The 57,671-nt window shown below is 72.3% G+C and carries 32 protein-coding genes (2 of these 32 cut by a window edge); 22 read left to right on the plus strand and 10 right to left on the minus strand.

The genetic code is table 11. From position 1 onward, the window contains the following. The 7 genes in view from ACZ7SW_RS33500 to ACZ7SW_RS33530 are tightly spaced (each overlapping or abutting the next) and all read left to right on the plus strand, a layout consistent with a single transcriptional unit that may run on beyond the window. Nucleotides 1–4,292 carry the 3' portion of a type I polyketide synthase gene (locus ACZ7SW_RS33500; protein ID WP_470234369.1) on the plus strand. It extends 943 nt beyond the left edge of the window, so the window shows 4,292 of its 5,235 coding nt (coding positions 944–5,235); its start codon lies beyond the left edge, outside the window; it ends in the stop codon at nucleotides 4,290–4,292. After that, a complete protein-coding gene (locus ACZ7SW_RS33505; protein WP_470234370.1) occupies nucleotides 4,279–6,582 on the plus strand; it encodes a lantibiotic dehydratase in 2,304 nt (767 codons plus the stop codon). The genes ACZ7SW_RS33500 and ACZ7SW_RS33505 overlap by 14 nt, the downstream gene beginning before the upstream one ends. Then, nucleotides 6,579–6,812 (plus strand): AMP-binding protein, encoded by a 234-nt coding sequence (locus ACZ7SW_RS33510; protein ID WP_470234371.1) that lies wholly within the window; start codon nucleotides 6,579–6,581, stop codon nucleotides 6,810–6,812. Before ACZ7SW_RS33505 ends, ACZ7SW_RS33510 begins: the two co-directional genes overlap by 4 nt. After that, nucleotides 6,809–10,141 (plus strand): amino acid adenylation domain-containing protein, encoded by a 3,333-nt coding sequence (locus ACZ7SW_RS33515; RefSeq protein WP_470234372.1) that lies wholly within the window; start codon nucleotides 6,809–6,811, stop codon nucleotides 10,139–10,141. Before ACZ7SW_RS33510 ends, ACZ7SW_RS33515 begins: the two co-directional genes overlap by 4 nt. Next, nucleotides 10,126–12,093, plus strand: coding sequence for a B12-binding domain-containing radical SAM protein (locus ACZ7SW_RS33520; RefSeq protein ID WP_470234373.1), 1,968 nt, complete (start codon nucleotides 10,126–10,128; stop codon nucleotides 12,091–12,093). Before ACZ7SW_RS33515 ends, ACZ7SW_RS33520 begins: the two co-directional genes overlap by 16 nt. Beyond that, nucleotides 12,086–13,762, plus strand: coding sequence for an ABC transporter transmembrane domain-containing protein (locus ACZ7SW_RS33525; protein WP_470234374.1), 1,677 nt, complete (start codon nucleotides 12,086–12,088; stop codon nucleotides 13,760–13,762). The genes ACZ7SW_RS33520 and ACZ7SW_RS33525 overlap by 8 nt, the downstream gene beginning before the upstream one ends. Continuing rightward, nucleotides 13,759–15,486, plus strand: coding sequence for an ABC transporter ATP-binding protein (locus ACZ7SW_RS33530; RefSeq protein WP_470234375.1), 1,728 nt, complete (start codon nucleotides 13,759–13,761; stop codon nucleotides 15,484–15,486). Before ACZ7SW_RS33525 ends, ACZ7SW_RS33530 begins: the two co-directional genes overlap by 4 nt. A gap of 106 nt (nucleotides 15,487–15,592) precedes the next feature. Here the strand turns inward: ACZ7SW_RS33530 and ACZ7SW_RS33535 are convergent, their stop codons facing one another. Together ACZ7SW_RS33535 and ACZ7SW_RS33540 are read right to left on the minus strand one after the other, a co-directional pair. After that, nucleotides 15,593–16,987: a hypothetical protein gene (locus tag ACZ7SW_RS33535; protein ID WP_470234376.1), complete on the minus strand. Its 1,395-nt coding sequence runs from the start codon at nucleotides 16,985–16,987 to the stop codon at nucleotides 15,593–15,595. Nucleotides 16,988–17,095: 108 nt separating this feature from the next. After that, nucleotides 17,096–18,385: a type VII secretion protein EccE gene (locus ACZ7SW_RS33540; protein WP_470234377.1), complete on the minus strand. Its 1,290-nt coding sequence runs from the start codon at nucleotides 18,383–18,385 to the stop codon at nucleotides 17,096–17,098. Between the two features lie 152 nt (nucleotides 18,386–18,537). Between ACZ7SW_RS33540 and ACZ7SW_RS33545 the strand changes: the two genes are divergently transcribed. The 4 genes from ACZ7SW_RS33545 to ACZ7SW_RS33560 are packed head-to-tail and all read left to right on the plus strand — an operon-like array spanning nucleotide 18,538 to nucleotide 24,759. Continuing rightward, a complete protein-coding gene (locus ACZ7SW_RS33545) occupies nucleotides 18,538–20,559 on the plus strand; it encodes a fibronectin type III domain-containing protein (protein WP_470234378.1) in 2,022 nt (673 codons plus the stop codon). A gap of 11 nt (nucleotides 20,560–20,570) precedes the next feature. After that, on the plus strand, nucleotides 20,571–21,524 hold the full coding sequence (locus tag ACZ7SW_RS33550; protein ID WP_470234379.1) for an AAA family ATPase: 954 nt from the start codon (nucleotides 20,571–20,573) through the stop codon (nucleotides 21,522–21,524). Between the two features lie 2 nt (nucleotides 21,525–21,526). Further along, nucleotides 21,527–22,645 (plus strand): DUF58 domain-containing protein, encoded by a 1,119-nt coding sequence (locus ACZ7SW_RS33555; RefSeq protein WP_470234380.1) that lies wholly within the window; start codon nucleotides 21,527–21,529, stop codon nucleotides 22,643–22,645. After that, nucleotides 22,642–24,759, plus strand: coding sequence for a transglutaminase TgpA family protein (locus ACZ7SW_RS33560; RefSeq protein ID WP_470234381.1), 2,118 nt, complete (start codon nucleotides 22,642–22,644; stop codon nucleotides 24,757–24,759). Before ACZ7SW_RS33555 ends, ACZ7SW_RS33560 begins: the two co-directional genes overlap by 4 nt. Before the next feature lie 109 nt (nucleotides 24,760–24,868). Here ACZ7SW_RS33560 and ACZ7SW_RS33565 read toward each other — a convergent pair whose 3' ends face one another. Next, the gene (locus tag ACZ7SW_RS33565; protein ID WP_470234382.1) at nucleotides 24,869–27,145 is read right to left on the minus strand and encodes a serine/threonine protein kinase; all 2,277 of its coding nucleotides are present in this window, start codon (nucleotides 27,143–27,145) and stop codon (nucleotides 24,869–24,871) included. Nucleotides 27,146–27,305: 160 nt separating this feature from the next. Here ACZ7SW_RS33565 and ACZ7SW_RS33570 point away from each other — a divergent pair, with 160 nt between their 5' ends. The 5 genes from ACZ7SW_RS33570 (at nucleotide 27,306) to ACZ7SW_RS33590 (ending at nucleotide 32,062) form a co-directional block, all read left to right on the plus strand. Then, complete coding sequence (locus tag ACZ7SW_RS33570; RefSeq protein WP_470234383.1) at nucleotides 27,306–27,650, plus strand: hypothetical protein; 345 nt, start codon at nucleotides 27,306–27,308, stop codon at nucleotides 27,648–27,650. A 30-nt stretch (nucleotides 27,651–27,680) separates the two neighbouring features. Then, on the plus strand, nucleotides 27,681–28,355 hold the full coding sequence (locus tag ACZ7SW_RS33575; protein WP_470234384.1) for a hypothetical protein: 675 nt from the start codon (nucleotides 27,681–27,683) through the stop codon (nucleotides 28,353–28,355). A gap of 160 nt (nucleotides 28,356–28,515) precedes the next feature. Next, on the plus strand, nucleotides 28,516–29,895 hold the full coding sequence (gene eccD / locus ACZ7SW_RS33580) for a type VII secretion integral membrane protein EccD (protein WP_470234385.1): 1,380 nt from the start codon (nucleotides 28,516–28,518) through the stop codon (nucleotides 29,893–29,895). 5 nt (nucleotides 29,896–29,900) lie between these two features. Continuing rightward, entirely contained in the window at nucleotides 29,901–31,337 is a 1,437-nt protein-coding gene (eccB, locus tag ACZ7SW_RS33585; RefSeq protein WP_470234386.1) for a type VII secretion protein EccB, read from the plus strand. A 47-nt stretch (nucleotides 31,338–31,384) separates the two neighbouring features. Beyond that, nucleotides 31,385–32,062: a SecDF P1 head subdomain-containing protein gene (locus ACZ7SW_RS33590; RefSeq protein ID WP_470234387.1), complete on the plus strand. Its 678-nt coding sequence runs from the start codon at nucleotides 31,385–31,387 to the stop codon at nucleotides 32,060–32,062. Between the two features lie 18 nt (nucleotides 32,063–32,080). Here ACZ7SW_RS33590 and ACZ7SW_RS33595 read toward each other — a convergent pair whose 3' ends face one another. Genes ACZ7SW_RS33595 through ACZ7SW_RS33610 form a run of 4 tightly spaced genes read right to left on the minus strand, consistent with a single transcriptional unit; the run spans nucleotide 32,081 to nucleotide 47,791 of the window. After that, complete coding sequence (locus tag ACZ7SW_RS33595; RefSeq protein WP_470234388.1) at nucleotides 32,081–34,216, minus strand: YrhB domain-containing protein; 2,136 nt, start codon at nucleotides 34,214–34,216, stop codon at nucleotides 32,081–32,083. Further along, nucleotides 34,213–47,040, minus strand: coding sequence for a WXG100-like domain-containing protein (locus ACZ7SW_RS33600; protein WP_470234389.1), 12,828 nt, complete (start codon nucleotides 47,038–47,040; stop codon nucleotides 34,213–34,215). Before ACZ7SW_RS33600 ends, ACZ7SW_RS33595 begins: the two co-directional genes overlap by 4 nt. 8 nt (nucleotides 47,041–47,048) lie before the next feature. Next, nucleotides 47,049–47,423: a hypothetical protein gene (locus tag ACZ7SW_RS33605; RefSeq protein WP_470234390.1), complete on the minus strand. Its 375-nt coding sequence runs from the start codon at nucleotides 47,421–47,423 to the stop codon at nucleotides 47,049–47,051. Continuing rightward, nucleotides 47,423–47,791 carry a YbaB/EbfC family nucleoid-associated protein gene (locus ACZ7SW_RS33610; protein ID WP_470234391.1) on the minus strand — a complete coding sequence of 123 codons (369 nt, stop codon included), beginning with the start codon at nucleotides 47,789–47,791 and terminating at the stop codon, nucleotides 47,423–47,425. Before ACZ7SW_RS33610 ends, ACZ7SW_RS33605 begins: the two co-directional genes overlap by 1 nt. Before the next feature lie 117 nt (nucleotides 47,792–47,908). Between ACZ7SW_RS33610 and mycP the strand changes: the two genes are divergently transcribed. Beyond that, nucleotides 47,909–49,195, plus strand: coding sequence for a type VII secretion-associated serine protease mycosin (mycP, locus tag ACZ7SW_RS33615; RefSeq protein WP_470234392.1), 1,287 nt, complete (start codon nucleotides 47,909–47,911; stop codon nucleotides 49,193–49,195). Nucleotides 49,196–49,303: 108 nt separating this feature from the next. Here the strand turns inward: mycP and ACZ7SW_RS33620 are convergent, their stop codons facing one another. Then, nucleotides 49,304–49,600: a hypothetical protein gene (locus ACZ7SW_RS33620; protein WP_470234393.1), complete on the minus strand. Its 297-nt coding sequence runs from the start codon at nucleotides 49,598–49,600 to the stop codon at nucleotides 49,304–49,306. 29 nt (nucleotides 49,601–49,629) lie between these two features. Further along, a complete protein-coding gene (locus ACZ7SW_RS33625) occupies nucleotides 49,630–49,983 on the minus strand; it encodes a type VII secretion target (protein ID WP_354735004.1) in 354 nt (117 codons plus the stop codon). Nucleotides 49,984–50,139: 156 nt separating this feature from the next. On the opposite strand from ACZ7SW_RS33625, the gene eccCa reads away from it, so the two are divergent. From eccCa to ACZ7SW_RS33650, 5 genes are read left to right on the plus strand one after another with little or no spacing between them, the layout of a single operon-like run. Next, on the plus strand, nucleotides 50,140–54,105 hold the full coding sequence (gene eccCa, locus ACZ7SW_RS33630; protein WP_470234394.1) for a type VII secretion protein EccCa: 3,966 nt from the start codon (nucleotides 50,140–50,142) through the stop codon (nucleotides 54,103–54,105). Between the two features lie 45 nt (nucleotides 54,106–54,150). Beyond that, a complete protein-coding gene (locus tag ACZ7SW_RS33635; RefSeq protein WP_470234395.1) occupies nucleotides 54,151–54,549 on the plus strand; it encodes a hypothetical protein in 399 nt (132 codons plus the stop codon). 16 nt (nucleotides 54,550–54,565) lie between these two features. After that, nucleotides 54,566–55,918 (plus strand): hypothetical protein, encoded by a 1,353-nt coding sequence (locus tag ACZ7SW_RS33640; protein ID WP_470234396.1) that lies wholly within the window; start codon nucleotides 54,566–54,568, stop codon nucleotides 55,916–55,918. Nucleotides 55,919–55,929: 11 nt separating this feature from the next. Beyond that, the gene (locus ACZ7SW_RS33645) at nucleotides 55,930–56,370 is read left to right on the plus strand and encodes a hypothetical protein (protein WP_470234397.1); all 441 of its coding nucleotides are present in this window, start codon (nucleotides 55,930–55,932) and stop codon (nucleotides 56,368–56,370) included. Between the two features lie 14 nt (nucleotides 56,371–56,384). Further along, complete coding sequence (locus tag ACZ7SW_RS33650; RefSeq protein WP_470234398.1) at nucleotides 56,385–57,584, plus strand: hypothetical protein; 1,200 nt, start codon at nucleotides 56,385–56,387, stop codon at nucleotides 57,582–57,584. Nucleotides 57,585–57,618: 34 nt separating this feature from the next. Here the strand turns inward: ACZ7SW_RS33650 and ACZ7SW_RS33655 are convergent, their stop codons facing one another. Then, on the minus strand, nucleotides 57,619–57,671 hold the 3' portion of the coding sequence (locus ACZ7SW_RS33655) for a sensor histidine kinase (RefSeq protein WP_470234399.1). It continues 1,198 nt past the right edge of the window; 53 of the gene's 1,251 nt are visible here — the last part of the coding sequence; its start codon lies beyond the right edge, outside the window — the gene reads right to left on this strand; it ends in the stop codon at nucleotides 57,619–57,621.

The raw sequence follows: 57,671 nt of genomic DNA on the forward strand, positions 1-57,671 counted from the left end.
AGATCGGCTACGTGGAGGCGCACGGCACCGGCACCCGGCTCGGCGACCCGATCGAAATCGCCGCGCTGACCGAGGTCTTCGGCCGCGGGCCGCGCGCCGGGCAGCGGTGCGCGATCGGGTCGGTCAAGTCCAACATCGGCCACCTCAGCCAGGGGGCCGGCGTCGTGGGCCTGATCAAGGTCGCGCTGATGGTGTCCCACGGGCTGATGCCGCCTTCGCTGAACGTCACCGCGCCCCATCCGGACATCGATTTCGCGAACTCGCCGTTCGTGGTCAACACGGTCGCGCGGGCCTGGGAAGCGACCGGTCCGCGCCGGGCGGGCGTGAGTTCCTTCGGCTTCGGCGGCACGAACGCGCACTTGGTGGTCGAACAACCGCCCGTGCTGCCTGCTGCCGAGGCAACGGAAGTCGCGTTGATTCCGTTGTCCGCCAAGACCGAGAGCGCCCTGCAGACGGCGGCGACGCGGCTGGCCGAGCACGTCGCCGACTCTCCGGAGCTGAGTCTTGCCGACATCGCGCACACGTTGCGCACCGGTCGGGACGAGCATCCGCACCGCGCTGTGGTGGTCGCGCGGGACGGCGAAGACCTCGCTCAACTGCTGGCGCGGCCAACTTCAGCGGTCGCCGATCCCGCGACGAAGGTCGCGTTCCTGTTTTCCGGACAGGGCAGCCAATACCCGGGCATGGGCGCGGAACTGCACCGCGCCGAACCGGTGTTCCGTTCCGCACTGGACGAATGCCTTGAGCTGGCGCGCGCCGAATTCGGTGCTGACCTCCGAGAGCTGTTCGCCGAGCACCCGGAGGAAACCCAGTTCGCGCAGCCCGCGCTGTTCGCCGTCGGCTACGCGCTGAGCCGGTTGTGGCGATCGTGGGGTGTCGAGCCCGAGGCGATGATCGGCCATTCCGTCGGCGAGTACGTGGCGGCTGCCGAAGCCGGGGTGTTCACCGTGCCCGAGGCGGTCCGGCTGGTGTGCGCGCGAGGCAGGCTGATGCAGCAGGCACCGCCGGGAGCCATGCTGGCCGTCTCGATGGACGAGGACCGGCTTCGCGAATGGCTGCCCGCTGATTTGTCCCTCGCCGCGGTCAACGGTTCGGGGGCCTGCGTGATCGCCGGGCCTGCCGAAGCGGTCGAAGGGTTCGCCGCGAAACTGTCCGCGGAGAAGATCCAGAACCGAGGTCTGCGGACGTCGCACGCGTTCCACTCTCCGTTGATGGACGAGGTTCTCCCGGATTTCCGCGCCGAGGTCGCGGCGGTGTCGCCGCGCCGCCCGGACCGGCCCTACCTCTCGACTCGCACCGGGGACTGGATCACCCCGGAACAGGCCGCCGATCCCGAACACTGGGTACGGCAGCTGCGCGAGACCGTCCGCTTCGGCGACTGCGTGCAGCGGCTGCTCGCGAACGGGTCCTGGGCGTTGGTCGAATGCGGTCCCGGACGGCAGCTCGCCGGGCTGGCGCGGGTCCGGCCACGCGGCGCGGCGCGGTCGAAAGGCCCGGTCGCGTTGCCGAGCCTGCCCACGCCGGGCGATTCTCGCGGCGACGTGGAGACCTTGTACGCCGCGGCCGGTCGCTTGTGGACGGTCGGCGTCCCCGTGCGCATCGATCGTCTAGGCACTCCCGGCCGCCGGGTTTCCTTGCCTGCCTATCCGTTCGAACGCACGCATTACTTCGTCGAACCCGACCCGGCGGGCGCGCCGCGACCCGTGGTCCCGGAACCGGTCGACCACAGCTGGGTTTCCGTGCCCACCTGGCGGCAGACCGCGCCGGTGGCCGCGACCGGCGGACCGGCCAGCTGGCTGGTCTTCAGCGACGGCCCGCGCGGCACCGATCTGGTCGCGGCGCTCCGGCGCAGTGGCGCTGACGTGGTCGAAGTCGCTTCCGGAGAGGAACCCGGCTGTATCCGCCCTACCGAACAAGACGACTATGCGCGGCTGTTCGCCGATCTTGCCGCGCGCGGCGGGATGCCGACGCGGATCGCCCACGCTTGGCTGCTCGACGTCGGCGAGGACGACCCTCTTCGCGCCCAGGACCGCGGGCTGTTCAGCCTCATCGCGTGTGCGCGGGCGCTCGCCACGACCCCGCAGGCCCAGTCGGGCGAGAGCGGCGCGATCGGACTGGACATTCTCACCCGGGGCGCGCGCGATGTCACCGGAGCCGACCTTGTCGATCCGGCCAGCGCCACGGTGACCGCGTTCGCTGAGGTCGCTCCGATCGAACTGCCTGTCCTGCGGGTCCGCCACCTCGACCTCGGGCCGGAAGATCGCGCTACTGGAGCGCTTCTGGCGGAACTGCGCGCTGCTCCGGGCGATCCGGTCGTGGCCCTGCGCGGGGGACGCCGGTGGGTTCCCGAGCAGCAGCCCGTTCCTGAACTGTCCGAAGTGGACTCGGCAACGCTGCGCCCGCGAGGCGTGTATTTGATTACCGGTGGTACCGGCGGAATCGGGATCACTGTCGCCGAGCACCTCGCGCGGCGGGTCGCGGCCCGGCTCGTCCTCACCAGCCGCCACGGTCTCCCGCCGGAACACGAGTGGGACGCGCTGGACGAGACCGACCGTGTTGGCCGGGCCGTCGCGGCGGTCCGCCGGATGCGCGCGGCCGGTGCGGAAGTCGAGGTCGTCGCTGCCGAGGTGAGCGACGCGGCCGACTTGGCCCGCGTGCGGGAAGTCCTCATTGGACGGTTCGGCCGCCTCGACGGCATCGTGCACGCCGCAGGCGTCGCAGGCGGCCAGATGATCGAGGCGTGGGATCGCGCCGAGGCCGAACGCGTGCTCGGCCCGAAGCTTCTCGGCACCAGCCTTCTCCGCGGTGCTTTCGGCGATCTCGCCCCGGATTTCCTCGTGCTGTGCTCCTCGACCTCGGCGTTGGTCGGGGCCCCGGGGCAGCTCGACTACAGCGCGGCGAATGCTTATCTCGACGCGTGGGCGGGTGCCGCGGACGGATGGCCGGTGCGGCGGTTGTCGGTCAACTGGGGGCGGTGGCTGGAAGTCGGCATGGCCGTCGAGACCGAGGTGCCCCGGGAATGGCAGCGCGTGCTCGACCAGCCCGGCGAGGCCTGGGACCACCCGATCCTGACCCATCGCGACGGCGACGGCGGATACCGCGGGACCGTCTCCCCGGCCACGCATTGGGTGCTTGACGAGCACCGTCACCAAGGCCGTGCCCTCATGCCGGGAGCCGCGCATGTGGAGCTGCTCCGGGCGGCTTTCGAGGACTACGTGGCGCGATCCTCGCCGCGGCATCGGGCCGAGCTCAGCGATCTCGTGTTCGTTCGCCCGTTGGTGCTCGCCGACGACGAGACCGCCCGCATCCGGGTCACCGTGCGCGGCGACGCGGGGGAGTACCGGGTCGAAGTCGCCAGCGAGGCCGGGGTGCACGCGGAGGCCCGGGCGCGCTGGACCGCCGACGAGGAGCCCACACCGGTCGATCTGCACACGATTCGCGCTGGCCACCGCGGGCAGCGTCAGGACTACGACGGCGACCGGCTCGCGCAGGCGGGCGGGTTCGCGCTGGGCGGGAGGTGGCGCAGCCTGCGGCACACGACCGACGCCGCCGACGGCATGAGCAGGCTGGCGTGGTTCGAACTCCCCGACGCGGTGCGGACGGAGGCCGTGAGGCTTCCGCTGCATCCGGCGGTGCTCGACGAGGTCACCTCGGTGGCCAGCGACGGACAGGGCCAGTACCTGCCGCTGAGCTACGGGCGGCTGGTGGTGCACCAGCCGTTCCCCGCGCGGCTGTGGGCCTGGGCGCGTTACCAGGGCGCGAGGGACGGCGAGGTCATCACCGCCGATCTGTCCGTTGTGGACGAACGCGGGGACCCGGTGCTGACGGTCGCCGACTTCGTCATGCGCCGCACCGACGTCGCCGCCCTCAGCGCCAAGCCCTCCGCGCCGGCGGGCGAGGGACTGCGTCCGGCGGAGGCCGTGGACCTCCTCGACCGGCTTCTCGGCGCGGACCTCGGACCCCGGGCGATCGTCACCGCGGTGCCGCTGGCCAGGATCCGCCAGCGCGCCGAGGCGATCCTGGCGTCCGGCCCCGGCACCGGGCCCGCGGACGACCTGGAGACCGCCATCGCCCGCGTGTGGGCCGACGTGCTCGGGATCGCCGAGGTCGGCGTGGACGAGGATTTCGCGGAACTCGGCGGGAACTCGCTGACCGCGGTCCAGCTGATCTCCCAGGTGCGCAGCGCGGTCGGCGTCCGGGTGCCGATGCAGGTGCTGTTCGAAGCGCCCACCGTCGCGGCGATGGCGGGCGTGGTCGCCCGGATGCGGGGAGACGCCAGTGGGCGCGGCTGACGAGCACCTCGTCGAGGTTCCCGGCGGCGCCTGGAAGGTCTGGCGCGCGGCCCTGTTCCGCACGACCGGCTTTCCCGCCGACGGACTCGCGGCCTTCACCTGCTCCGAAGCCGCGGCGATCGTCGACGCGCATCTCGACGGCGCCGTTGATCAGCACGAGGCCGAGCGGGCGTTCGCCGAAGCCGTCGCGCAGGGGAGCCGTGCGCTGTCGAAGATCGCGGCCGACCCGCTGTTCCGCGAGGCGCTCGTGTGGCAGAACGCGAGCGTGCTGCGGGTGGCCGATTCGGTCGCGGCGGAGACCGGGCCCGCGTGGCTGAACCGGCGGCGGCGCCGGGACGAGGTCCTGCTCGCCCGCTACTGGCAGCGCTACTGCGCCAAGACCGAGACGATCGGCTTCTTCGGGCCGGTCAGCTGGACCGAGATCACCTCCCGGCCGGACGTCGTCACCGCCGAGATCGGCCCGCGCCTGGTCCGGGAGCGAGCGACCCACCTCGAATACTGGGTGCTGGACGCCTACGCCCGGCACCTGGCCGAGGACGGCGAAACCCGGTCCTGGCTCCCGGTCCGGCTGCCCCCGCACCTCGCGCTCGACGGGACCCGGCTGCTGCATCCCACCGAGCCCGCCCGGACCCTGACCCCGCAGCAAGCGCAACTGCTCGCCCACTGCGACGGCCGCCCGGCGCGCGAAGTCCTGGCCGCGCTCGACGGAACGCTCGCGGAGCGGGCCGACCTGGAACGCATGCTTGCCGACCTGCACGACCGTTCGCTGGTGTCGTGGGGCATCGACCTTCCGCTGAACTACACCGCCCAATCCGCACTGCAGCAAGGAATCCAGGCCATCGGCGACGAGCGGATCAGGCACGGCGCGCTCGCCGGGCTCGACCGTCTCGACCGGGCGCGGGCGCGCGTGGCCGAGGCAGCGGGCGACGCCGACGCGTTGCTGACCGCCCTCTCGGCACTGGACGACGAGGTCACCGCGGTGACCGGCAGCGCGCCGCGGCAGCGAGCCGGCGAGATGTACGCGGGCCGGACTCCGTGCTATGAGGACACAATCCGGGACCTCGACCTCAGCTTCGGAGCCGGGCTGCTGGACGGATTCGGGCCCGCGCTCACCCGGATGGCGCACCTCGCGCGCTGGCTCACTGCGGAACTCGCCGCTGCCGTCCAAAGCGGACTGAGACGGCTGCACGCCGACCTGGCCGAGGACAACGGCGGCCGGGACGTCCCCTTCGGACAGTTGTGGTACCTCTCCCGCGGCGTCCTTTTCGGCCAGGACGACGGACCGGTCGCCGCCGCGCTGGCCGAGTTCTCCCGGCGGTGGGCGGCGTTGTTCGCGCTCGACACCCGGCCCGAGGACGTCCGCGGGGTCCATTGCGACAGCGCCGGCCTCGACGTCGAAACGCTGTTCCCCGCCGACCGGCCGGGCTGGGCCGGAGCGCGGTTGCACAGCCCGGATCTCCAGCTGTGCGCGGAGAATCTGGACGCCCTGCGCCGTGGGGACTTCTTCGCGGTACTCGGTGAGCTGCACGTTTCGTGGCCGACGTTCGACTCCGGGGTCACCGTCCGCGTCCACCCCGATCCCGAGCAGCTTCGCGCCGACTTGCGCAGTGACCTCGGCTCCGGCCGGATGCTGCCGCTGTTCCCGCCCACCTGGCCGCGGGTGACCGCGCGGGTGAACCGCTGCCTGGAGAACGCCGACGACCGCCAGTTCGGGTTCGTCGCCGCACCCGGCGCCGATCCCGATCGGCTGGTGCGGATCGCGGCGCTGGCCGTCACCGACCACGACGGCGAACTCGTCGTGCACGGCCCCGGCGGCTTCCGCCGTCCCGTGCTGGACCTGTTCTCCGAACTGCTGATGATGCGGGCGGTCGACGCGTTCCGCTCGGCCGCCGCGCGCCCGCACACGCCCCGGATCACCGTGGACCGGCTGGTGGTGTGCCGGGAGAGCTGGCGGACGACCGTCGGCGAGACCCGGCTGGCCGAGGTCAAGGGACACCGCGCGCAGTATCTGGCGGTGCGGCGCTGGCGGCGCGAACTCGGCCTGCCGGAACGGGTTTTCGCCAAGTTCGCGACCGAGGGCAAGCCGCTCTACGCCGACTTCACCAGCCCGGTCTACGCGGCGGGCTTCTGCTCCGCGCTGCGGGCCGCCGCTCGCGCCGGAGAGGACACCGCGCTGACGATCACCGAACTGCTGCCGGGGCCGGAGCACGCCTGGGTGCCCGATGCCGAAGGACAGACGTACTTGTCGGAGCTGCGTGTCCAGCTGCGGGATCCTGAGGCGGGCGAATGACTCCTCTGCCACAACGGTTTCTGGCCCGCGCGCTACAGCGACCCGACGCGGTCGCCGTGCGTCAGTGGGACCGTCGGCTGACCTACGCTGAATTGGCTGCGGCGGCTGCCGGTCTCGCCGCGACGTTGCGCGCTCGCGGGGTCGGACCCGAGACGCCGGTCGGCCTGTGCCAGCTGCGCCGCACGCCGGAGCTGCGTGTCCAGCTGCGGGATCCTGAGGCGGGCGAATGACTCTTCTGCCACAACGGTTTCTGGCCCGCGCGCAGCAGCGACCCGACGCGGTCGCCGTGCGTCAGTGGGACCGGCGGTTGACCTACGCTGAATTGGCTGCGGCGGCTACCGGTCTCGCCGCGACGTTGCGCGCTCGCGGTGTCGGTCCCGAGATCCCGGTCGGCCTGTGCCAGTGCCGCACGCCGGAGATGATCACCGGCCTTCTCGGGATCATGCTGGCTGGCGGGGTGTACTTGCCGCTGGAGCTGTCCCACCCCCGCCACCGCCGCGACGCCATCCTCGACGATGCCCGGCCGAAGCTGGTCCTAGTCGACGAGGACGGCGAGAAAGCCCTGGCACACCACAGTATTCCGCGTCTCCGGCAGGGAAGCGGTGGCATCGCGAGCCCCGTCGAGATCGCCCCGGAAAACCTCGCTTGCCTGATGTACACCTCCGGCTCCACCGGAGAACCGAAGGGCGTCGCGCTCGGGCACGGCGGTCTCATCGCTCACCTGGAAGCCGCCGCCGAGTGGGTCGGGCTCGACCGGAACGCTCGCGTCATGGCCTTCGCCTCGTGCGGTTTCGACCTGTCGCTGCACGAGATCGGGGTCGCGCTCGCCTTCGGCGCGGAGGTGGCGCTCATTTCCGAAGCCGACCGTCTCGACCCGGTCCGGCTGCACGAATTCCTCCGTGCCCACGAGGTCTCCTACGCCAATCTGCCGGTTTCGGTGCTGCCGCTGGTCGAGCCGCACGGACTGCCCGCGCTGACGGTGCTCGGGACGGGCTCCGAGGCGCCGGGACCGGAGCAGGTCGCGCGGTGGACCGCTCCGGGCCGCCGGTTCCTCAACAGCTACGGGCCGACCGAGGCCACGGTCATGGTGTCCTCGTTCGACGCGCGCGGCGAGTGGACGCGGCCACTCCCGATCGGCCGCGCATTGGGGGAGCACGGGCTGCACGTGGTCGACGAGAAGCTGTGCCCGGTACCGGTGAACACCCCTGGCGAACTGCTCATCAGCGGAGCGGGACTCGCCCGCGGCTATCTCGGGCGGCCGGGGCTCACCGCGGAGCGGTTCATCGCGGACCCGTTCGGCAGCGGCGGGCGGGCGTACCGCACCGGCGATCTCGTGCGCCGCGACGCGGACGGGGACCTGCAGTTCCTCGGCAGGCTGGACCGTCAGGTCAAGATCCGCGGCCAGCGCGTCGAACTCGGCGAGATCGAGACCGCGCTGCGGGCGCATCCGGAGGTCCGGCACGCCGTCGCGGACACGGTTTCCGGCACGGTCGTCGCGTTCTGCGTCCCGGAGACCGCGGAACCGTCGGCGCTGCGGGAGTACTGCGCGGACCGGCTGCCCGCCGCGATGGTCCCGGCGCGGGTGTTCTGCCTGCCCGAACTGCCCCTGCTGGCCTCGCACAAGGTCGACCGGGCCCGGCTCCGCGAACTGGTCGTCGCCGATCCCGAGCCAGCCGGAGCCCGGGACGAGCCGCTGCCCGCGGTGGTGGCCCGCGTGTGGCACCGGCTGCTCGGCGAAGGGGAGGAGTTCTTCGCCAGCGGCGGGCATTCCCTGACCGCGATGACCATGGCCGCGGCCCTGCGCGCCGAGCTTGGCCGTGACATCGGGGTCGGCGACATCTACCAAAGCCGCACCCTCGCCGGGCTCACCGAACGCGTCGAACGGGCCGCGCGCACCGATGAGATCGAGCTGACCACCGGACATCCGCCAGCGCTCTCGCCGGGACAGCGGCGGCTGTGGTTCCTCGACCAGCTGGCCCCCGGCTCCGCCGCATACAACACGCCGATGGCCCGAAGGCTGCGCGGACCGATCGACCCGGCGAGGCTCCAGGCCGCACTGACCGCGGTCCTTGCGCGACATGAGGTCCTGCGGTGGCGCTTCCCGGCCGACGGCGGCATGCCCCGGGCGGTGGCTGACCCGCCGTCCGCGCTGCCGCTGCCGGTCGTCGACACGTCCGCTGCTCAGCTCTCAGCGGAGCTGGACGCCGAAGCCACCGCGCCGTTCGACCTGGCGAGCGGGCCGCTGGTGCGGGCGAAGCTGCTGCGGCTCGCACCGGACGACCACGTCCTCGCGATCACCTTCCACCACGCGGTGTTCGACGGATGGTCGCTCCAGCCGTTCTGCCGCGACCTTTCCGCCGCCTACACCGGCGAACTGCCGCCGCTGCCGGTCAGTTACGCCGACTACCCCGCCTGGCGGAGCGAACGCGACCGGCGTCGCTCCGACGAGGATCTCCAGTGGTGGCGCGAACATCTCGCGGACGTGCCGACCGTCCTCGACCTCCCGCGCGACCACCCCCGCCCGCCCGCGCAAGCGCACCGGGGTGCCCTCGTCAAAGGGCGGCTCGGCCAAGAAGTCTCCACCGCGGTCGAAGCACTGGCGTCCACTTTGGACACGACGTCCTCGGTGGTGTTGTTCGCGGCGTTCGCCGAGCTGCTGCACCGCGTCACCGGCCGCGACGACTTCGTGATCGGAACCCCGGCCGCCGACCGCGGCCACGTCGCCTTCCACGACCTGGTCGGCTTCTTCGTCGAGATCGCCCCGCTGCGATGCCGCGCCGACGACACGCGGAGCTTCGCCGACACAGTTCGCGGTGCGGCCGCTGAGTTCGTGGCCGCCCTCGCGCATCCCGCCGCACCGCTGGAACGCATCGTCGCCGAGCTGCGAGTGCCCCGCGAACCCACCCGCGGCCCGCTCGTGCAGGTGCTCTTCAACGTCTACGGCTTCGCGCCCGGAGAACTCGTTTTGCCCGGCGTAGCGACGGAAACGCTGCCGGCCGGACAACCCGGCTCCGCGTTCGACCTGACCGTCTACGTGGAACGTCACGAGGACGGATTCGGCGTCGAACTTCTTTACGACCGCGCGCTGTACGAGCCCAGCCGGATCGACCGGCTGCTCGCCGCGTACCTCGAATGGATCGCCGCCCTGACGGCCACCGGCGAGAAGCCCCCGCTGGATCCCTCGCTCAGCCAGGGAATCCGCGAGAGCCCGGCGAACGAGGAACCGGCCGCGGAACACGGCGCCTGGTCGGAAACCGAACGAGAGCTGGCCCGGATGTGGACCGAGGTCCTGGACGGGCGCCCGGCCGGGGTCGCCGACAACTTCTTCGACCTCGGCGGAACCTCGTTCGCCCTGACCGTCCTGCACGGCCGGATCGAACGGCAGTGGGGCGGCCGCGCCCGGCTCGCGGACCTGTTCCGCTATCCCACCGTGCGCGCGTTCGCGGCGTTCCTGGACGGCCAGGCCGCGGACACCGCACTCGAAGCGGCCGACCGGCGGGCCCGCGCCCGCCGGGACCGGGCCCGGACACGAGGAGGGCGGTCATGGGCCTCCCGGTAACGCTCGTCTTCCCGCCCGCGGCGGATCCTTCGCTGCCGCACGGCGCGCTGCCGCTGCTCGGCGCGGTGCTCCGGCGCGGCGGGTACGACGAGGTCGAACTCCGCGACCTCAACCTGGAGGCCTTCGACCACCTGCTGCGGCCGGAACCGCTCGCGGAGGCCGCGGACGGCGGGGCGGCCGAAGTGGTCGCGAACATCACCGAATCCCGGCGCATCCTGCGGGATCCGGCCGACTTCTACGATCCGGCGAAACTGCTTTACGCCAAGCGGATCTTCCACCTCGCCGGCGACCTGATCACCGCCGGAGCGCCGGAGTCGCGGTTCGGCAAGTACTCCTATTCGCAGGCGTCCTACGACAGTTACGAGGAGGTCGCGCACGCGGTCGACACCGAGGCCGGGCCGCTCGCGGGCTACTTCCGCGACGTCGCCGTGCCGTCGCTGCTGGCGCGGAAACCGCGGTTGATCGGCCTTTCGGTGCCGTACTTCTCCCAGCTGATCCCGGCGTTCCTGCTCGCCGAGGAGATCCGCAGGCAGGACCCGGGCGTGCACGTGACCGCGGGAGGTCCGGTGATCACGTGGGGCCGGGAGGTGCTCACCGCGGACGCCCGGTTCGGCCGCTGGCTCGACTCGTTCCTCGTCGGCGAGGCCGACGAGACTCTCCTGCAGTTCGCGGATTCCCTTGCCGGAGAACGCGATCCGGATTCGGTGCGCAACATCGTCCGCTATGTCGGCGGGACGGTCCGCGAGCAGCTCGATCCCACGTACCAGCTCAACCTGGACTGGTTGCCCGCCCCGGATTTCACCATGCTGCCGCTGGACGACTACTTCGCGCCCAAGCGGGTCATCTGCATGATGCCCACACGCGGCTGCTACTTCAACCGGTGCGCGTTCTGCAACTACGCCTTCATCAAGATCGCGCCCTACCGGATGCGTTCGCCGAAGCTGATCGCCGAGGACGTCGCGTCCGTGGTCGCGTCGACCGGCGAGGACGTGTTCTCCTTCGAGGCGGACGTCATGTTGCCCGCGCACCTGCGGTCGCTGTCGGAGGCGTTGCTGGAACGGCAGGCGAACATCAGCTGGCACGGCGTCGCGCGTTTCGAGAAGGGCTTCACGCCGGAGGTGTTCGCGACCATGCGCGAAGCCGGGTGCGTCCGGCTCTACATGGGACTGGAAAGCGCCAACGAGCGCGTGCTCAAGGCGATGGACAAGGGCACGACCCCGAAGCGGATGGCCGACATCCTCGCGATGTGCCACACCGCCGGGATTTCCGTCGAGGCCGGGGTGTTCAGCGACTTCCCGTCGGAGACCGAGGCGGAGGCGGAGGACACCTACCGCTTCGTCCGCGACCACCGGCACGTGATCGGCCGCGCCGACGCGGGCACGTTCCGGCTGCTCAAGGGCGCGCCGATCGCCGACGAACCCGAGGTGTACGGGATCACCGTCAAGGACGATCCGGCGCGCCGCTGGTACCACCTCGACTACGAGGAGGACACCGGCGTCTCCACCGGGCTGGCCGAGCGGATCCAGCGGCTCTACCCGGAGGTCGCGCTGATCGACGTGCCCGAGGACATCCTCTACAACGCCCGCTTCGGCCCCAACGCGTTCCGGAAGTTCTTCGACGGCGGCGGCGAATCGGCCGATCCGCTTCCCGCCGAGGCGAAACTGTCGCTGGCCGACGGTGTCGTGCTGCACCGCGTGCTGGTCGCCAACTCCGGCGCGGTCCACTTCGACGACGACACCGGGTCGTCGCACGCGGGCTTTGAAAAGTCTCATCTGGCGATCACGATCGCCGTCGACCGCAACCGCGCCCGTGTGCTCCCGTTGGGGGACAACGAGGAGAAGGTCCTCCGCCAGCTCGCCGAAGGCGACGCCCGGGCCGGCGAGCTGCATTCCGCCGTGGACGGTTTGGCGGCGAAAGGGCTGGTGACAGTTCAGGAGGGTGCCGGTGCCTGACCCGGACACCCGGGGGCCGGGCCGCTATCTGTGGTGGCTGGTGCGGCGCCAGCCCGGCCGGGTGCTGGCTGGCGGGCTGGTGAGCGCGGCGTGGATGGGCTGTCTGATGCTGCCGCCGTACTTCCTGTCCCGCGCCGTCGACGAGGGACTGCGCGGCGGGAGCACGGCCGCGCTGCTGGGCTGGGCCGCCGCGATCGTCGGCATCGGCGCGGTCAACGCCACGCTGGAGACGGTGCGGCACCGCACCATGACCCAGGTCCGGATGGACGCTTCCTTCCGGACCGTGCGGGCCCTGACGCGCCAGGCCGTCGAGGTCGGCGCGACCCTGCCGCGGAAGGTCTCGGCGGGCGAGGCCGTCAGCATCTCGGCGACCGACGTCATGCGGATCAGCTGGGCGCTGACGGTCACTGGCCCCGGTTTCGGCGGCGTGGTGGCGTTCGCGGTGGTCGCGGTGCTGTTGTTCTCGGTGTCGCCGGCGCTGGCGCTCGTGGTCCTGCTCGGGGTGCCGCTGCTCGTCGTGCTCACCGGGCCGCTGCTGAGGCGGCTCCAGCACGTGGAGACCGAGTACCGGCGGCAGGAGGCGGCGCTGACGACCCGGGCCGCCGACATCGCCGGGGGACTGCGGGTGCTGTGCGGAATCGGCGGAAAGGACCGGTTCGCGGGCGGTTACCGCCGTGCCTCGCAGGCGCTGCGCGCGGAGGGGAACCGGATCGGCGCGGTGATCAGCTGGATCCAGGCGCTGGGAGTCGGCCTGCCCGCGCTGTTCCTGGGCGCGGTCACGTGGATCGCGGCCCGGATGACCGCGGCGGGGGAGATCACGGTCGGCGAACTGGTCGCGGTGTACGGCTATGTGGCCGTGCTGGTGGTGCCGGTGTCGTACTTCATCGAGGGCGCGGGGGACATCAGCCTCGGGTTGGTGGCCGCGCGGCGGGTGGTGCGGATCCTGCTGCTGCGGCCGGAGGTCGCTGACGGTCCCGGTGCGCTTCCAGGACCGCCGGGACAGGCGCCGATGGCCGATCGCGCCTCGGGACTGGAGGTGCGCGCGGGGGAGTTCCTGGTGCTCGCGGCCTCGACGACGGCCGAAGCCGCGGCGGTACTGGAACGCCTCGCCCGGCTCACGGATTCGGACGTCCGGTGGGGCGGGGTTCCTCTCCGCGCGGTCTCGCTGGCGGAGGTCCGCCGCCGAGTCGTGCTAAGCGATGTCGACGGCTATCTGTTCGCTGGCCCGCTGCGGGAAACCCTTGCCGCGCAACGGGATGACGCCGCGATCACTGCGGCGCTGGAGATCGCGGCGGCGGAAGACGTGCTGGCGGCGCTGCCGGACGGTCTTTCGTCCACAGTGGACGCGAAGGGCTGGAGCCTGTCCGGCGGCCAGCGGCAACGGCTGCGGCTGGCGCGTGCCGTTCTCGCGGATCCGGATGTCCTGTTGCTGGTTGATCCGGCGGCTGCGGTGGACGCGCACACCGAGTCACTGATCGCCGACCGGCTCCGGGCCGCCCGGCAGGGCCGGACCACGGTGGCGGTGAGCACTTCGCCGTTGTTGCTGGCGAAGGCGGACCGGGTTGCTTTCTTGCGCGACGGGCGGGTTGCCGCGGCGGGCTCGCATTCGGACCTGCTTGGCCGGGAGCCTGGCTACCAGGCGCTGGTCGCTCGCGGAGGTGAGGTGTGAGCCGCGAGTCGCTGCCAGTCGCGGACAAACGCGCAGTACGCCACGAGGCCCTGCGCCTCCTCCGTGCCGATCCGCGCGCCGTGACCGTGATCGTCCTCCTGAACTGTGCCGGGGCAGCACTCGGCCTCGCCGCCCCGTGGCTCGTCGGCGAGATCGTCAACCGGGTCACCGCGGGTGCGGGAGCGTCCACAGTGGACTTCCTCGCCGTCGCGATCGTCGCCTTCGCGGTGGCGCAGATGCTGGTCACCCGGTTCGCGCGGTACGCGGCGTTCCGGTTCGGGGAGCGGTCGCTGGCCAGCCTGCGCGAGCGGTTCGTGGACGACACGCTCGCCCTGCCGGTGTCCGTGGTGGAACGCGCGGGCACCGGCGACCTGATCACCCGGGGCTCCAGCGACGTCGCGCAGGTCGGCGGAACACTGCGCGACGCGGTCCCGGACCTGTTCGTCTCGGTCGTGCAAGCGGTGCTCATCCTCGGAGCCGTTTTCGCGCTGCATCCGCTGCTCGGCCTGTGCGCGCTCGCGGGCATTCCGCTGATGTGGTGCGTGACGCGGTGGTATCTCAAGCGGTGTCGGACCGCCTATCTCGCCGAAGGGGAGGCGAACTCCGCGCTCGCCGACGCCATGGCCGCCACCGCCGAAGGAGCGCGGGCCGTCGAGGTGTTCGGCCTGCGGCAGCAGCGGATCGACGCGGCGGAACGCGCGATCGAGTCCTCGTACGCCGCGCGGATGCGGACGTTGTCGCTGCGGACGGTGTTCATCCCCGGGACGGTCTTCGCGCACTCGATCCCGGTAGCGGTGATCCTCGTCGGGGGCGGTGCCGCACACCGGGCCGGGCTGCTCAGCCTCGGCGCGGTCATCGCGGCCGGACTGTACCTGTGGCAGCTCGTGGACCCGCTCGATCATGTGCTGTTCTGGTTGGAGCAACTGCAAAGCAGCGGTGCTTCCCTCGCCAGGATCAAAGGCGTCGCCGAAGCCGCGGCCGAGGACGAGCCGACGACAGCGGTGCCGGTCGACGACCGGATCGAAGTCAAGGGCTTGTGCTACGCCTACCACGGGACCGCCGACGTCCTCCACGACCTGGACCTGACCGTGTGCCCTGGCGAACGGCTGGCGATCGTCGGCCCGTCCGGCGCGGGAAAGTCCACGCTGGGCCGGTTGCTGGCCGGGATGGAGGCCCCGAGAACCGGCAGCGTCACCCTCGGCGGCGTCGAGGTGCACCGGCTCGCCCCTGGCCGGGCGCTGCTGGTCACGCAGGAACACCACGTGTTCGTCGGAACCCTCCGGGACAACCTGGCCATGGCCGCGCCCGCGGCCCCCGACGACCGGCTCGCCTGGGCGCTGGAGGCAGTCGGCTGGGCCCAACCCCTGCCGGACGGCCTGGACACCGAACTCGGCGACCCCGCCCGCGGCGACCGGTCGCTCGATCCCGCCCAGGCGCAGCAGATCGCGCTCGCGCGGGTCCTGCTGGCCGACCCGCACACGGTCATCCTCGACGAGACCACCGCGATGCTCGACCCGAACACGGCGCGGCGGGTCGAACGCGCCCTCGCAGCGGTGCTGCACGGCCGGACGGTTATCGCGATCGCGCACCGCCTGCACACCGCGTACGACGCCGACCGCGTCGCGGTGCTGGAACATGGGAGGCTCACGGAACTGGGCAGTCATGACGATCTTCTTGCGGCGCGGGGGACTTACGCTGCGTTGTGGCGGTCGTGGCATAGCTGAGCGTCGCGCAGCGGTTCGGCAGCGTTAGGGAACAACAGTCTTGCCGCGCAGGGAACCCACGCCGCGTCGTGGCATAGCTGAGCGTCACGCTAGTGGTTCACCGGTGTCAGGCTTCCTCGGCAGGCGGCTCAACCGTCGGCGCAGGCTGCCGTGCCGCCCGGAGCATCTGCATCGCAGCAAACCCCGCCATCAACAGTGCGGCGAGGAACAACAGCGTCGCGTTCAGCCCAAGATGATGCGCCGGAGCAAGCATGGCCGTGCTGGAATCCTCGTCACGCAGCCGAGCCGCGACGAGCGCGGCGCTGCCACCGAAGACGACCGTCGACGTGATCGGGCCGAAGGCCGCGGGAAGCGCACCAGGCACAGCGATCGGGGCGGCGGTCGCCACCATGACCGCAGCGGTCGCGGCGAGCACCGCCAGCAGCAGCGCCCCCGCCGCGGACGCCTGATGGTCGATGATTTTCTCCGGCTTCCCGTCGGTCGCGAACGAAAGCACGCACAGCACCAAAGCCGCCAGCACCCCGGCGCCCACGGCGAACTGGGCTCGCCACCGGGTGGCTGCGGCCCAGCATCCGGCGGCCGTGCCGGCGGCCGCCGCGACCCAGCTCATGACCGGGTCCGCCGTGGTCGCGTACAGAGCCAGCAGCACGGGGCCGGCGACGCCCAGCTGGACCAGCGCCATGGTCGCCACACCGAAAAACACCCGCGCCCCGGCGACCGCGGTGATCGCGACCGCGAGGACGAGTACGCCCAGTCCGGCGATGGTCGGGACGACTCCGGGATGCCGGGACAGCGAACTCGGCGACACGTCGAGCGCCCGGCTCACCAGGCTGTTGTCCACGAGGCTGACGAGCATGGGCAACAGCACCGCGCCGACCGCCGCGACGGCGAGACGCGGCCCGGGTGCACTCGACTCCGGCCAATCGTCGTTCCGGCGAAGGCGCTGACTGACGACCGCCAGCACGGCCCCGGCGATCCCGAGCACGCCGAGCGCGACGCGCCAGAAGTTCCCGCCGAGGGGAAGCGTGAGCCAGGTGGCGCCGGTGAGCGCCGCGGCGAAGACCTGGCAGCCGAGCGCGAGCCCGGTCACCGAGAAGGCGGTTCTCCGCGCGCCGCGCCGGTACAGCTCCTGTGCCGCGGCGAGTACCGCGATCAGGACCATCGGCGCGCCGGCCTTCGCGATCGCTCCGATCGACGGATGCGTTCCCAGTTCGTCCGGAAGCACCGGGGCGAACGTACGGGGAATGGAGAGCACGGTTCCGGCCAGCACTATCCACGGCCAATGCCGGATAGCGAACAACGCGACCAGGATCCCGATCATCGGGACGATTTGGGCCAGCGCGATCCCGCCGCTCCATCCGATCGGCGAAGCGGAGGCGACGAACGGGGAAAGCGGCTCCGGATTCCCGATCAGCACACTGGCGACTGTGCCGAGCGCGGCGACCGCGGCGGCCGTGGTCGGCAGAACTGCCGGGGAATGGCGCAAGGCGAGGGCGTCCATCGTGTCGTTCTCCATACGCGACCAGGGGTGGAAGCGCAGATTAGCGACAGCGGCCGGGGGAGCGGGCGGTTTCCGGATTTCCGCGGGCGACGAACCCGGAACCGAAGCTCAGCAAACAGATCCCAGCGGCAGGGTCGCGGTCAACCCGTCGTGCTGGCGGCCTTCGAGCCGATTCAGGCGCAGGTCCCATTCCGCTGCGAGCCGGGTAAGCACCTGGGCCGCCTGTTCGACCGCGGCCGCGTGCGGGGAGGCGACGCGCACGGCGGCCGTCACCTCGGGCATCCCGGCTGAGCGGCGGGCGGTCAGCGAGAGCGTCACCGCGGTCTGGGACGTCGCGCCCAGCACGGCGCCGATCAGTCGCGGAGCCGTCGCCGGAGGGAGGGCGGACCAGCCGTCCAGCCGGAACGCCGTCTGGGACACCGAACCGCTGTGCCACAGCCGCCACTGCTCCCGGACCTGGGTGCGGCCCGCGGTGACGTGCGCGAGCGACGCGATCGAGCCGAGAAATTCCGGCTCTCCCAACGGAGTCGTCGGCACGCCGTCGCGGCGCAGGCGACGCTGCACTCGCCGCAGCGCGTTGGCCAGCGCTTGGCGCACCAGGTCGTCTTCGTATCGCTCGACGGTGCGCAATGCCTGCAGCGCAAGCCAAATCTTCGGCGGCTGCTGACGGTCGACGCCCGCGTGGTACAGCACCTGCGCAGCGAAGCCGGTGCCCGGTTCGGCGGGCGGCAGCAGCGCTTCGGGACCCGGGATCGGGGCCGGCGGCAGCGAGTTCGGGCGCAGCGCGGCGCTGATCCCGTCCGTGCGGCTGAACAGGAACACCGGATCGTCGCCGAGTTGCCCGGTGTGCCCGGATCCTTCCGGCGACAGACTGCGCAGCAGGGCCCGGCCGGTCTCGTCGGCGTCGGCCAGTTCGCGTTCCCGGTCGCGCAGCGCGTAGCCCAAGGAAAGAGACAGCCACTCGTAGCCCCAGCGGCCGCGGTACCGCAGCGACGTCAGGGCCAGCAGCACCACGGCCCCGAGCCCGATCGTGGCCGCCACCGGCCACGGCCGTCCGATCGCCAGTACCGCCGCCACCAGCACCAGTTGTGCGCAGACGATCTGCGGCGCTCCCCACCGGCGACGTCGCTCAGCCGCCGGACGGGGCACCGGAGCCGGGGGCGGCGGCGTCACGACCGGGCGCCACGGCTGGGCATAGGCCGCCACCGGGGAAGGAGCCGCCGCTCGCGCCGCGGTCAAGGCGGCCAGCGCCGCGGTGCGCGCCGCTGCCTGCGCGTCCGCCGGCACGGGAATCTGCTGGCCCTGGCCGAGCGGCCGGGCGGGCGCCGCCGGCTCCGGGGCCGGTCGCGCCGGGGCGCTGGCGCGCCGTCCGGGATGTGCCTCGCCGGGATAGGTCACGGCAGCCCTCCTCACGTCCCGGACAGCGTCGCGGGGACAAGCTGAGGTTTCCGTGACAGCTCGTTTAATCAGGATTTCAACGGCGTGCTCTAGCGTCCGGGCATGGGTTCCGGATGTATCTCGGCTGTAGCCGTCCCCGTTACGGTCCGCCGGTGACCACAGAAACGCCGCGCGCGAGGCGCGCTGCCCTGTTCCGGCTCGGGACGGTAGTCGTCGCCGGCCTGGCCGTGGTCGGCATCGCCGTCACCGGCCACGCCTCGCTGCCCACGGACCTGCAGTTCGCGGACGCCGGGCACTGGGTCTACAACACCTCGGCGCAGTCGGCGGTGCACGTCGACGGCGCGACCGGCCAGGTCGACGCCCAGGCGGCGGTCCCCGGAGCGGAGGCGGGCAGCCCGGTCGCGCAAGGGGGCCGTTCGGGCTACGTCGTCGACCGGACGCGGATCACCGAGTTCAGCAAGTCGACGCTCGGCGTCGAGAGCAGCAAAGCGCCGCCCGCCGCCGAGGAACCGGTCGTGCTGGAGGTCGCGGGCGGCCCGTACCTCGTGTACCGCAACGCCGGGCAGATCGCGCGGCTCGGCGACCCGGCGGCGACCGCCCCGGCCGGCGGGCCGCTGTCCGCGCCGGTGACGACGTCCGACGGCACGGTCTGGGTGCACCGCATCGACAACGGCTCGATCTGCGACCTCCCGCGCGGCGCCACGCTCCTGACCTGCCCCGGGCAGCTGCCGCAGGGGCACGACGCGTCGCTCTCGGTCGTCGGCGACCGCCCCGTCGTGCTCGACACGACGGCCAGCGTGCTCCGCTCGGTCGGCGCGAACGGCCTCGGCGAACCGGCCGACCTCGGGCTGTCGCTGCCCGCGACCGTCCAGGTGGCGAGCGACGACGTCGACGGGCAGCTGGCCGTCGTCGACCCGGACCACGGTCAGCTGCACCTGATCGACGCCGCCGGCCTGCTGCAGAACCGTCCGGTCGCGCGGCCGGTGTCGGTCCCGCTGGAGAAGGGCGGCCACTACGCCGGGCCGGTCGCGACTTCGCACACCGTCGCCGTGGTCGACCAGGCCCGGCACGAGGTGCGCACCTACGACAGCAAGGGCACGCTGAAGAGCAGCAAGCCGGTGCCCGAGGGCGGCGGCGAAGCGCGGCTGTCGCTCGGCCAGGACCACCGGATCTACGTCGACAACCACGACGGCTCGCACATGGTCGTCGTCGACGGCGGGAGCGGCGTGGCCGCGGACGTGGACGTCAGCGCGAAGACACAGCCCAAGCCCACTCCGCCGCCGCAGGAAACTCCGTCCAGCAGCCAGCCTCCCGCACCTCCCGCGCCGCCGGGTCCGCCCGCGCAGCGGGACAATCCGCCCCCGCCGGTCGCGAAGCCGACCCCGCCGGGTTCGCCGCGCAATGTCCGGGCTACCGCGGGCACCGGGTCGGCCACGGTGATGTGGACGTCGGCTCCCAGCAACGGTTCCCGCGTGGTCCGGTACGTCGTGTCCTGGTCCGGCGGTTCGACCACAGTGGACGGTTCGCGGTCGCGGGTCACGGTGACCGGGTTGACCAACGGCCAGTCCTATTCCTTCAGTGTGGCCGCGGAAAACTCCGCCGGCCGGGGCGCGGCGGCCAGTTCCGGTTCGGTCGTGCCGGGCGGAGCCGCCGAGGCGCCGAAGGTCACCGCGACCGTCGGGTCCAATGGCGCCGTTTCGGTGAGCTGGACGACTCCTGACCTGCACGGCGCCGACCTCGACCACTACGCGGTGAGCGCGTCCGGACAGGGCGACCGGTCGGTGTCGGGGACGTCGACCAGCTTCCAGGGCCTGAGCGGCACCATCACGTTCACGGTCCGGGCGATCACCTCGTACGGCTCGGGCGGGCAGCTCACCGGCAGTCCCGGTTCGGCACGGGCGACGCTCGCGTCCGGCCCGCCGTCGGTGAAGATCACGAGCGTGCGCAGCACGAACGCGCTGATCGTGACGGTCGACGCCGACCCGAACGGCGGCGCGGCCACCTGCCAAGCCTCGTTCATGGGCGCGACTTCGCCCGCGAAGTCCTGTTCCGGCTCCACCCAGCTCACGATTTCCAACGTGGTCTGGGCCGGGGCGATCACGATCAAGGCTACGATCCGGAATTCCGCGGGTTCGGCGAACGACAGCTGGACCGGCGTTCCGACCACCTCATGAGAAAGGCGAACGTGAGCTTCACGCCGAAAGCGGCCTACGACCTCATCGCCGACAACGTGCAGACAGTGCTGCGCGGCCATCCGGACGTCGTCCGGATGGCGGTCGCGGCGCTGTTCGCCGAGGGGCACCTGCTGATCGAGGACGTGCCCGGCGTCGGGAAGACCACGCTGGCGCGGTGTCTCGCGGCCAGCGTCGGCGGCCGGTGGAACCGCATCCAGTTCACCCCGGACCTGCTGCCCGGCGACATCCTCGGCGTGATGGTCTACCACCAGCACGCCGAGAAGTTCCAGTTCCACCCCGGCGGGATCTTCGCGAACGTGGTGCTCGCCGACGAGATCAACCGCGGCACCCCGAAAACGCAGGCGGCGCTGCTCGAGGCGATGGCCGAGCGCCGGGTCACGGTCGACGCGGTCAGCCAGCCGGTGCCGCGGCCGTTCCTGGTGGTGGCCACCCAGAACCCGATCGAGATGGAGGGCACCTACCGGCTGCCCGAGGCGCAGCTGGACCGGTTCCTGATGCGGTTGTCGGTCGGTTATCCGAGCCACGACGCGGAAGTGATGGTCGTGATGGGCGACTGCGCGGGCGTCACCGCCGACGAGCTGCGGCCGGTGCTGCGGATCGAAGACGTGCAGCAGGTCATCGCCCGCGTGCGGCAGGCGTACCTGGCGCCCGAGGTCGTGTCGTACGCGGTCCGCCTCGCCGCCGCCAGCCGCAGCCATCCGGCCGTGCGCTACGGCGTGAGCCCGCGCGGCAGCGTCGCGCTGATCCGTGCCGGACAAGGGCTCGCGGCCACGCACGGCCGCGATTTCGTCACCCCGGACGACGTGAAGGACGTGGCGCTCCCGGTGCTGTGCCACCGGCTGGTGCTGACCCCCGACGCCGAGCTGAACCAGCGGCGGGCCGAGGACGTCGTGGCCGAACTGCTCGCCGACACCGCCGCCCCGACGGCCGCGCCCGGGCGCTGACCATGCGGCTCACCCGCCGCGGGATCGCGGCGCTCGCCGGTGCTGTGCTGGGCTACGGGCTCGGCGAACTGGCCGGGTATCCGCTGCTGCGCGTGCTCGCCGGGATCGTGGCCGGCGCGGTGCTCGCCGCGGTGTTCGTGACCCGGTCCCGGCCGAAGGCGGAGATCTCGCGGTCCGTCCACCCGGAACGCATCGAACGCGGCCGGCCGGCACTGGCGACTTTGGCGGTGCGCAACGAAAGCGAGCGACGGCACGGCGGGTTCGCCGCGCAGGACTGTGTGGGCGCGGACGTCCGCGAGGTGCAGGTCCGCGCGCTCGCGCCCGGCGCCGCGGCGACCTACCACTACGAGCTTCCGACCAGTGTGCGCGGCAGGCTCGAGGTCGGGCCGCTGGTGCTGCACCGGTCGGATCCGTTCGGGTTCGCGCGCGCCGACCGGACGCTGGGCGCGGCCGCGTGCCTGTGGGTGCATCCGCGGCTGAACCCGATGCGCCCGGCCGCGTCGGGGCACCCGCGCCACCACCACGACGGCCCGATCACCGATCCGCCGCTGCGCGGTTCCGCGGACCTGCTGGCCGTGCGCGAATACATGCTCGGCGACGAAGTCCGGCACCTGCACTGGAAAGCCAGCGCCCGGACCGGGCGGCTGATGGTGCGCGACTACGCCGATCCGGCGCAGTCGCGGCTCACCGCGGTGCTCGACACCCGGTCGGACGCGATGCGGCCGGAGGTGTTCGAGGAGGCCGTCGAGGTCGTGGCGTCGCTGCTGTACGCGTCCGCGATGGCGGGCCAGCACTGCCGATTGCTGACGTCGTCCGGGCTCGAAACCCCGGTGGGGAGCGGGATTCCGACCGCTCGTCTGCTGCTGGACGAACTCTGCCTGGCCGCGCAGAATCCGGACGATTCGTTGCTGCTGCCCGCGCCGCGGCTGGCTGCTGCGCGCCCGGGCGGGGCGCTGGTCGTGGTCACCGGGCCGGAGGCCGATCTCGGGGCGGCGCACCGCTGGCGTCCGGAGACCGTGATCCGGTTGGGCGTTCGTGAGCCGGGCGTGCGCGCCGGTTCGATCGACGCGGTGGATGCCGCGGACGCGGCGGCGAAGTGGAATGCCCGGGGCGTCGGGTGAACGCCCGCTTGGCAGTGACCGGACTGCTCGGCTCCACCGCGGTGGCCGGGCTGTTGTTCGCGCCCGTGTTCGGGTTGCCGGCGTTGGTGTTGCCGGTGCTCGTGGTCGTGCTGCTCGGCTACGGAGGCGCCGAGCTGTGTCTTCGCCTGCCGCGGCTGACGGCGTGGCGTCCGCTGGTCGTGCTGACCGCCGGATTGCTCGGAATCGTTGAGACCACGCTGTTTTCGACCACCGTCTCCGGATTGCCGACGGGTGCCTCGCTTGCGGGACTGAGACACGGGCTGACCGAGAGCTGGCTGCAAACGCTGCAGTCGACGTGGCCCGCGCGACCGGACCCCGGGCAATTGCTGTTCGTGCCACTGGCGGTGCTGCTGGCCGTCGTGCTCGGGCTGGAACTGTTGCTGCGCCTGCGAATGCCGCTCGTGGCGCTGCTGCCGAGCCTCGCGGTGGCGGGTCTGGCGCAGGCGTATCAGGCGCTGACCGGATTCACCGCGCTCTACGCCGCAATCGTGTATCTCGCGCCAGCCGGATTGTTGCTGTGGGGGGCGCGGCCCGGAGGCGGATCTCTGCGATTGCGGCGGCCGTCCGGTTCGACCGCGCTGGCGGTGCTGCCGCTGGTGGTCGCGATCGCCGCCGGAGCAGTCGCGTTCGGCGGGCTCGACCCGGCGGGGCGGGAGCCGTACCGGCTCGCCGACGGCCATCCGGTGCCGCCGCCGCAAAGCCCGGTCAGCAACCCGCTCGACGAGATCGCGGGACAGCTGGCCGATCCGGCGCGGCCGGTGTTCAGCTACCGCAGCACGGCTCCGGTCGACCGGTGGCGGCTGGTCGTGCTGAACGGGTTCGACGGGGCGGGCTGGTCGGCCGAACCGAAGCTGCGCCGGCTCGGGCAGCGGCTCGACGGCGTTCCCGGCGCGCCGGAGGTCTCGGCGGAGCTGAGCGTGCCGCCGCTGTCCGGGCCGTGGCTGCCGAGCCAGCCGGGCTTGACGAGCGTGACCGGTGCCGCGCCGCTGGTGGATCCCGGCGCGGGCGTGCTGTTGTCGGCCTCTCCCGGCGGGCAGACCGATTACCGGATGACCTGGTCGGCACCGGAGGCGGACGCGAAGTACCTGGCCACGGCGCCAGTGGACGCGGAGGCGCCAGGCGGGCTCGGCGGGGTCGGCGCGGTGCCCGACGACGTGGCGCGGCTCGCCTGGACCGCGGTGCACGGCCTGCGCCCGACGTTCCAGTCCGCGTTGCAGCTGCAGCGATTTCTCCAGCAGAACTACCAGCTCGCGGTCGGCGACGACCTGCCGACCGGGGCTTCCTGGCCGCAGCTGCGGCAGTTCCTGACCGTCTCGAAACGAGGGACGAGCGAACAGTTCGCCGCCGCGTACGTCGCGCTGGCCCGGATCACCGGCATCCCCGCGCGGCTCGTGGTCGGCTACCGCGGCGCGGACACCGCCGGGGCGCACGTCGTGCACGCCGGGGACGCGCTGGCGTGGCCGGAGGTCGCCGTCGCCGGGGTCGGCTGGGTGCCGCTGGACCCGACGAAGTCCGCGGTCACGTCGGCCAAGTCGTCGGGACTGGCGGGGGCCGCCGGACGGGCGCAGTCGCAGTTGCCGCCGCTGGAAAAGCTCCAGCCGCCGGTGGCGCCGCCGGACAGCAAGCCGGAAGCCGCCGCGTTCGTTTCGGGAACGGGCAACTGGCCGTGGTGGATCGCGGCGGCGGTGGTGCCCGGGCTGGTGCTGTGCGGGCTGGTCGCCGTGCCGTTGGCGAAGCTCCTCCGGACGAGACGCCGTCGCCGTCGCCTGGGCAAGGACGCGATTTTCGGTGCGTGGGCGGAGGCCCGGGACCGGCTGCGCGCGCACGGGGTGGCGTACCGGGCGGGGATGACGCCCCGGGACTTGGCCGAATCGGCGGGCACGGAGCTGGGGGAGCGGGTGCGCGAGCCGGTGCTGCGGCTGTCCGGCGTGATGGATTCGGCGCTGTGGTCCCGGTTCCCGCCTTCGGAGAGTGCGGTGGGGGTCGCCTGGATGGAGATCAGGGAGCTGCGCCGGGCGCTGGCCGGGCGTCCTTGGCCGCGCCGGGTGCGCGCGGTCTTCGATCCGCGGCCGTTGTTCCGGCGGTCCGCTTAGGACAGTGCCCGTACGGCCGCGTCTTCACGTCCGTGAGGGGAACCCTGAGGGAATCAGATTCCCTCAGGGTTCCCCTCACGGACCGTAACTCCCGGCGCGGCGGCGGTCGTCAGGACGTGCAGACCGCGCCGCGGATCGGGACCGGGGGCGTTTCGTACACGTGACTGCCGTCCGTCGCGCGGATCTGGAAGCAGTACTTGCGCGCCGGGTCCACCGGGACCGACATCGTGCGGTTGCGGTTGGCCACCAGCACCATCGGCGCGATGCGCTCGGCGCCCACGACGACCGCGAAGTCCAGATTGCCCTCGGCGGTCCAGGTGAGCTTGATCTGAGTGCCGAGGTCGGCGGGGGCCGCGAGCGCGAGGTGCACGTCCGGGGCCGGGGCCCGCTCAGCGGGCGGAAGCTGCCCGGAAGACGGCGCGGTCCCGAGCGGCAGCGCGGGCTGGGGATCCTGTTTCGAGGTCAGCATCGGGACCGCGATGAGCGCGCCGACGGCCGCGACCAGCCCGGCGGCGAGGGCGGGCCACCAGGCGATGCCGGACAGTTTCTTGGTGCGGCTGGGTTCTTTCGTGTCGGCGAAGGTGTGCAGGAGGGTTCGGCCGGGGGTTGGGGTGGGGGCGGGCTGGCGAAGGATGCTGCCCGGACTGCTGTTGGGTTGGTGCTGGGGTGCGGTGAAGTCGACGGGTTGCTGGGGGATGCTGCCGAGACCGCTGCCTGACTGGTGCTGGGGCGCGGTGAAGGCGGCGGGACTGGGCGAGGCCCCGGATTCGTGAGAGGCATCGACGAAACTGGCGGGGCTGGGCAAGGCCCCGGGTCCGTGAGAGGCATCGACGAAACTGGCGGGGCTGGGCAAGGCCCCGGGCTCGTGAGACGCACCCGCGAAACTGGAGGGCTGCGGTGGGACGCCGCTTGGACCGGCGGATTGGTGCGGTGCCGCGCCGCCCGAACCACCAGGTTGCTGTGGGGGCGTCGCGAAACTGCCCTCCTGCTGCGCGGAGCCGGGCTGGTGAGGTGCTGCGGTGGGGCCGCTGTCTGTTTGGTGTGGTGTGTGGCCGGTTCCCGGCAGCTGCGGGGCGGGGCTTTGCTGGCCGCCGGGCTGGTGCTGTGCCACGGTCGGAGTGCTGGGTTGCTGGTGGGGTGTGGCGATGCCGCTGGGCTGCTCCGCGGAGCCGGGCCAGCTGCCGGGTTGCTGGTGGGGCGTGGCGATGCCGCTGGGCTGTTCGGCGGGGTTGGGCCAGTCGCCGGGTTGTTGTGCCGCGCCGCTTGGAGGGCTGGGTTGCTGGTGGGGTGCGGCGATGCCGCTGGGCTGCTCCGCGGAGCCGGGCCAGCCGCCGGGTTGCGGTGCCACGGTCGGAACGCCGGGTCGCTGGTGGAGCGCAGCGAAATTCCCAGGCTGCCGAGCGGATCCGGGCCAACCCCCGGGTTGCGGTGCGGCGCCGCCCAAACCGCCGGGTTGCTGCTGGGATCCGGCATGCTGCGGCGCAGGCCCAGGCCAGCCACCCGGTTGCGCCACCCCGCCGAACCCGCCCGGCCGCGGCACCATCCCCCCGAAGCCGACCTGCTGCCCATGCCCCGCGAAGTCGTCGAATTCCACCTCGGCCGGAGCGGCGCTCGCCCGGTACAGCCGCTCCAGTGTCTCCGCCACCGCGGCCGGGTCTTGCGGCCGGTCCGCCGGGTCCTTGGCCAGCAGCCGCCCGATCAGATCCGTCAGCGCGGGCGGCGCCGAGGGCACCCGGATCGGCGGCACCGGGTCGCGGAACACCTGCAGGATCCGTTCGGCGCGCTGCTGCCCGGTGTGGCGGGGGAACGGCGACGAACCGGTGAGCGCCGTGTAGAGCACCGCGCCGAGGCCGTACAGGTCGCTTGCTTCGGAGAGGGCGTCGTCCCGCAGCGTTTCCGGTGCCGCGTAGTCCACCGCGTGGAGGGGGTCGCGCGGGAACCGCCTGCGCAGGGCCAGCCCGAAATCGGCGAGAGCGAGTTCGCCCGAACGGCGCAGCAGCACGTTGTGCGGCGTGACCCCGCCGTGCACGACGCCCACCTGGTGCGCCGCGGCCAGCGCGGCCGAGACGGTCCAGCCGACGGCGAGCACGTCGCGCACCGGCAACTGCCCGTCGAGCAGCTGCGCCAGCGACCGCTGGCACAGCTCCATCCGCACGCCGAGACGGCCGCCGGACAGCTCGCCGACCTCGTCGGCGGGCAGGATCGCCCGTTCGCCGCGCACGGCGGCGAGCGCCTTGCGTTCCCGGTCGAGCCGGGCGGCGGTGTCGCGGTCGAGGACGCCGTCGAACACCTTGACCGCCACGTCCTCGCCCGCCAGCCGGCCCGCGTAGACCCTGGCGACCGGTCCCTCGGCGAGCAGCCGCTCCTCGCCCACCCCGATGCTCATGGCCGCCATTCTCCCCTGTGCGGGCCCGTCCGGCGCAATGCCCGGGCAGGTTCCTGCCTCGCGTGAGCGTGTCATCGAAACCTCATCCGCCGCGGCCTAGTTTCGATCCCGTCACCACAGCTTCGGCGGCCCGCGCCGCCTGGAACGGACAGGAACCACCATGGACATCTGGCACATTCTCGCCAAGCCGATCCTCACCGGCCTGATCATCTTCGGCGTGGGCTGGCTCAGCATGACCGTCCGCAAGCGCCGGGTCGCCCGCACCGAAGCAGCCGCCCCGGCGCCGGCCGAGGACCGCTCGCAGACCGTGTTCCGGCAGGCGCAGCAGTTCGACGCCGAACGCGACGCGCTGGCCGCCCGCGGAGAGGACGCGCTGGCCAAGGCGCGCGCGGCGGTGGACAGCTGGCAGGAGCTCGCGCAGCTGCGGCCGGGCCGCTTCCAGTCCGAATTGCAAGCCGCTTCCGCGCGTTTCGACGAGTTGAGCAGGTCCGCGCGCCCGGCCTGAGCCGTCCTGAAAACCGAAGGGGGAATTCCGATGCCCGCCGCCTTGTGGACCGGCCGTCGCGCCGAACCCGCCACGGTCACCACCGACGTCGCCGCGACCGTGCAGAAGGAACTCGGTCTCACCGCCGCTCCAGCGGCGATGACCTTGCCCGGCAACAGCACCGGCGTCCCGGCAGGCAGTCTTCTGCCGCCGCGCGAACGCTTCAGCGGTATGCCCGCGCCGACCGAGTGCTTCGTCTACCTCGACGCTCAGCAGCCCCGCCCGTTCGAGCTCCGCGCCGCGGTCATGAGCGGACGCACGGCGGTGCGCCGGGCGCTCGGCCTGGGCGCGCTGGTCTACGCGGTGCCGTTGCGCCTGCCGAACCCGGTCCGGGTCTCACTCAGCTCGCCCGGCGGCAGGGGACTCGCCCCGTTCGAGGGCGACCCGGCGGTCGCGGGCCCGCTGAACGCCGACGCGGATCTGCTCGAAGCCGCCAACCGCCTGTCGAGCACCCGCGCGGGCCAGACGAAAACGCTGCCGAGCGGCACTGCCCACCAGAGCTGGGACGTCGATCGCCTGCTGATGATCACGCCGGGTGCGGACGGCGCGGTGCTGATGGTGCGCACCCTGCACCGCGTTGTCTCGTCTGGCTGGCAGCTGCGCGCGGACACCGTCCTGGACTTCGCGGCCCGGCTCGAAACCGCCCTTCGCGGAGTGTGTGCCTGACCACGGACCATCGGCCTGCCCTTGCCCTGGAAACACCGATGGGGCAAGGGTATCGCCGCGTCCGGAAAGTCCTTTGTGGACATACAACGAGCCGCCCGGACCGGCGGCAGGTTCCTGCCTCGGCTCCCCGCGGCGGCGATTCCCGGGAGAAGGTGGGCGCATGCAGACAGCCGGCTTGATCAGAGTCACGATCGCCGCCCCGAAACGACGGATCGACATGGCGCTCCCCGAGCACGCCAGTGTCGCGGAGCTGCTGCCGGGCCTGCTCGCCCGCGCGGGCGAGGGGCTGGCCGACGACGGCGCGGCGGGCGGCGGCTGGCAGCTGCGCCGTCCTGACGGGGCGAGGTTCGACCTCGGCCGCACGCTCGCCGGGCACCGGGTGCGCGACGGCGAGGTGCTGCATCTGCTTCCGGCCAGGGCCGACTGGCCGGAACCGGAGTACGACGACGTGGTGGACGCGATCGCGACCGGCGCGAGCGGGCTCGGCCGGGCGTGGGGCCCCCGGCATACGCGCACGGCGGGCCTGGCCGCGGGCGGTGCGACTGTCCTCTTAGGACTGGTCACGGTGCTGCGCGCCGGTGCGCCGTGGACCGGTCCGGCGGTGTGGTCGCTCGCGGTCGCCGGGCTGCTGCTGGTCGCGGGGGTCGTTCTCGCCCGGGCGGCCGGGGACGCCGGAGCGGGCGCGGTGCTCGCCGCCGTCGCGTTGCCGTTCGCGTTCGTCGGCGGCGGACTGCTGCCAGCCGGGACGCACGCGCTGACCGATCTCGCGCCGGGGCAGGTGATGCTCGCCGGGGTGACGCTGACGCTGGCGGCCGTGGCGGGCTATCTCGGCGTCGCTGCGGCCCAGCCGTGGTTCGCGGCCGCGGCCACCGCCGGATTCTTCGCCCTGGTCGGCGGTTTCGTCGGGGCGAGCGGCGATTTCGCGGCTTACCAGGCCGCCGCCGCGCTCGCCGCCGGGCTGCTGGCACTGTCCATTGTGTTCGCACCGCTCGCGCTGCGGCTCGGCAAGGTGCCGATGCCGGTGCTGCCCCGGTCGACCGCCGATCTGGTCCGGGACGATCCGCAGCCGCCGATCGACCGCGTGCACGCCGCGGTGGCCCGCGCGGACGGCCTGCTCACCGGCATGCTGGCCGGCGCGGCCGCGGTGGTGGTGTGCTGCGAAGCGCTGCTCGTGCACGAAGGCAGCACCGCCTCGGTGACGATGGTCGCGGTGGTCTCCGCCGGATTCCTGGTCCGGGCCAGGCTGTATCCGACTCTGCGGCAGCGAATCCCGTTGCTGGCGACGGGAATAGCCGGGGCCGCGGCGCTGGCGACGGGACTCGGCTCCGGGCCGTCGATGCCGCTGGTGTCCTCCGGGGCGATCCTGCTCGTGGTCGCGGCGGCCGTCGTCGCGGCGGGTCTGCTGTTCAGCACCCGCGCGCCGAACCCGTATCTCGGCCGGTTCGCGGAGTACTCCGAGATCCTCCTGGTGTGCGCGCTGGTGCCGGTCGCGTGCTGGGTGCTCGGGCTGTACGGCTACGTGCGCGGGCTGGGGGGCTGAGGGCCGTGGCGTCGAAACGCGATCAGCTCCAGGCTTACCAATTCCTCGTCCAGCGCGCGATTTCCGCCCTGGTCACCCGGGAGACCGACCCGGAACAGCCCCCGTTCCGCCGCTCCGGAGCCGCCGCGTTCGCCGGGATCGCGCTGGCGATCGTGTCGCTGGCCTGCGTCGGCGTCTACGGGATGATCGTGCCCGGCGGCAACGAGTCCTGGCGCGGCCAGGCGGCGGTGATCGTGGAGAAGGAGACCGGCACGCGGTACGTCTACCAGAACGGCAGGCTGTACCCGGTCGCGAACTACACCTCCGCCCTGCTGGCGCTCGGGCAGCACGCGGCGACCGAGCAGGTGTCCGGGAATTCGCTGGCCGGAGTGCCGCGCGGGCCGCGGATCGGGATCCCGGACGCGCCGGACGCGCTGCCCGGCCCGGAGCGCCTGCGGACCGGGTCGTGGTCGCTGTGCTCGACGCCGGCCCGCGACACCGCCGGGAGCGCGATCCAGGAATCGGTCCTGCTGGCCGGGGCCGAACCGGACGGCGGGACCGGACTGTCGGACGCCGCCCTGCCGGTGCAGCTCGTGTCGACCGGGGACCGCTACCTGCTGTGGCACGGCTACCGGCACAAGATCACCGAGTACGGCACGGTCGGCACCGGGCTCGCGCTGACCGCCGCGTCGTGGGCGAGAGCGGGCCAGGCCTGGCTGGACGTCGTGCCCGAAGGCGCGCCGATCGGACCGCTCCCGGCCGCGCAAGCGGGCCGTCCGTCGACCGCTGTGCCCGGGCGATCCGACGTGGTGACCGGCTCGCTGCTCGTCGTGCAGACCGCGGGCGGCGGGCAGCAGTACTACTCGGCCGAGCAGGACGCGCTTCGCCCGATCACCGAGCTGCAGTACCAAATCGAGCTGGCCGACGCTCAGCTGGCGCGCGCCGCTTACTCCGGCGCACAGCCCCGCGCGCTCCCGCTGGCTCCGGCGGAGGCCGCTGCGGCTCGTCAGCTGGACCCGGTCCCGGCCACCGCGGACGCCGCGCCGGTCGCCCGTCCGCAGCTCGCCCGGCTGTCCGATCAGGACGCCACGCTGTGCGCGGTCTACGCGCCCGGCGCGAGCGCGCCGCAGCTGATCGTCGGCCCGGAACTGCCGCCGGAAAACCAGCTGCTGTCCACCGCGGGCCGGTCCGCCTCGGGTACTCCGCTGGCCGATCGCGTCTACGTGCCGCCGGGCTCGGCGGTGCTGGTCGAGGCGATGCCGTCCGCGCAGGCCGTGTCCGGCACTCTGACTCTGGTCACCGACCTGGGCCGGCGCTATCCGCTGGCCCGGCCGGATGTCGCGAAGACGCTCGGCTACCCGTCGCCCGCGCCGGTGCGGCTTCCCGGCGGGCTCGTGGCCCGGCTGCCGGAAGGACCCGGTCTCGATCCCGCCTCGGCGATGCGGCCCACCGTGGCCGGGTGACGAGCCTATGCTGGCGCGGCACTGGTCACGGAGCCTTGGGGGTCGTCATGCCGGAACGTCGTGCCGGACAGCGGATTTCGCGGACGGCCGTGCTCGGGATCGCGCTTCTCGCACTGGCCGGATGCGGCTCCGGCCCGCAGCCCGCCGACGAGGCCGGCGCCAGCTCGTCGACGGGTGCTCATTCGTTCCTCGACCTGGTGCGGGCGTCGGGCCTGGCGAAGGGGCTGCGGTTCCGGCCCGTCCTCGCCACGGCGGCGACGGCGTCCACCGGCACGCCGCCGAGCGAGCGGGACCGGCAGAGCACCGATCCCGCCGTGCAGAAGCGGACGCTCGAGAGCTTCGACTGCGGACTGAGCCGCACCGATCCGCTGACCGGCGAGGACGACGCCGCGCTGCCGCTGGTGACCTGTGACCGGTCGAGCGGTACCCGCTATCTGCTCGGCCCGGCGGCCCTCGACGGTTCCGAGGTCAAGTCGGCGGGCCTGAGCGACGCGCCGGGGAACGCGGTGTTCACGGTCGACGTGACGTTCACCCCGGACGGTTCCGCCAAATGGGCGGAGCTGACCGCGAAGAACGTCGGCAAGCAGATCGCGATCGTGGTGGGCACGCGGGTCATGGTCGCGCCCGCCATCATGCAGGCTATCCCCGACGGCAGGGCGGAGATCACCGGTTTGCGCGACCAGTCGGAGGCGGAGGATCTCGCCGACTGGTTGAACGGCCGCTGAGCGGGACCGCGCGGCGGTTCAGCGGATCTCCCCGGGATACCGGGCCTCCCACTGCGCCGCGCAGCGGGGATCGGCCTGCGGCGGATGTGCGGAGAAATGCCAGAACGCGTCGCCCGCGACGGTTTCCACCAGGTCGCGCGACTCCAAGCGGTCCAGCCACCCGGCGGGCAGCCCGGGCATCCCGTACCGCGCGCCGAGCGCCGCGCCGGCCAGCGCGCCGGTGATCGCGCTGCGGCCGGAGTGGCGGATCGCCGACACCAAAGTCCAGCACGGGTCGAAGAACCGGCGGAAGACCGCGGTCATGCTCCGGCCGACCGCGTCCGCGGCGGTGTGCCCGGAGCCGAGCGCGTCCAGTTCCTCGTGGTCGGCGCGAATCAGCTCGACCCGCGCCCGGGCGGCATGAGCCAGTGCCTCGGCGACGGGGCCGGACACCGACCCCGCGGCCAGCATCTGTTCGACGTGTGCGTGCGGGGGCAAGACCGGGTCGGCGCGCCGGAACAGCCGGGCGAACAGTTCGGCGATCGCCGCGGCCGCGTCGGCGGCGGCCTCGTCGGCACCGGCGCCCGTGGCGAGGAGGCGGCCCGCTTCGGCCGCGGTGCGTTCGTCGGTGTCCGGTCCGCCTCCGCACAGCGCGGCGGCCAGGCCCGGGACGAGGAAGCTGACGTCGTCGGGCGCGGCGGGCACCCGGGAGCGCAATTCCTCCACCCGCGTCAGCCAGCCGTCGTCGGTTTCCGTTTCCTGCCAACGACGTTGGGCGCGAGCGCCGGTCTCGCGCAAGTCAGGCAGCCCTCGCAGCAGACCGTCGGTGTGGAACAGCAGCTGCGCGGTCAGCGGACCGAGCGGGCCGATCGGCGCGGGTTCCGCGTCGATCTCGGAGACAGGCGACTGGTCCGCCGACAGCCCGAGCGATTCCCCGAGCGCGAACCCGGCGAACGCGCCCGCGATGCGGTGCCACTGGAAGCCGACGCCGTCCGCGTCCTGCCGGAAGAACTTGCCCGAGCCCGTGGCGTGCGGGCGAACGCGGCCGAGGGAGTCGTAACCGGCGGTCAGCCCGTTGGCGGCGAGGTTCTCGGGCCATTCCTGTCCCGGCGGCGCGTCGAGGTCCCCGGGACGCACTCTGTTGTGCCGCTCCCAGGCCCGGCCGACGACGAACCGCTCACACTCCACTTCGGACAGTTCGAACCCGGCCGCGCGGGCTTTCGCCACTGCTTCGGACAATCCGGCCAGCGGCTCCGTCAGTCCGAACCGCTCGCCGACCATCCGGGCGGTCTCGGCCACCCGCACCGAGTACTCGGGCGAGACCTCCACGACGCGCGGCGCCGGGCGCAACTGCGGCCAGTCGCCGCGTGCCTGAGCCAATTCCGCGGCGGTGATCCGGTCGGCCGGGAACGATCCCGGGTTGATCCGCAGGCCCGCGCCGGGGAAGTCTTCGAGAATCGAGAGCACGTCGGCGCGAAGCCACCGCGTCGTGCCGACCGGCAGCCTGCGCCGGGAGCTGTACACCCGCAGGATCGTCCGTTCGTCCTCCCACTGCTGCTCCAGCGGGAGCCCGCGGTCGGGATCGAGCGGGACGAGCACCTCGGCGTTCAGCAGCCCGGCCAGGTAGCGGGGACGGTCGTAGCGTCCGGTTCCGGCGCAGCCGAGCAGGTACTCCAGCGGCGTGTCCGCGGGCGGGTACCCGAGCCGTTCCGGTCCCTGCCGGTATTCGGGGTTGATCCGGATTTCGCCGGTCGGCTCGCCGTCGGCGTATTCGCGCCAGGCCAGGACGGCTTCCGCCGGCACGCCGAGGTAGGCGACGCCGCTGCGTTCGAACTCGGGCTCCAGGACTTCGCGCCACTCGGTCCCGCCGCCCGCCGCGACCGGCGAACTCGGCAGCCGCCCCTCCGGGCCGAGGTCGGGCCGCCGGAGCGCGCCGTCCTCGCGCACCACGAGCGCGGGCTGCGGGACCAGGGACGCCAGCCAGTCGCCGGTGTCCAGCGCGCGGGCCGAGTCGTAGGGCACGTACCAGCCCTCCGGCACGCGCAGCACGTGTTCGCGGTCGACGCGCACGGCGTGCTCGCCGGCAGTCAGGTCGACCGGAGTGCCGGTGCGCAGCCACTGGTCGACCATCGCCGCCGCTTCCGAGGCTTCCAACGCCGCTCCTTCGTGTGTCACCGGTAGTCCCTCGCCAATCCCTCGCGGCCGTTCCAGATCCGGCCGGACCACTGCTGCCCACCGATCCGGCCGAGCCGCTGGACTTCCTCGTGCCGGTCCCGGGCCTCGTCGGCCGCGTACTCGCTCATCCCGCTCGCCCGCAGCATCCGCACCAGCCAGGCGGGATCGATCGCCCGGACGCGGGCCAGCAGGCCAGGGTCGAGCGGCCGGTCCAGCCAGGCCGCCACGAACGGCGAGTTGATCCCGATGAGATCGTCGGCGTAGTCCGGGAAGTTCTGCCCGTTGTCGATCGCGACCACGTCTCCGTCCTTGGACAGCGCCTTGCAGTCGGAACTGGCCCCGACGTAGCCGAGGTACGCCATTTCCTGCTGTTGCCCGATCGGGTAGTCCGAGACGTCGAGCGCGGGGGAGAGCCCCTCGATCCGCCGCTGGGCGGAACCGGGGCCGCGCGGGCCGTCGATGTGCGCGGTGACCGGCACGACGCGCGACCCGGCCGCTCGGGCCAGCCGGTACATCGCGTTCTCCCGGAACCCTTGCCCGCCAGGGGGAATCGGCACGGCAAGGGCGCCGGACTCGCCCTCCGCGGGCTTGTAGATGGCTTGCGAACCGTCGGCGTAGGTCAGCCAGTGGGTTTCATTGGCGCTGGCGAGATTGTCGCCGAACTCGACGTGACCGACTACCTCCGCGGCGGCCAGCATTGCTTCGTCCGGGTCCGCAAAGGACTCCGGTTCGGCGGGCGGCGGCGAGGGGAGGCCGCGGCGCAGGGCTTGTTCGAAGAGTTCGCGCTGCCGACGGCGCAGGACTGCCGCGACGGCCTCGTCGTGCGGGGTGCTCGGCTGGGTTTCCTCGACGGCGCGGGCGAAATTGCCGAGTGCGCGCGCGGTCCCGGCGACCTCGTCGATCGCGGTCAGACCGAGCCGGAGTTCGGCCGGGCGTCCGTCGGGCAGGCGGAGGGAAACCCGGATCTCGCGGTGTCCGGTGGCGTCAGGAGCGGTGAACCCGTCCTCGACGCCGGTGATCCGGGCCGGGCCGTCCCGTCGCAGCACCTCCAGCGCCTGGTAGATCCAGGACACCCGGTCGAACCGGACGGAACCCGGTCCGGCGGCGCCGCCGGTTTCCTCGGCCAGCCAACGGACGAGATCGGCCACGGGCGGCCTTGCCGGCACGGGATCGCTGGCGTTCTCGCGGATCGAGTCGAGTGTCTGGGCCTGGGTCGGAGTCGGTTCGAGCGGACGAGGCGGCGGCGCGAGAGCGTCCTCGCGCAGGACCGCCTCCGGGCCGCGGGCTTCGACCTCCGCCACCGCTTCGGCGAGGATGACGTTCTCCGCCGGTTCCGGCGCCGCCTCGACCTGAGTGTTCCTGGTGACCACGACGTCCAGCTTCGCGAACTCGTCGTCCACGTGGATCCCTTGTGCCGCCCGCCATTCCCGCAGCCCGGTCTTGCTGCCGTAGAAGTGCGGCTTGACGTCGGTGTAGAACTCGACCCCGCGCCGGTTCGGCGGCAGCGGGCCGTTCCACGCCTGCACCGCCGGATTGCTGCCGTGCCGGGGCTCTCGGCCCCACACCTCGTTCGACTCCTCGATCAGCTTCGCCGTTTCCGGGGATTGGCTGCGGCTTTCCAGCCGGTGGTACGGGCCGTAGCGCGCCGGTTTCGCCGCGTCCGAAGGCGGTCCGGCGGGATGCGGTGCCTGGCGCATCGGCGGCCGGAGCGGGCGGCGCGGCCCAGGCATCGAGAACTTGACTCCGCGTCCTTCGTCCACTCCGGACAACAGCGGATCCCGGGAGAGGTCCCGGTGCCCCGGTGTCCACATCGGACCAGGCGCGGGGGTCGCTCGCGGTTGTCGGTACGGGCGCCGCAAGTCGACGCCCGGGCTCGGCTCCGGGGCGTCCGGCACATACAGCTTGCCCGCCGCGGGCTGGTACTCCGGCGGCGCGTCCGGCCAGGGCAGGAAGGCGTCGGTGAACGGAAGCAAGGCAAGGCGGGCCGGATACTCGGGCAGGCGCAGCAGCTTGCCTTCCAGCCGGTCGAAGAACGCGATGCCGTAGGGACCGTGGGCGACCCAGCCGAGCTGGTGGTACTCGTTGTCGTAGCGGTCGGTCGTGACGATGTGCAGCAAAGCCCTGGCGCCGAGCGGCCGTTCCGCCATCGCGATGATCACGCTGTCGTAGGAATCGTGGCTGTGGAACCAGAATCCGCCGAACCAGTACGCGAGGTAGCTCTGGTCCACCCGCCCGTCGCGATCCCACGCGGCGCCGTAGGCGTTCGGGTCCGGCCGGTCGTAGCCGGGCTGCGCCTCCCGCACGAAGCGGGCCGCCTGCGACTTCGGCACGGTGCCCGCGTCGATCGCGGGGAGGGAGTGCGTCCGGGTCGCCCGCGCGAGCGGGGATCGCCGCCAGAGCTGGAACACCGGATGCGCCAGGACGTGGACGGGCGGGCTCTGCTGTTCGGCGGGCAGCGGCGGCAGGTTCTTCCCCGCGAACTGCGGCGATTGCCGCAGCACGTCGTAGACCGCGCGCAGCCGTTTGCCGTGATAGCCCTCGGTCCGCTCGGCCGGCCGGACGCGATCGAGCCCGGCCGGCGGCAGCGCGACCGGTTCCGTCGACCGCAGCGCGGCGAGATCGACCGGGAGCACATGGATCTCCAGCGCCCGGACCGGCAGCTTCGTGGCGTATCCGGTCATCGGGTCGGCGAAGATCGGCACCCCGGTGCGCTCGCTGACGATCACCGCGCTCACGTGCCTCGCGATCGTGCCGTCGTCGCTGAGCGACCGGATCGCGACCGCGCCCGCGAACCCCTTGCGGCCGGAGATCGCGGCGATGAGCCGGTCGTACTCGCTGCCGTAGGCTTCCCACGCTCCGCCGAGCCGCTGCCAGAGCGCGGCCAGTGTCTCCGGCTCCGGTCCGGCGGGCACGGCGGTGGTGTCCCAGCCCGCCATCCGGTGGAAGAAGGCACTCGTCGCGGAAACGCAGTTCGACCGGTACCGGTAGCGGTCGAGGCGGGCCGCGCGGTAGTTCGGGTTGACTTCCCGCAGCAGCGGGACTTCTTCGCGCAGCAACGCTTCGAGCACGGCGGCGGGCGCGGTGTCGGCGGTGACCGCGGGCAGCGTGTACTTCCCGTTCTTCTTCCCGGACCAGATCGCCAGTTCCACCGCCTTCCTCGCCTCGGCGAGCTGTCCGGCGGTCCAGGTCCGGGCCCGCTTCGCCGCGTCTTCCGGCACGACGCCGGCGAGGAACCGGAGCCCCAGCACCGTCCGGACGGGGGCCGGCCGATTCGCGAGACTGTCGGCGAGCACCTGCCCGGGGCTTCGGTAATCCGGTTCGGGCAGCTCCGCGGGCGGGGGTTCGAGGCGGGCGAACCGCATCGGGTCGCTGGCCGCCTGGTATTCGTCGAGGAGTTCGTTGAGTTCCCGGATCGCGGCCACGGCGAGCTGGGCGGCCCGCGTGCGTTCGTGCTCGAACGGGAGCAGCAGCCGGCGCAGTTCGCCGGGAAGCCGCTGCGGCTGCGGCAGCAGGTCGCGGACCTGCCGGGCGAGCCTTCCGTCGCCGCTGTTGTCGTGCCAGTGCACCAGGAGCTGCACGTACGCGGCGATTTCCTCGTCCCGGGGGCGGGAGTTCAGCAGCTCCGTCACGCGGTCGACGAGCTGGCGGCTGCGGTCGTGCTCTCGGACCAGTTCTCCCAGCCTCGCGGAGAGGGTTCCGGTGCCTCCGTACTGTCGCACCACGGAAAGCAGCCCGTGGAGCAGTTCCGCGTCGGCGGTTTCGTGCTGCCGCAGGACCTCCGTCACGTGCGCGGCGAAATCTCCCTCTCCGGTGTGCAGGTAATCCCGCAGCGTCGCGTCCAAGTGGTTGGCGAGGAATCCGTGCTCGCTGCCTTCGTACTTGGCCAGCTGCGCCTTCGCCCGGGCGGAAAGGCGGGGCAGTTCGTCGCGCAGCAAGGCCTGGCGGCGCTCCAGCGTCGGGCGGAAACCCCAGTGCCCCAGTTCGTTCTCGACGGCCCGGTCCAGTGCGGCCAGCTTCTCCCGGAGTTCCGCCGACCATTCGCCGGACCGGAGGCTTTCCTCAGTGAAAGTCAGCGGCTCGAATTCGGAAAGCGGCGTCACGGCGGGAAGCACCGGCTGTTCGCCTTGCTCTCGCCCGGCGGTGTCGAACAGGAGCCGGATCACGTGGCCGTTGGCCACCGCGTCGCGATCGCTCTGCTGCTCGACCGGAGTGCCCGCCCGGTCGTCGGTCAGGATCTCGCGGATCCGGTAGTAGGGCTTGCCGACGACCGCGAGCAGCCCGGCGACAGCGGCCGCGACCCCGCCCCACACGGACGTGGCGGGCACCCCGGCGAGCACGCTCACCCCGGCCGTGAACCCGCCCGCCGTGACCGATTTGGCGGTGATGACCGCCGCGTACCGCAGCCGGGAAACCGCGGCCTTGCGGGACACCGGTTTCGGCAGCAGCGGCGGCTTCGAGCGAATCTCCGCGAGCGCCCGCTCCACTGCGGACGAGCGCGCGCCCGGCCGCGCGTTCGCGGTTCCCACCGCGGCGAGCGCTTCGCCCACCAGGTCCCGCAACAGTAGGTCGCGGTCCCGGATTTTCACCGGCAGCTGGGTTTCCCGTTCGGCGCGCATCCGCATCGCGATCCGGGTGAGCTTGTTGTTGACCTCGCCCACCGCGAGGTGGTTGTCCGCCAGCGCGGAGATCCAGCCCGCGACCCCGAGTTTGGCGAGGTCCACCGCGGCCAGGATCTCCAGCGGGGTGAAGTGCTCGAGAAGCGCCTTGAGCGGCTGGAGAGTCGGGTGGGTGACCTTGTACAGGTCCGGCAGGTAGGGGAGGAAGCTCGCGACGGCGTCCATCAGCTTCGAACCGGTGACGTGCTCCGCGAAATCGACCGCGGTGCGCTCGGCAAGCGCTGGGGACAGCTCGGCCAGCGCGGCATCGGGGATCACGCCGTCGGCCAGCAAGCCCTCGATCGCGGCGCGGGCGTGCATCAGCTGCCGGTACAGCTCTTTGGCGTCTTCGAGGTCGTACTCGTGCAGTTCGCGCCGGATCGCGTCGTGTGCCGCCAGCTCGGCGCCCTTGCGCCGCCGTCGGGTGTAGCCCTCGGCGAGCGGCCGGAAGACCGCCGCGCCCACCCCGGTCGCGACGAGCGCGAAAAACGAGCCGGTCGCGATGTCCAGCGGGAACCCGACCGCGGCGGCAGCTCCCAGCGCGACCATCGGCGGGGTGCTGAACCGGACGATCCGGGTGCGCAGCGGCAGGGCGATGTCCGGTGCGGCGCTTTCGAGCTGCGCCGGGGCGGGCACCCCGATGCTCCGCAGCGGAGTGCCGAAGTTCGCTTCGTGCCAGCTGTTGACCAGTTCGTGCTGATCCCGGCCGCGGTCGACGTTCGCGCGGATCTCGTCGTACTTCTTCTTCAGCGCGGCCTGTTTGTCGCTGGCGATGTCGTAGCGCCGGGTCATCGCCGCGCCCAGCACCGCGGACGTCGTGCCGAACACGAAGTAGCCGATGCCGTTTCCCGGGTGCCCGCTCGCGAACCCGGATATCGAAAGCGCGACAGTCATCGCGACGGTGGCGGGCTGCTCGAACACGACCGTGGTCGCGATGGTGAACGCCGTGGTCGGGTAAGCGGTGTCTTTCCGCTCCACGGCGAAGGTGTCCACGACGGCGCGCGCGTGGGCCCCTAGCGCAGCGACGCGGTAGGAGTAGTCCGGCAGCTGCTTTTCCAGTCCCGCGTGTTCGAGCAGGCTGCGCAACTGAGAGATCAGCTGCCGCCGGTGCCGCGGCCGCCAGGCCGGAGCCGTGGTGATCCGGTCGCCCAGCACTTCGAGCCGGGCTTCCAGTGCCCGGTCCGCCGGGCTTTCCGGCAGCCGGTCCGCGTCGGTGTCCGGGCGGAGCGTTCCCGGGTCGCAGGTCGCGGTGCGGAAGTAGCGCGTGCCGAAGGCGAGTGCCGCGCGGACGATTTCCTCGACGTCCCGCGGCCGGAGCCGGGCCGGGAGGTAGGCCGACAGCGTCCGGGTGCCCGGATGCACGGAAACTCCGGTCGATTCGAGCGTGGTGCGCGGCAGCACACGGAACGCCGCGGTGAAGAGATGGCGGCCGTCGTGGAAGACGTCGTAGCGGAGGTCGGGACCGGCGGGCACCAGCAGGACTCCGGTCCGTTCGGCGGCCTTGCCGACCTGCGCGCGGATCGCGGCTTCGACCGCCGCGGCATGGCCGAAGCGGCGCGCCGGGGCGTCCACCGGGAGTCGGTGGCCGATTTCGACGGCGGGGTCTGCGACGGGCCACTGGGTGACGCGGTAGCCCGCGACCGCCTTGGCCGGGCGGTACCGGTCAGCCACGGCCAGCGCGCGGTCGATGCCTTCCGTGCGGGCGCTGTAGGCGGCCAGCGCGGAGAGGCGGACGCTGGCATGCGGATCGTCCGCGGCCATGCCGAGGCAGGAAAGCAGCCGCGCCAGGTGTTCGCGCATCTGTCGCCGGTCGCGCCGACTCGTCCCGTCCCGGTCGAGTTCCGCGCCGAGCGCGGCGACCTGAGCGACGTAGCCGAGGTCGGCCGGCGTCGGCCTCGGGGCGGTGCCGGGGAACCGGTCGTGCCAGAACTGCTGTTCCGGCAGGGAAACCTGCTCGCCGCGCCGGTGCGCCGCGAGCAGCGCCGCACCGGCGGCCATCGCGTGGGCCATCGGGAGGACGGCCAGGTCCGGGGCCAGCCAGTCGGGAAGCCGCAGGACGACCAGCGGCAGCGGCTGCCCGGCCGTGGGCTCCCGGAAGACCTGGAAGGTGATCGGGTTGCGCGGGTCGTATCCGAGGTTCGGGGTCGGGATGACCTGGAAGGCGAACACGGTCCCGGACTGGTCGAGGAACACGATGTCGTCCGACGGACGGGGGAACGGGCCGTTGTCCAGGACGTGCACTCCGGCAGCGACGGCCGCGGCGGACAGCATCCGCCGGGAGATGTCCTCGGCGGTCAGCCGCTGCCGGGCGGCGGGGAGGGTGCTGAGCGGAGTGTGGATCTCGATGGCGGCGGTGAGCAGCGGTGCCGCCACTGCTTCCGCTGCGGGCTGGACAGCGCTGGGCTGGACAACGCTGGGTGGGATGGCATTGGGCTGGACGGTGTTGGGCTGGACAGCGTTCGGGGGCTGGGACGCGGCGGGGGAGCGCTCGGCCTCTTCCACCGCGCGCTGCGCCTGTTCGGCGAGATCGAGGTGCTCTTGGTACCGGGCCGCCGCTTTGCCGGACAGCCATTCGGCGAGTCCAGGCGCGATCGTCGGCCGGGACGGGCCGACGGCGTGCGCGGTCAAGCTGGTGAGAAGGTTCGTCCTCGCGGCGAGGACTTCGAACGGAGAGTCAGGATGGTGGACCGCGACCGCGTCGAAGCCCTCGGCGAGCAGCTGCTGGGACAGTTCGCTCAGCGATTCGGGGTTCCCGGCCGTCATCTCGCCGGTGAGCACGACGAACTGGGGGTGCGCGCCGTTCGCGGCCAGATTCCGCCGCAACCGGGCGAGCACCGTCTCGCGCTCGTCGAGACTCTCCGCCCGTACGACGACCACGTGATAGTCCGGGCCGGCGGAAGTCGCGTCCCGGACGGGGAAGTCAGGGAAGGCCGCCGGGTCGCCGTCCGGTCGTGCTGGTGCGTCGAAGACCCCGGGCTGCCAGAGGTCGCCGAACCCGGTTCGGCGGAGGGCCAGGTCGATCAGCACCGCCGCGGCCGCGACCTCCTCGTCCGGGCTCGCGTGCAACGGTCCGAAATCCGGGGCCAACTGCCAAATGTCCTTAATGGACATTCCGGCGTTCATCGCGGCGAGCAGCCCGGCCGCGGTCCACAGTCCCCGAGCGTCCTCGAAGGCCAGTTTCCAGGGCGGCCGTCCGTCGATCCATTCCCCGAGCCACTGCAGCTTGTCCCGCAGCGCTTGACGCTGATCTTCGGGCAGCCGCGCCAATTCCCGCCCCAGCGCGGCGAAATGCGTATCCCGCGCGGCGGGCGCGCTGTCGGGCCGGAGCAGCAACGACAGGACGTCCACGACGTCCTTCGCGGGCAGCTGCGAGATCTGCCGCAAGCCGGGCTCTCCCTCGGCCCCAGCGGCCTTCCACAGTTCCGAGAAAACCTTGCCCAGCCAAGGTGTCTCCGAATGCGCCGGTGCCGCGAGCGATTCGGCGCGCACTGCGTCGTCGAGGTGCAGCACGGTGGCCCGCGACTCTTCGGCGGGCCGGGCCGGATCGCTGTACAGAACAGCTGCGAAGCCCATTTTCCGCAAGCCATCAGTGAGTTCGGTGAGATTGGCTTCGCCGACGTTGCGCCATCCCCGGCTGAGGACGATGTAGGGCTTCTTCTCGCCGGATCGCTGGTTTTGCAGATAGCGCCGCGCGTTCTCGATCAGCCGTTCGCGGTCGGCGGAGCCGGGACTGCGCAACCGGGCCACGACGACGTTCCGCCGTCCGCCGTCGGCGTGGGAGAAGGAGAACTCGGCCAGCCCGATGGTTTCGCCGTGATCGTGGACCTGCCCGCGCGGCCGGAAATCCGTCGCGCCGCCGAAACCGAGCGCGGCTCGCTCCGCGTCGTCGGAAAGGCTGAGCGAGTGGAGGAAACCCAGCTCCGGGCCGACCAGGTCCAGGTATTCCTGAGCCTGCTTCAACGCGAGTTCGTACGCTCGTTCGGCGAGCTTCGGACTGTCGGCCGCCGCGGACTTCGCGAGCGCGAGCTGCGCCTCGATGCGGTCGAGCAGGTCTTGCCGCTTGGCGAGTTCGGCGTAAGCGAACGACAACGCGGTGAGGACGCCGTAGCGCAGGTAGATGCCCTCGGCGCCGTTGCCGGGGTTTTCCTCCTCCTCGACGACCTGGACGCGCACCTGCGGCCGGCCGGTGAGTTCCGCGAGCCGGTCGCCGACGAGGAGCCGGTCCGCTTCCCGTTCGGCGGCGAGGAACCGGAGCTTGTCCGCGAGGCTCGTGTCCTGGTGCGGCAGCCCGCGGCCCGGTTTGCGCACGCGGTCGTAGAGGACCTTGTCGACGATCCAGCGAAGGACGTCGCCGGGGCGGGCGCCGGTGGCGCGGACCAGCGCCCACAGGTCGGCGAGTTCCTGTTCGGTGAGCAGCTCGCGGACCTCGCGCGGCAGGTCGAAGCGCTCGTCGGCGTCCTCGTCCGGAACCGGTGGCGGTGGCTTCGTCTCGCCGGGACAGTCGTGCCGCAGCGGTACGACATCGGTGCGCTCGCGGACCGGCCGGGTGACTGTTTTCTCGGCGGGGTAAGGGAAAGCGGCGGGGACTGCGGGTGGCATCTCCGGTATGCCGGGCTGCGGGTAGCGCACGTCCGGGACGGGGCCCGGCTGGTCGTCGCGACCGGGGAAGTCCGGCGGTAGCTGCGGAATCGGGGCGGCGGTGACGTCGCCGATGCGGTACGGGTCGGCGGGTGCCGATGGTCCCGGACGCGAGTCTGGGGCCGGTGATCCTGGCCGCTGATCGCCGACCCGGACCGGTGCCGGGTCGCCCACCCGATGCGGGCGCGGATCGCCGACACTCGGGAACGGTTCCGTCCGCACGGGCGTCCGCGTGGGGAAACCGACCGACGGCCGCACCGGATCCGTCACGATCGCGGGCGCCGGGCCGACCACCGGGCCGAGCAGGCTTTCGGCGAAGCTCACCGATTGTCCCAACCGCGCCCGGGGAAGCGTCGGTTCGGTCCGGACCGGTTCCGGCCCAGCCGAAGGCGAATGCGGGCCAGCGCCCGGGTGATCCAGCTGATCGAAGGCGGCGCGGAACTGTGCGCGCAGCCCGGTTCCTTCCGGCGTCGGCGTCTCGGTCAACCAGTCGTGCAGTGCCAGCCGGAAGTCGTGGCGTCCGGCGGCGTCCAGGTTCCCGTTCTCGGCGTCGTGCAGGAGCGTCAAGTGCGCGGACAGCCCGCCGAAACGAGCCCGCGCGCGGTAGTTGCCCCACAGATCGGGCAGCGCCCGCGCCCGGTCCGGGGAGATCGCCGCCTCGCCGTCCGGCAAGTGCGCTCCGACGGACTTCGGCGGATGATCCTCGGCGGGCCGATTCCCGGTAGCCAGTGCTTCGCTCGCCCCGGTGACGACGGGAACCAAGCTCAACGCCGCTCGCGTGCCCGGCTCCCCGTCCGAGACGCCCTCGCCGTGAAGCATAGTGAAGGCGACCGGTCGCGGCTCGGCATTCTCCGCCTTCGCCGTTGCCGCTATTGCCTCGTGGGCTTTGGCCTCCAACCCTTTGGCCTCGGCGAGCAGGTCGCCCGTCCTCGACAGCACTTCGTCGAACGCCGTGCGGGCGCGATGGCCTTCGGCGGAGGACAGATGAGTCCGGGCCACGAGCGCTTGCTTGAGTTCGGACTCGCTGAGTTCCCGGTGCACCATCCGGTCGGCGAGCGCGAGGTGCCGGGACGCCACGCCCTGCTCGGCCAGGTCCGGCAGCGAGTACCCGAGCCCGCGCAGCCGTCCGAGGACGTCGGCGAGTTCGGCCTCGTTGCGCCGGGTCTCGACGTCGAACCACCGATCGCCCGGCCGCGGCCCGTCGGGGTGGCCGCCGAGCGAACCGAGCAGCTGATCGCCGAGCCAGCCGATGCCGCGGTCGCGCGCGTAGGCGGCGCGCTCGGACAGTTCCGCGAGCTTGGCTTCGGGCTCGGACAGCAGAACCCTCTTGGCCCGCCCGGCGAACGTCTCCTTCGGCCGGAAATCCTTGAGCTCCGTGGGAGATTCCGCGGGCGCGGTCTCGTCACGGCCTGGGGTCTCGGATCGCGGCGGCGCGGATTCGGCTCGGGTCGCTGTGGGGGTTTTCGTCGGTTGGGTGTTGGTGTCTGCTGATCGTGTGGTTCGGAGTGGCGTGGGTTCGCTGTGGGTCGCCGTGGCGGATTTCGTCGGCTGGGCACCGGTGTCTGCTGATCGTGTGGTTCGGAGTGGGGTCGGTTCGCTGTGGGTCGCCGTGGCGGTTCGGGTCGGCCGGGCGCCGTTGTCCGGCGATCCGGTCGGTCGGAGCGGCGTGGGCTCGCTGTGGGGTGCCGTAGCGGAGGGCCCCGTCGGCCGGGTGCGGGCGTCCGGCGATCCGGCCAGCGCTGCTTCCTTCCGGCTCGCGGCGGACCCGGACGGTCCCGCCGTCTCATCCGGCCGTTGAACCGACCCAGGCGGCTCGTGCGGCGGATTCTCCGCGTCCGGAGCCTTCCTCGCTTCGGCCTCGACCGCCTTGCCTCCCTCGGCGGAGTCCGGATTCCGCCGCGAGTCCAGGTCGATCACCCTCCCCGACTTGGACTCCGCCGCGTCCGCAGCCGTCTCGGCCGTCTCGGCGGACGAGCGTCCACGGCCCTCTTCGGCGGCACCGGAAGCCTCCGAATCCGCGCGCGGCGCCGCGGACTTCTCCGGCGCAGCCGCGCTGTCCTTGCCGGGAGACGCACCTTTGGACCCACCGCCCGACCCCGCGTCCTTGACCGGCGCCGGGGCGGGCGCGTCACCAGACCTCGCCGGAGGAGCTGCGGTCGAGGGCGAGTGCGGCGTGAGGGTGGCGGTTCGCGCGGGCAGCTGCGCCGGTGCCGAGGACGGCGACCGGACGAGGTTCGTCACCTCCGCGCCGGACGACCCGGCGTCGACTCTCGGGGCCAGCCCCGCACCGGAATGAACGCCGTCTGTACCGGTGGCCCGCTCGGCGAGGGGCACTTCGGCGCGCTGGGCCGAGGCCTGCTGTTCGGCGGAGTTGTGCACGCCGGGGTGCTGGGCCGGGCTGGCCTGTTCGGCGGAGCCGCGCGCTTCCCCGCCGGACGGGGCGGGGGAGCCGTGCTCGGGCGGCGGCATCGGGGTGTTCGGGGGACCGCCGTCGGGCGGCGTCGGCAGGTGGGACTGGATCAGGTCGCGGATGGTCGGGTGCGGATTGCCGGTCACCCGCTCAGAGGTGTTCTTCATGCCGTTGGCCCCGAGCGCGTGCATTCCGCCCCGAGCCGCACCGGCGATGGCGCCCTCGTCCATGGGGCGGTCGAGGACGTAGTTCGTGCCGGCACCGGTGATGGCTCCGGACACGCTCGCGCCGGCGACCGAGCCGAGCTGCTTGGCGGCGTCGTCGGACAGTTTCGGCAGTTTTCCCAGGCTTTTGGCCGCGGTGTCGGTAACGGCCTTCCCCACCGTGCGGTTCGCCGCGTGCCCGAGCGCCCCGCCGATCGCGCCCGCCTTGATCGCGTTCTTGACCTTGTCCGGGTCGACGTCCCCGTACCCGCGCCACGAGCTGAACTCCTGGCCCAGCAGATTGCCGACCCCGCCGCCCGCGGCCCCGCGCCCGGCGTTCAGCGCCAGCTCGCCGCCGAACTTGAGCGCGCCCAGGCCCAGCCGCGACATCCGGCTGGCCGCGGCGATCCTCTCGGTGACCTGGGCGACCTTGGCCGCGATCTGGGCGCCGAGCCTCGCCGCGAAAAAGGCCTCGCCCGCCGGTCCGGCGATCAGCGTGGACAGGGCGAAAAGCGCGACGTTGATCAGGATGTCCGCGACGATCTCGCCCTTGATGTCCGCGAGGTCCTTCGCGTATTTCCGGCAGGCCTCGGCCAGTTCGTGGCAGTGCCCGGCGAGCTGGGCCAGCCCTTCGCCGCCGGACGAACCGTCGAGGAACTGGTGCAAGGCGTTGTACGCGGAGACGCCCGCGAGGTCGGTCCAGGTCTCGTGCAGGCTCTCGGCGTGCGGACCGGCCTGGTCGTGCAGCGTGCTCAGCGCGTCCCGCAGGCGGTCCCAGGCGTCGCCCAGCTCCCGCGCGTCGGATTCGCTGTCCAGCGGCCAGATCGCGTCGAGCCATCCGGCGTGCCGCGAAAGCCAGTCGGATTTGACGCGGATCCACAGCTCTTCGGTCGGTTCCTGGACGTCGCCGGGGGCCATCTTCCCGCCTACTGCCCGGTCTGGGAGGAACGCAGCTCGGCGGCGTTCCGCCCGTCCGCGGTGCGGTATTCGGCGATCTGCCCGAAGGCCTGGCCGGTCAGGCGGGCGAGGCCGAGCGAGGCCAGCTGCGCGTTCCGGTCGAGGCTCTTCGCCCACTCGCGATAGGAATCCATGAACGCCTCGCCGGTCGCCCCGTTGCCGACGTGGTACTCCCGCTGCAGATCCTTCCGGACGCCGTCCAGCGTGTCGTGGTAGGTCTGCTGCAGTTGCGCCAACGCGCGGAACACCTGCTCGGTGGCGTCCGGGTACATCCCGGCGTGCCCGCCGGGATTGGTGCGGTCGACGAGGTGTTCGCCGGGGGCGGGTTTCTCCGGCGGGGCCATCAGCGGCCCTCCCCGGCGAGCTGGCGGTCGAGTTCGTGCAGCATCGGATCGGCGCGCAGGTCAGCGGTTTCCGGGCGGGCGCCGGGAGGCAGGAACCCGGACAGGATCGAGAAGGTCTCCTGCCGGGCGAGTTCCGCGGCCCGGTGCACGACCTCGGTGATGTCGGCGGCCAGCTGGGCCGAATCCGGCGCGCGGTAGATCCGGGAATCCAGGTGCAGTTCCACGAGTTCGCCGGAACCGCCGACGACAGCGGTGATGAGATCGTCGTCGGAAGAGGCCTCGGCGCGTACTTCGGCCATCTGGGACTGCGCGGCCCGGATGTCGGCGGCCAGCTGCCGGTATTCCTCGTACATGTTCGGCGTGTCCATGCCGGTCCTCCTCGCTTCCGGACGTCAGTCTGGGGCCGCGCGCGCGGCTGTGGCGGGCGGTGACCGGTAGCGGCCACGGAGCCGGGAACGGGCGCGAAGTGCCGCAGTATCGCGAGGGTGACCCGACACCGTACGGCTTCTGTCGCCACCGTGGTCACGGTGGCGTCGCTCCAGTTCGTCCTCGGCGGGGGCGCGGCTCGGGCCGCGCCGCCTGCGGGAGCCTGCGCCAACGCGCAACCGGCGCACCCCGAGATCTCCGCGCAACCCTGGGCCCAGCAGACGCTCGCCCCCGAGCCGGCGTGGCGGTACACGCGCGGCGGCGGGGTAGTGGTGGCAGTGGTGGATTCCGGAGTGGACGCCGACCACCCGCAGCTGCGCCGTCCCGGAAAGGTGTTGCCAGGTCGGGATTTCGTGGCGAACCAGGACCTTCCCGGCTCCTTCGACTGCGATTCGCACGGCACCGCGGTGGCGAGCATCGTCGCGGCGGACGCGCTGCCCGGCGTCGGGTTCCGCGGCGTCGCCCCGGACGCGACGGTGCTGCCGGTCCGGGTCAGCGACCAGGATCTCACCGATCAGGGCCAGATCCAGCGGATCAACCCGCAGACGGTCGCGAACGGCATCGTCTACGCGGTCGGCCAGGGCGCTCGCGTGCTGAACCTGTCCATGTCCGGGACCGCCGACTTCCCGGCGATCCGCGAAGCAGTCGCCTACGCGGTGGCCAGCGACGTCGTGGTGGTCGCCGCGGCGGGCAACGCGCAGCACGACGCGTCGACGGAACTCCCGTCGTATCCCGCGGCGTATCCCGGGGTTCTCGGCGTGGGCGCGGTGGACATCGACGGGGCGCGGGCGTCCAGTTCGCAGATCGGACCGTACGTCGGGCTCGTCGCGCCGGGTTCGAAGGTGCTCGCCGCGACCAGAGCGGACGGTCACGCTTACGACGACGGCACCAGCTTCGCCACCCCGTTCGTCGCCGGCACCGCGGCTTTGGTCCGCGCGGCCTGGCCGAACCTGTCCGCGCCGGACGTGGTCCGGCGGCTGAAAGCGACCGCGAGCCCGGCGAGGGGCGGACAATCCAGCGACGCGTACGGCGCCGGTCTGGTCAACCCGTACCGCGCGGTCACCGACGGGATGAACCTCGCGCCGTCGGCGGGAATCCCGGCGTATCACCCGGGCCCGGTGGATCGGGCCGCGGTCGCGCACGCCGAGTGGGTGCGCGGCACGGCCTCGATGGCGAGCTGGCTCGCTTTCGGGGGTGCGGGAGTTTTGGTGTTGGTGGTGCTGATCGTTGTCGTCGTGCGGAGGGGCGGCCGTCGGGGGTGGCGAGCGGGGCGTGCGGCGGTTTTGCCCGCGGAGCCGGTCGCGGAGGAGTTGCCGGATCAGGTTTCGCTGCTCGGTCAGTCCTGATCGGACAGTTCTCTTAAGATAGTCCTCTTAGGGCATTCCTTCCCGGACACAAGAAAGCGCGCCCCGTCCTCGAACGGGGCGCGCTTCGCGGATTTCACCGCGCGCGGATCACGCCTGCCACGTGGCGGCGCAGCTCTGCACGCACTGCTGCGACCGGTCCACCGAATTCGAGGTGGCGCGGCCCATCGCGTGGGCCCGGTCGTTGTACTCGTTGTCCAGCTTGAACTTCTGGCCCATCGCCGCGTCCATCTCGTGCCCGTTGCCGTCGGTCAGGACGCTCGAGAACGCGTCCTTCGCGCGCTGGAAGACGTCGCCGAACGACGTCGAGTCCTGGCCCGCGGTCTTGAAGATCTCCTGCGCCTGGCTCTGGACCTGGTCGAAATACATCAGGATCTGGTCGGTCACTGTGGTCTCCCTTCTCCGGTGCGGGTGGTTCAGACGGCGCCGAAAGCGGAGCCGAACGAACCGGTGTTGATCTGGAAATCGCCGGTCACGCTGAGCGCGCGGCCGTTTTCCGCGTCGTTCTCGAAATACTTGTTCGCCGACGTCGTCAGGGTGTCGGCCAGTCCGTGGCCGCTCGTCGTCAGCCGCTGGTTCTGGGCGAACCGGTCCGGCTCGATGCCCTGGAACATCCGCCCGCCCGCGCCCTTCCAGACGCCCTCCAGCCCGGTGTTGCCGGTGTTGAGGCTGGTGTTGCGGTTCGCGACCTCCTCGTAGAGGCCACGCCAGTTGTCCGCGATCCCGCGCATCTGCGTGGGATCGCCGTTCATGAAATTGAACCCGGTCACAAGACCCTCCATTCGCGGTCACGGGAACGCGCCCCGGATTTCCCGGCCGCCTCCCCACGTTTCCGACGCTAGTTCTTCCGGCGGGCGATACCGGCTTCGCGGCACGTTCCTGCCACGGCCGCCCGCGACACCCTCCGGGAGCGGAAGATCGGGGACATGGCGACAGTCCTGGTCAAGCGGCCCGCGCGGAAACCGGCCCCGGAGATGCCGGCCGGCGAGCTGATGCTGCAACCGCCCCCGGCGATCCCGGCCCCGCCGGGACGGCAGTGGGCGCAGGTGTTCACTGTGCTGCCGATGCTCGCCATGATGGCGTCGACGCTGCTGCTCTACTCCGGCAACCTCGGCGGTTCCATCCGGTTCGTGGTCTACGGGCTGATGGGCGTCGGGATGCTGGGGATGGTCTTCACCGGCCTGCTGCAGGGCGGCGGCCCGAGCAAGCGGGAAATGGGGCAGGCCAGGCGGAAGTACCTGCGGCATCTGGCACAGCACCGGGTGCGGCTGCGACGGGCGGTGCGCCGCCAGCGCACGGCCATGGACTACCTCCACCCGGAGCCGGCGGCGTTGTGGTCGCTCGCGGCGAGCTATCGGCTGTGGGAGCGGCGCAAGGACGACGAGGATTTCGCCGTGGCCCGGATCGGGCGCGGTCCGCAGGGGCCGGCGCTCGCGCTCGTCGCACCGGACACGCTGCCGCTCGAAGAACTCGAACCGTTGTCGGCGCTGGCGTTGCGGCGGTTCCTCGCCACCCATCGCACGGTCGACGGGCTGCCGCTGGCGATCGCGGTCAACGGGTTCAGCCGGATCCACGTGCGCGGGGACCGCGCCGCGGCGCTCGGCATGCTGCGTGCGGTGCTGGCACAGCTCGCCGCGCTGCAGTCGCCCGACGATCTGCGGATCGCGGTGTGCGTGAGCGAGGACCGGCGCGCCGACTGGGAATGGCTTAAGTGGCTCCCGCATTCCCTGCACCCGGCGCGTACCGACGCGCTCGGCCCGCTGCGGCTGGTCGTTCCGGCGGTGTCGGCGCTGGAGGCGATGCTGGAGGAGGAACTGGGCGCCCGCCCGCGGTTCGATCCCGACCAGCAGGTCAGCGTGCCCGGGCCGTATCTGGTCGTGGTGCTCGACGGCGGCGAGGTCGCCGGGTCGGACCACCTGATGACCGGCGGCGGCGTGGAGGGCGTCACGGTGTTCGACCTGTCGACTCCGCCGCCCCGGGTGCCCGCCCGGACTTCCGTGCTGCTGTCGGTCGGGGCCGACGGCGCGCTTTCCAGCCGGACGGCGGAGGGCGAAGCGCGGCTCGGCGAGGCGGATTTCCTCGACGCCGCCGCGGCGGAGGGCCTGGCGCGGCAGCTCGCGCCGCTGCGGCTCAGCTCGGGGATCCGCGACGCGCCGATGAGTTCCGAACTCGGCCTCGCCGACCTGCTGGGACTGGGCGACCCGTACGAGCTCGCGGCCGAGGACGCCTGGGCGCCGCGGCCGAACCGCGACCGGCTGCGGATCCGGTTCGGCATCCAGGAGGACGGCGCCCCGATCGACCTCGACCTGAAGGAGTCGGCGCAGGAGGGCATGGGCCCGCACGGGCTCCTGATCGGGGCCACCGGCTCCGGCAAGTCCGAACTGCTGCGCACGCTCGTGCTGGCGCTGGCGATCACGCATCCGCCGAGTTCGCTGAACTTCGCGCTGATCGACTTCAAGGGAGGCGCGACCTTCACCCGGCTCGACAAGCTGCCGCACACCAGCGCGGTGATCACCAACCTCGCCGAGGAACTGCACCTGGTCGACCGGATGACCGACGCGATCAACGGCGAGCTGATCCGGCGCCAGGAACTGCTGCGCGCGGCCGGGAACTTCTCCTCGCTGCGCGACTACGAGAAAGCCCGCCAGGCCGGGGCGCCGCTGCCGGAGGTGCCCACGCTCCTGGTCATCTGCGACGAGTTCTCCGAACTCCTTTCCGCCAAGCCGGATTTCATCGACATGTTCGTCCAGATCGGACGGCTGGGCCGCTCGCTCGGCGTGCACCTGCTGCTCGCGTCGCAGCGGCTGGACGAGGGACGGCTGCGCGGGCTGGAAGGCCACCTCTCCTACCGGATCGGCCTGCGGACGTTCTCCGAGATGGAGAGCAGGGCGGTGCTCGGCGTGCCGGACGCGTTCAAGCTGCCGAGGGCCCCGGGGAACGGCTTCCTCAAGGTGGGCACGGACTCGATGGTGCGGTTCCGCTCGGCCTACGTGTCCGGCGTGCACCGGCGGATCAGCCAGTCCGGCGGACCGGCCGGGCCGCCGGAAGACCTGGTGCTGCACGAATACACGACCGCTTACCACGCTCCCGCGATCGACGCCGGGGACGCCGCCGAACCCGAGCCGGAAGCCGACGCCGCGGTCGGCGAGACGCTGCTGGACATCATGGTCGACCGGCTGGTCGGCCGCGGCACGCCCGCGCACCAGGTGTGGCTGCCGCCGCTGGGCGAATCGCCGTCCCTGGACGACCTGCTGCCGGACCTGGTCGCGCACCGCGAGCGCGGGCTGACCGCCAACTCGACGGAACTGGCCGGTGCGCTGCGCCCGGTGCTCGGCCTGGTGGACCGCCCGTACGAGCAGCGGCGCGATCCGCTGAGCCTGGACCTTTCGGGCGCCGCCGGACACGTCGTGGTCATCGGCGGCCCGCGCAGCGGCAAGAGCACGGCCTTGCGCACCTTGATCCTCAGCCTCGCGCTCACGCACACGCCGCGCGAGACGCAGTTCTACTGCCTCGACTTCGGCGGCGGAACGCTCGCGGCGCTGGAAGGGCTGCCGCATCTGGCCGGGGTCGCCGGACGCCTGGACACCGGCGCGGTCCGCCGGACGGTTTCCGAGGTCGCCACGCTGCTCGCCCAGCGGGAGCGGCTGTTCGCCGAGCACAAGATCGACAGCGTCGCGACGTTCCGGAAGCGGAAAGCCGCCGGCGAGTTCCCGGACGACCCGCACGGCGACGTGTTCCTCGTGATCGACGGCTGGCTGACCCTGCGCAACGACTTCGACCAGCAGGAGGAACTGGTCAGCGACATCGCCTCGCGCGGTCTCGCGTACGGGATCCACGTGGTCGCCGCGTGCTCCCGCTCCTTCGACCTGAGGATGAACGTGCGCGACCTGTTCGCCAGCAGGCTCGAGCTGAAGATCAGCGACCCGATCGATTCGATCATCGACCGGCGCGCGGCGATGGGCGTGCCCGCCGAGCGGCCCGGCCGGGGACTGTCGGCGAGCAAGCACCAGATGCTGATCGCGTTGCCGCGCATCGACGGCGGGCACAGCGCCGCCGATCTGCCCGAGGGCCTCGCCGGTCTGGTCGCGGCGATCGCGGAAGCGTGGCCCGGTGCGACGGCGCCGCCGGTCCGGCTGCTGCCGGGAGTGCTGGCCTACGACGACCTTCCCGCCGCGGACGACCTGAGCGGCCCGGACGCCGGGCTCGCGGTCGGCGTGCACGAGCACGACCTTTCGCCGCTGCGGCTGGACTTCGCGAACGATCCGCATTTCTTCGTGCTGGCCGACACCCAGTCCGGCAAGACCTCGTTCCTGCGCACGGTCGCCCGCCGCATCTGCGCGGCGTACACGCCGGAGCAGGCGCGGATCGTGCTGATCGACCACCGGCGCGGGCTGCTCGGCGAGATCCCCGACGAGTACCTGCTCGGCACCGGCACCAACGACGCGCACAGCATCGCGTTGCTGAACGAGGTGGTCACCCGGCTGTCGCGGCGGCTGCCCGGGCCGGACATCACGCCTGAGCAGCTGCGGGCGAAGAACTGGTGGCAGGGCGCGGAAATCTTCGTGCTCGTCGACGACTACGACATGGTCGCCACGCACCAGAACCACCCGCTCATGCCGTTGCTGCCGCTGGCCGCCCAAGCGGGCGACATCGGCCTGCGCGTCGTGCTCGCCCGCCGCACCGGCGGCGCGGGCAAGGGCCTCTACGAACCGGTGCTCAACCGCATGCGCGAGGTCGGCGCGGCCGGCGTGCTGATGTCCGGCGACCGGGACGAGGGCCCGCTGCTCGGCGGGATGCGCGCGCAGGTGCTGCCGCCCGGCCGGGGCTGGCTGGTCGACCGGCGCGGGAACAAGGGGCTGGTGCAGATGGCCTGGTCGCCGCCCCGGGCCTGAGTTGACAGACCACTGTGGACAGACGAGCGGAAACAGGAGAGCGCGATGGCACCACCGGACGTAATGGACGGAATCCCGGCCGAGATGGAGCGGTTCGCCGAGAACGCGGCGAACCTGGTCCGCAACGAGATCCCGGCCGCGGCGACCGGGCGGGGCGGCGGCGGGTGCGCCAGCACGCTGAACGGCCACGAATCCGTGCTGGAGGCCGACAGCGCGACCACCGACCGGCTCTACCGGTTCCTCACCGAGTTCGAGGAGACAGTCAACGCACTGGCGATTTTCGCCCACAACGCGGCGCGGACCTACCACTTCACCGACGAAGCCAACAAGAACGCCCTCGCGAGGGCCGCCTTCGACGACTACACCCGCACAGCGTTCGGCAAGATGACCGGCGCCGGCCTGCCCGCGGTGCTGCCGTCGCTCACGTCCGGGCGCCAGCAGTAGGAAGCGGGCGACCGGGATGACCGACTACCGCAGCATGCAGCTCGGCGAACTCCGCGGCCTGATCGTGGCGGAGTGCGAACAGCACGTGCCCTTGCTCGCCGCCGCCTCGGCGATGTGGGGCGCGATCCGGCCCTGGCTGGCGGAGCGAGCGGCCGAATTGGACCGGATGCGCCTCGATCTCAGCGGCAAGTGGAAGGACTTCGCGGGCAGCGTCTTCGACGCCGAGGCGCTCAAAGCGGCGCAGGCCGCGTTCTCCTGGACCGACGAGATGGCCGGCGGCCCCGAATCGGGCGGTCCGCTGACGACCAGCGCGACCACCGACCAGATCACCGGGGCGATCACCGTACTGATCAAGGGGATCCAGGACGCGCGGGGCTTCGCGGACGCCAAGATCGCGAACCTGCCGTCGAACGCGTCGCAAGCGGACGTGGACCAGGCGCGCAACGACGTCGCCGGCAAGCTGGACGCCCTGGCGCCGCTGTACCAGGAGGTGACGTCGAAGCTGTTCGCCGCTCCCGGCAGGCAACTGTCGGGCGATCCGAAGGCCGGGTTGACCTCGTCCTCGGATCAGCCGGGGCCGGGTTCGGCCACGCCGGTCGACGACGGCGGGAACCCGGCGAATCCGCTGGAAAGCCCGTCCCCGCAGGACGTTCCCGACACCAAGGACCCCGCCGAGGACTCGCCCGAATCGCCGCTGGTCACCGCGAAGAACGCGGCGGACGTGGCGAGCAAGCTCCTCGACCTGGCCAAGAACGCGGGCGGCGCCGGGGGAAACGCCGCGCAGGTGCCCAATCCGGTCAGCAGCACCGCGTTCGACCCCGCCGATCTGTATCAGCCCGCGGACTTTTCCTCGGTCCCGCAACCGGATTCCGGACTGCCGGGACTCGCGGGCGCGGTGGGCGGCGGCGCGGGAGGCGGAATCGGCGGCGGTGGTGTCGGCGGCGGACCGGTCGGGGCGGGCGCGGGCCTTGGCGGCACTGTCCCGCCGAACGCGGCGCAGGCCGGGCTTTCCGCCGGAGCCGCACCCGCCGGGACGGCGACGACGGCCGGGACCGGAAGTACCGGCGGCGGCGGCACGCCGCCGATGTATCCGCCGCAATCCGGGGCCGGACGGGGAGGCTCCGGCTCCGGCGGGATCCGGCCCGGGGCGGCCGAACAGGTCAACGCCGTGCGGTCGCGCAAGACCGACGGCAAGACCGGAGTCGTGCTGGCCGGACGGGAAACCGGCGGCAAGCGCGGGAAACCGGCCCCGGCGAAGGCGCGCAAGAAGCCGCCGCCGCCGGTCGAGCGCGCGGAACCGGTCGAAGTGCTCGACGAAGAGTTGTGGCAGGTCGGCAGCGCCGGCCCGGAACGCAGTTACCGAACCTGAGGAGGGGAAAGATGTCCGACGCGTCGTTCATCAAGGGGGACCCGGAGGCGATGGCGGTGTTCTCCGCGCAGACCAAGGCCCCGGCGCCGCCCGCGTCGCTGGCCAGGCTGGGGGAGCCGGTCAGCCCGCTGGGCACGGTCGAGGGGATCCTGATGGCCGTGCTGGACAAGGCCGCGACCGGCGTGGTCGGCGCCTACATCGGCAACACCAGCGAGGACATGACGACCATTTCGGCGAAGGTGAAGGCCGCCGCCGCCCAGTACAAGGCGACCGACCTGATCAACAGCATCGACCTGGCGACCTCCACGATGAAGGTGGCCGACAAGGGAATCGGCGTCCTGAAGCAGTTCGCGGGCACCGGAACCGGGAAAACCCCGGGCACCGGCGCTGGAACCGGCACCGGCACCGGCGGCGCCTCGCCCGACCACCCGTCCGCCCCGAAATCCGTCTGAAGAGGAGTTGACCGGTGATTCCCTACAACGTGCTGCTTCCCGATTTCCACAAGGCGATGATCGACGCCGAGCAGGCGCACATCCCGACGCTGCGCTCCGCGGCGACGATGTGGTCGGAGGTGCATGCCTGGAGCCAGACCGCCGCCGCCGAACTGCGGCGCAACGCCGGCACCGTGACCCTGGCCGGCTGGCAGGACAAGGCCGCGGATTCGTTCGAGGCCAAGGTCGGCCGGTCGATCGCCGACCTGACGACGTGGAGCGACCGGATCGCCGCGTCGCAGGTCTCGACCCAGCTGAACGCGCTGGCGGACACCCTGCCGGTGACGCAAGGACTGGTCGAAGGCTTCTACGCCGAGTACGCGGCCGCCCGCATGAACCCGCTCACCTGGGAATTGGCGTTGCAGGCCTGGCAAAGCTCCGCGACGGCGATGAACGAGCTGGGCGCGCAGTACGACGGCGCGATGCTGGCCGTGTGCGGGGCGGCGGGCGTGACGAACCCGGCGGACCTGATCCCCAACTTCAACATCTCCTCGGCGGACGCGGTGAAGACGGCGGACGCGGCGGTGAATCTGCTGACCGAAGTGCAAAGCCTCGCCCAGGCAGCGGGAATCGGCGGCGGGTCGGGCAGTTCGCCGGACCTGTCGAAGCTCACCAGCGGCCTGACCGGAGCCGGCGGCGGCACCGGGCACGGACTGAGCTTGGACCCGAAGGATTGGACGTCGGGACAAGGGATTTCGCTCGCCGGGCTGGGTCCGGGCTCGCCGGGCGACCTGGGCGGTGCGCTCGGCGGGATGCCGGGCCTTTCCCCGGCAGGCTCCGCGCCGTCGGCGTCCGGGTTGCCCTTCGGCGCGCTCGGCGCGGCAGGCGCGGGGCTCGGTGCGATGCCCGCGATGCGTTCCACAGCGGCGAAACGGGGCAGCGTGGAACCCGAGGGAGTGGCGAACGGTTCGGCCCGGGGCGGCGCGGGCGGAATGGTGCCGCCGATGACGCCGCACGGCATGGGGGCCGGGACCGCGGGAACCTTGCGGCCCGGCAGCGCGGAGAACACGGATGGTCAATCGGCCAACGGGCGTCGCCGTTCCACCGCCAACGACGGGGTGACGGTCGCGCTTCGGGGCCGGTCCAACGGCGCACCGGACGGGTTCGCGTCGCGGCCCAATCGGTTCGGCGAATCGGGAACCGGCACCGTGGAACTGATCAACCCCGCGGACTAGCTCTGCCGGCCGGACCGAACCCTCGGTCCGGCCGTCAGGCCGCCTGCGGAAAGCGCAGCTCGAAGATCGCTCCGCCTTCATCCGCGT

The sequence above is a fragment of the Amycolatopsis sp. NPDC114484 genome (genome assembly GCF_055633755.1).

Excerpts from the sequence above, each read along its gene's own strand:
- ACZ7SW_RS33600 (WP_470234389.1), bottom strand. The coding sequence starts at position 47,040 with ATGGCCCCCGGCGACGTCCAGGAACCGACCGAAGAGCTGTGGATCCGC.
- ACZ7SW_RS33635 (WP_470234395.1), top strand. The coding sequence starts at position 54,151 with ATGGCACCACCGGACGTAATGGACGGAATCCCGGCCGAGATGGAGCGG.
- ACZ7SW_RS33575 (WP_470234384.1), top strand. The coding sequence starts at position 27,681 with ATGCCCGCCGCCTTGTGGACCGGCCGTCGCGCCGAACCCGCCACGGTC.
- ACZ7SW_RS33610 (WP_470234391.1), bottom strand. The coding sequence starts at position 47,791 with ATGGACACGCCGAACATGTACGAGGAATACCGGCAGCTGGCCGCCGAC.
- ACZ7SW_RS33570 (WP_470234383.1), top strand. The coding sequence starts at position 27,306 with ATGGACATCTGGCACATTCTCGCCAAGCCGATCCTCACCGGCCTGATC.
- ACZ7SW_RS33605 (WP_470234390.1), bottom strand. The coding sequence starts at position 47,423 with ATGGCCCCGCCGGAGAAACCCGCCCCCGGCGAACACCTCGTCGACCGC.
- ACZ7SW_RS33645 (WP_470234397.1), top strand. The coding sequence starts at position 55,930 with ATGTCCGACGCGTCGTTCATCAAGGGGGACCCGGAGGCGATGGCGGTG.
- ACZ7SW_RS33510 (WP_470234371.1), top strand. The coding sequence starts at position 6,579 with ATGACTCCTCTGCCACAACGGTTTCTGGCCCGCGCGCTACAGCGACCC.
- ACZ7SW_RS33565 (WP_470234382.1), bottom strand. The coding sequence starts at position 27,145 with ATGAGCATCGGGGTGGGCGAGGAGCGGCTGCTCGCCGAGGGACCGGTC.
- ACZ7SW_RS33590 (WP_470234387.1), top strand. The coding sequence starts at position 31,385 with ATGCCGGAACGTCGTGCCGGACAGCGGATTTCGCGGACGGCCGTGCTC.
- ACZ7SW_RS33555 (WP_470234380.1), top strand. The coding sequence starts at position 21,527 with ATGCGGCTCACCCGCCGCGGGATCGCGGCGCTCGCCGGTGCTGTGCTG.
- ACZ7SW_RS33520 (WP_470234373.1), top strand. The coding sequence starts at position 10,126 with ATGGGCCTCCCGGTAACGCTCGTCTTCCCGCCCGCGGCGGATCCTTCG.
- eccD (WP_470234385.1), top strand. The coding sequence starts at position 28,516 with ATGCAGACAGCCGGCTTGATCAGAGTCACGATCGCCGCCCCGAAACGA.
- eccCa (WP_470234394.1), top strand. The coding sequence starts at position 50,140 with ATGGCGACAGTCCTGGTCAAGCGGCCCGCGCGGAAACCGGCCCCGGAG.
- ACZ7SW_RS33535 (WP_470234376.1), bottom strand. The coding sequence starts at position 16,987 with ATGGACGCCCTCGCCTTGCGCCATTCCCCGGCAGTTCTGCCGACCACG.
- ACZ7SW_RS33515 (WP_470234372.1), top strand. The coding sequence starts at position 6,809 with ATGACTCTTCTGCCACAACGGTTTCTGGCCCGCGCGCAGCAGCGACCC.
- ACZ7SW_RS33640 (WP_470234396.1), top strand. The coding sequence starts at position 54,566 with ATGACCGACTACCGCAGCATGCAGCTCGGCGAACTCCGCGGCCTGATC.